The following is a 57,513-nucleotide window of genomic DNA, read 5'->3' on the forward strand; positions in this document are numbered from 1 at the left end:
GGCATCCGCTCCAAGGCCCGCTCGCGGATCGCCGAGGCAGTGCGTTCGCCGGCGGCGCGGAGGGCGTCCGCCTCTTGCCGCGCCTCTCGCAGGAGAGGTTCCGCGGCCTGCCGTCGAACCGCGGGGGCGTGCTCCCGCGCGGCATCCCGCATGCGTGCCGCCTCTCGCGCGGCGTTCTGCCGCAGGTCCTCGGCCTCCTGCTCTGCGACTGCCCGGATCCGTGCCGCCTCCTGCTGAACGTCTGCCAGCCGGGCGAGGGTGGGCTCCAGTTCCACGGCGCGTTCCGCCGTACGGTCGGCGGGCACGCCGGTGGCGGCTGCTCCCGGCGTGCCCGCCGGACGGAACCGCTCCAGGAAGTCCCGCAAGCTCATCGCCGGCCTCCTGACGATCGGCTGCTCCTTCAGTCTCACCGTTGCCGTCCCGGCTCGCACCGGATAGTGCCGTCATGCCGTTCCACCAGGGCCGTTCGGCACTAGGCACGGGCAGCGAGGGCGAAAGACTGGGGCGACAGGCAACTCGACGGGATCCGGAGGCGGCCGTGAACGAGCACGAGAACTTCTCCGCGGGGGCCGAAGTCCGGCGGGATGTGCCCTCTCGCCCTTGGAGCCCCGGCGAGGCAGCACGGCAGGACACGCTGCTCCGCTACCTGGGTGCCGTGGCCACCGCGGCCGCCAAGCACGCGGGTACGCAAGCGCAGGCTCCGACGACTCTGCATAGCGCTACGCCCGCCCCGGACCTCCGTCCGCCCCGCTCACGCCACAGTCCACGTCCCCGCCCGAACCGGGACTTCCCCTGGTGCGGGACGTGATGGACGTGCCCGCTGCCTCCCTGCGCGAAGACCTGCCGTACCGCGACATCGCCCGCTCGCTGGCGCGCGAGCACGCGGGGGCGCTCCCCGTTGTGGACGCCGAGGACCATGTGGTCGGCGTCGTCTCGGAGTCCGACCTGCTGGCCAAGGTCGCCTTCGAGGCATCCGGTCACCGGCCCGGCCGCATCGGCAGGCTGCGTGAGCGCCGGATCCATGGCAAGGCCCGTGGCGACCTGGCCGCCGACCTGATGACAGGTCCCGCGATCACGGTGCTGCCAGGCGCGACTGTCGCCGAGGCGGCCTGGCTCGCCGCGCTGTCCCGGTTGAAGCGGATGCCTGTCACCGACCGCGAGGGCCGCCTGGTGGGCGTCGTACGCCGCGATGCGCTGCTGCAGTCGCTCATCAGGGACGACGCCGCTATCCGGACGGAGGTGGACGCAACGATCGCAGGGTGCTGCCCACCGGGTGACCGCGAGAACGTGGAGGTGGCCGTGCACGACGGCATCGTGGAGCTGACCGGGCGGCTGCCCTCGACGACACTGGCCCGGCTGGTGGCGGAGGTGGAGGAGATCACCGACGTCGTCGAGGTGAACAACCTGCTCACCGCTTCCTGATCCCGGCCGCTCCCAGCCTCAGCGGGACGAACGATCCTTGACTTCGTGGGAGTCGTGCGGGCCGGATTCGTGCTGGTCCAAGTGGGAGGCGAGGACCGCCGCCTGGACGCGGCGCTGCACGCCCAGTTTGGCCAGCAGCCGTGAGATGTGGTTCTTGACCGTCTTCTCCGACAGGTACAGCTTCTTGCCGATCTCGCGGTTGGTCAGACCGCCGCCGATCAGCGCGAGAATGTCGCGTTCTCGGGGCGAGAGGCCGGCCAGTTCAGGGGGCAGCGAGGGAACCTCGGCCGGGTCGGCCCGCAGGGATCGCATGAGCCGGGCGGTCGTGGCCGGGTCCAGCATCGACTGCCCCGAGGCGACGGTGCGCACCGCCGACACCAGGTCGGAGCCCTTGATCTGCTTCAGCACGTATCCGGCCGCCCCGGCCATGATCGCGTCGAGCAGGGCCTCCTCGTCATCGAAGGAGGTCAGCATCAGGCACGCCAGTTCCGGCATCCGGTCGCGCAGCTCGCGGCAGACCGTGATGCCGTCGCCGTCGGGCAGGCGGACGTCGAGCACGGCGACGTGCGGGCGCAGGGCCGGGCCCCGGGTGAGCGCGTGTTCGGCAGTGTCCGCGTCGCCGACCACGCAGATGTCCGGTTCGGCGTCGAGGAGGTCGGTCAGGCCGCGCCGTACGACTTCGTGGTCGTCGAGCAGGAACACCCGGATCGGGTCCTGCTCGCTGAAGGTGCGTGTCCCGGTCATGGCGACCTCGATTCCTCGGACGACGGCACACTGCCGGATGTCCTAGACGTCGATCATCACCTGACGGTGGAGGTTGCACCAGGGCCGACCGGCCCCAGTCACCCGGCGGCGCCAACCCTCGCGGCTACTGCGTCCCGCCGTCATGTGCGAGGTCGAACCCCACGTCCACCACTCCTTCGACGCCTCTCACCAGCCGCGCGGCCACCGGGACGAGGGCGGTGTCGCGGACCCGTCCGGTGAGCGTCACGACACCGTCGTGCACCTCCACCTGCACGGTCGACGTCGGCGGCGGGAAGAGGTACGAGACGATCTCGCGCCTGACCTCTCCCGCGATGTCCTCGTCGTCGCGCAGGAAGACCTTGAGCAGGTCGGCCCGGCTGACGACGCCGGCCAGCAGCCCGGCCTCGTCCACCACGGGCAGCCTCTTGACCCCCTCTCGCGCCATGATGCGTGCGGCCTCGGCGAGCGTGGCGGCGGCCCGGACCGTGACGGCGGGGGATGACATCAAGTCTCCTGCGGTGAGGGCGGCGGCCTTGGCCACGTCGACGGGCTGACGCAGTTGGAGACAGGCCGCGTCGGGGTCGTCCCGGAGCTCCTCCTTGGGCAGCAGGTCGGCCTCGGACACGACCCCGACCACCCGGCCCTCGCCCTCGATCACGGGCAGGGCGCTGACCTCCCAGTCCTGCATCAGCTGCACGATCTCCTTGAAGGGGGCCCGGCGGCCGACGGCCGCGACCGTCTGGGTCATGACGTCGCTGACGATGCGCGGGGTGCCGTACATGGTGACTCCACAGGGGCCTCGATGGGGTGTCCGGCTCCTTTCCAGGGTGTGCCGGGAGCCGGAGGCGGGCCAGGGGCCGCCCGGCCCCTGACCGGCTCGTCCGGCTACTGCATCGCAGAGGGCCGGTCGGTCCCCGAACGGGCCCTGTGGCCCCTGATGCGGCAGGCGCCGGGGCGCCACGCTGATGGCGGAAACCGCGTACCGGGAGGTGGGGACCATGTCCCGAACCGTCACCGTCGGCCTCGACGACTCGCCCGAAAGCCGGGCCGCAGCCGAGTGGGCGGCTCGCGAAGCGCTGCTGCGTGGCCTGCCCCTGAAGATCGTGCATGTGCAGGAGCCGACGCCCACCTACGTGGCCCGCACCCCGTTGCTGGACCTTTACGGTTACCGGCACTGGGCTCAGCAGTTGACGCACGAGTCCGCGGACGGCATCCGGCTTCGTCACCCGGGCATCGAAGTGACCACCGAGCAGCTGACGGGGACCGTGGCCGACGTCCTGTGCGAGGCGGCCGGCTACGCCGACCTGCTGGTGCTGGGATCGAGGGGCTTCGGCAGACTCGGCGGTTTCATGGTCGGCTCGGTGAGCCTGGGGGTCGTGGCCCGTGCCGAACGTCCCGTGGTGCTCGTTCGGGCGCAAGAGCAGGCCGCAGACGAGCACAGAATGGACCCGGCGGGCGTACCGTCCGCTGCGGCGCCGTTCCGTCCCGTCGTCCTGGGCCTCGACATCGACCATCCGGACGACACACTGCTGGAGTTCGCCTTCGACGCAGCCGCTCGCCGGAGAGCCGCTCTACGGGCCGTCCACGCCTGGCCCGAACCGCCCACGTCCTGCTACCGCTTCACCGGTGACGCCGAACTCCACGACACGCTCGAGCGCGGACAGGCCTCTCTCCTGAGCAAGGTGCTGCGCCCCTGGCAGCAGAAGTTCCCGGACGTCGAGGTGATCGAGGCGAGCCGGTGCGGCAGCGCCGCCCAGGTACTCGTCAACGATTCCCGCGACGCCTCCCTGGTGGTCGTCGGCCGGCACATCCGCACCGGCGCCTTCGGTGCTCACATCGGCCATGTCACGCACTCGGCCCTTCATCACATCACCGCCCCCGTGGCGGTCGTAGCGCACAGCTGAGCCGGCGCCCCGAGAAGGAGAACTCATGAAGGCATCAGCCGCACGGGCCTTCAACGAGCCCGTGCACCTCCCGATCGTCGTCGGTGTCGACGGCTCCGAGCCGAGCCTGAGAGCCGTGGAGTGGGCCGCCGACGAGGCAGCCCTGCGCGGGGCGTCGCTCCGTCTGGTGCACGCCTCGCTCTGGGAGCGTTACGAGGGCGCTTCCATGGCCGACGACCTCGGTGAGCCGTCGGAGGAGGTGATGGCCCAGGACATCGCCGAGACCGCTGCGTGGCGCGCCCGCCGCCGGCAGCCGGGTGTGAAGGTCACCACCGAGATCCTGCCGGAGGAACCGGAGTACAGCCTGATACGGGAGAGCCGCAGCGCCCTCGCGATGGTCCTGGGTTGCCGAGGCCGCAGCGGTGTGACCGAGGCACTTCTCGGCTCCGTCAGTGTCACGGTGGCCGGGCACGCGCACTGCCCGGTCATCGTCCTGCGCGGAAGCCACGACAACCAGGCCCGCTCGGGGGCACGCGGTCGCATCGTCCTGGGGGTGAGCGAGAAGCCGGCACACTCGGCCGCCGCACGGTTCGCGATCGAGGAGGCCCTGCTGCACGGGGTCCCGCTGGAGGCCGTGCGGGCCTGGCGGCGTCCGCTGCACGAGCCCCGCGCGCATCCGCTGATCGTCGGGGAACCGGCCCACCTGCAGGAGCGGCAAGCCGCGGAAACGGTGGAGGAGGCACTGCGGGACATCCCGGCCGACCTGAAGGTGTACCGCCGTACCATCGAGGGCTTCGCTCGCGACGCCCTGCTGGCGGTGTCCCGCGAAGCCGACCTGCTGGTCGTCGGGGCCCGGCGCCGCGAGGGACACTACGGGCTCCAACTCGGCCGCGTCGCCCATGGGGTGCTCCACCACGCCGCCTGCCCGGTGGCCGTGGTTCCGGAGCGCGTCTGAGCCCGCCCGCACGGGAGGCGGTCACAGACGGCTCTCCCGGTGGGGCCAGCCGAACTCGATCGTCACCTGCGGTGGTTGGCCACGCGGACCGGCCGGTCGTCAGTCATCGTGAAGTCACTGCCACACGCAACCGTCGGCAGTCGACGTGATGGCGCTCCAGGAAGCGCCCGGCAGAGCAGGCGACGCACGAGGCAAGCGGCACGACGAGAATCTCGACGAGCTTGTGCCCGTCATGACGCCTTCTTCGTGAGATGCGGGTCGGTGCTCCGCGGCAGGGTCTGTGCGGGTCCGGCCGGCCACGCCAGGGCCCGGGTGATGTCGGCGACGGTGAGGATGCCGAGAAGGCGTCCTCCGTCCATGACCACTGCACGGCGTACGGGGTTCACCTGCAGCCGAGGCAGCAGGTCGAGCACCGGCTCCTCGGGCGAGGCGACGACGACGTCATCCAGCGGACGCATCACCTCGCCGACGGTCGTGCTCGCACGCGACTGGGCCGGCGTCATCTCGACACGGCGCACGCTGAGCAGACCGACCACCGAGCCATCTGCGGCCAGCACCGGGAAGGCCGAGTGGCGGTAGTGACCGAAGGGTCCCTCGGCCAGGAAGTCGGCGAGGGTCGCCGTGTCCGGCACGGTGACCGGGTTCGGGGTCATGACGCGGCCGACCGGGACACCGCCCAGCACGCTGCGCATCTCGGCCTGGCGGGCCTCCGCGGTCGCCGCGCCGATGAGGAACCAGCCGATCAGCGCGGGCCACAGGCCGGACAGGTTGTGCCCGAAGAGCACGGCCGCGAAGCCGGTCACCACCATGAACCAGCCCAGCGCCCGGCCCGCGGCCGAGGCGCCGCGGGTGGCCCGCAGCCGGTCGCCGGTGCGATGCCACAGGTACGCCCGCAACAGCCGCCCCCCGTCGAGCGGGGCGGCGGGCAGCGCGTTGAAGACGGCCAGCAGGATGTTGATCGCGGACAGCCAGGCGACCGCCTCGACCACGAGCCCGGACGTGTGCAGCGCGCCCAGCCCGGCGGCAACCCCCGCGAGGACACCACCGGCCAGCAGGCTGGTGAGCGGTCCCACGGCGGCGATGCGCAGCTCTGCGCCCGGGGTCGCGGCCTCGCTGTGCAGGCGTGCGGCGCCGCCCAGCATCCACAGGGTGATGCCGTCGACCTGTACGCCGTTGCGGCGGGCGACCAGGGCGTGTGCCAGCTCGTGCGCCAGCAGCGAGGCGAGGAAGACGACCGCGGCCAGCAGGGCCAGAGCCCAGTACTGCACGGCGGAGTGGCCGGGATGGGTGGCGGGGAATTCACCGCGCGCGAGAGCGACCGTGACCAGGACGACGATGACCAGGACGCTCCAGTGCAGGCCGACACGAACGCCGGCGATCCGGCCGAGGGACAGCGTCTCGTTCATGGACCTCGCCTCATCCTCCGGCTTGCGTACCGTGGGCGCCGTGCCTGCTCACTGGGTGGCGAGGGGCGCGGCTCTTGGCCGTACGGTTCAGCCCGTCTTCGGGCCCCATCGCGGTCCCACCGAATCCCACTCCTGGTCCCAGCGGGCCATGCGACGCCGGTCGAGCCGCGCGCGTGCGACGGCGCCCGCGCCGATGACCGGAGCCGCGACGCCGAGGGCGGCCGCGGCACCGAAGAGGGCGGCCTCGACGTGCCCTTCGTTACGGCCCGTCGGCTGTGAGAGCGTGAGCCTGCCCTGGTCGTCCTGCCAGACGGTCACCGAGGCTCCGGCTTTCAGACCACCGTCGACCAGCGTCTGCCCGCTACGAGGCATGCCGTCTGGAGCTGTCCAGCGCACGGAGCCCTGAACACGGCCGTCGGTCTGCGGGTCCGCGCTGACCTCGTGTGGCGCGTCGGCGAGAAGGACCGCTCGGACGGCGTGCCTGTGAGCGCGCTGCTCCGCGAACTCGTGCTCGGCGCTACGGGCCGTCACCAGTGCGGCGACGGTGCCGGCAAGGGCGACTATCACCCAGACCGCCAGGACGACCCAGGCCTCGACGACGTCCTCGTGCCGTCGCAGCGGATTGCTCCGCCACCGCCACAGCCGCTTCGTGGTGCTCATGAGACGGAACACCTCCTCGTCGTGGTGCCTTCTTCGACGGTGACTCCGGGGGGGCCGTGCCCACAGGGGCCGACAGGGCTCGGTGAAAGGCCGCCCGGACCCCGATCACGCGCTGGTGGGGCCCATTGGTCCCTGTTGGTTGGCTTCCTGAGGGGGACGCCCAGGACCGCTGTAGGCGTGGAAGTGATCTGGGTCTGTCAGGCCCCGTCGCGGTACCGAAGCCGCCCTGCCACGGGCCGGTGAGCCCTTGGGCACCGTCCGGCTGTGAACAAGGGCCGGAAGGCCCAAGCGCGAACTCCCGCGCACCGCCCAGCCTGAACGTGCGGGGCGCTTCCCGGCACCGTGCCGGAGCCCGGCCCGCGTCCCTCGACGTACGCGCCGGCTCGCTGGTCCCGCCGCAGACCACAGGGTGAGGAGCGCGATGAAAGGCTTCGTCTTCCACGGTCCGGGACAGGCATCCTGGCAGGACGTCCCGGACCCGGCCGTCGAGGAGCCGACCGACGCGATCGTCAAAGTCGGCGCGGTGACCATCTGCGGGACGGACCTGCACATCCTCAAGGGCGACGTGCCCGAAGTGCGTACCGGCACGGTGCTCGGCCACGAGGCGGTCGGCGAGATCGTCGACGCAGGCAGCGACGTGCGTACCGTACACCCCGGGGATCGGGTGCTGCTCTCCTGCATCACCTCGTGCGGCCGGTGCCGGTTCTGCCGGGACGGCTCCTACGGACAGTGCCGGGGCGGCGGAGGCTGGATCCTCGGCCACCTCGTCGACGGCACCCAGGCCGAGTACGTCCGCGTACCGCACGCCGACCTGTCCGTCCACCCGCTGCCCACCGCCGTTCCCAGTGAACAGGCCGTCCTGCTCGCGGACATCTTCCCGACGTCCTACGAGGTGGGCGTCCTCAACGGGCACGTGCGTCCGGGCGACACGGTGGCCATCGTCGGTGCCGGGCCGATCGGACTCGCGGCCATCGCCACGGCCCGGCTGTTCTCGCCCGAGCGGATCATTGCCGTCGACCTGGCTCCGGCCCGCCTGGAGGCCGCGCACCGGCTCGGCGCCGATGCGGTGGCCGAGGTGCACGAGGCGTCCGGCCTGGTCGACGACCTCACCGGCGGGCTCGGGGCCGACGTGGTCATCGAGGCGGTCGGCGTTCCGGAGAGCTTCGAGCTGTGCACCCGCGTGGTCCGCCCCGGCGGGCATGTCGCCAACGTCGGCGTGCACGGCAAGCCCGCCACGCTCCACCTCGAAGACCTGTGGATCAAGAACGTGACGATCACGACCGGTCTGGTGGACACCTCCTCCACCCCGACCCTGCTGCGGATGGCCGCGGCCGGCCGGCTGCCGACCGGGCAGCTGGTCACCCACACCTTCCCGCTGAACCACATGGAAGAGGCGTACGACGTCTTCTCCAAGGCCGCCGAGACCGGCGCGCTGAAGGTGGTGCTGGGCGGGGAGCAACACGCGGAAGTGGCCGTTCCCGCGGCCTGATCGAGAAGGGCAGGACGGTCATGACCGAACAGACCAGCGCACATGTCGCGAGGGAGGCGCCACTGGGCGACCTGGGCCGCCGCCTGGCCGCCCAGCGGACCCGACTCGGTCTGACACGAAGGCAGACGGCCGCCCGTGCCGGCATGGCCGTCGGCTACCTCCGATACCTGGAAGAACATCCCGGTGCCGCCCCCGGCTCCGGCGTACTGCACCGGCTGGCCGAGGTGTTGGAAACCACCGTGAACGAGCTGACCGGCGGCGCGGTCGACGTGTCACCCGGACGCGGTCGCGCCGCCCGTGAACCCCGTTTCACGGAATTGGGCACTGCCGAGTGCCGGGCATTGCTGGGCTCGCACGGAGTCGGACGGTTGGCGGTCTCCACGAGTTCCGGACCGGTGATCGTGCCGGTCAACTACAGCGTCGTGGATGGTGCGATCGTCTTCCGGACGGCTACCGGCGCCACACCGGCACTGACGGACGGCCGCCAAGTGGCATTCGAGGTCGACCGCATCGACGAGGCGTTCAGCCAGGGCTGGAGTGTCCTGGTGCGCGGCGTCGGGCGGATGGTCCTGGATCCACGGGAGCAGCGCTGGTACGCCGAGAAGGCACACAGCAAGCCATGGGCGGGCGGACACCGCGAACGGTGGGTGCGAATCGACTCCGAGGTGGTCACGGGACGCCGGATCACCGTGTGAGCGTCCGCTGTTCCAGCAGGGCAGAGGCGGTAGGAGTGGCTCGACACTCGTACCGCCTCTGCCGCGTATACACCTGCACGTCAGCCGGTTGTGTCGGCCGCTCCGCCCGTCGCGGTGAGGAGGAGACCGGTGACCAGTTCGGGGCGGATGCGCACCGCCTGGTCCACAGGTTCCATCGGTGCCCAAGGCTGCAGCAGCCCGCGGATACGCTCCAGTTCGACCGGGTCGGTCACCAACTGGGCATACCCCGTGACGACCACGCTCCAGCCGAGATGGGTGTCCGGGTCGATGGCATCGGCCTCGTACGCCACGACGACGCCCATGCTGTCGGCTTGCTGCGCGTGAGATGTCAGCGCAGCACCGTCATGCGTGCGGATGACGATGTCCCCGTTGTCCAGGACGTGGTGGACCGGGCGGACGGTGGGCAGGGCCTGCCGGGTGAAGACGATTCTGCCCAGGGACACGCTGCCCAGCAGCCGCAGCGCCTCGGCGTGGTCGAGGTCGATGCGCTGAAGTGCTCGCATCTCACTGGCTGCCATCACGTGCTTCCTTCCGCTGCCGGTCGGACCCGTGCCGATGAAGTGACCCTGCGTCGCCCTCACCTGCTGTCACTCGTGTCCATGTCCGCCAGCGCCGCCCTGCCCGCCTCGAGACGGGCCACCGGGACCCGGAAGGGCGAGCAGGAGACGTAGTCCAGGCCGACCTCATGGAAGAAGTGGATCGACTCCGGGTCGCCGCCGTGCTCGCCGCAGACGCCGGTCTCGAGGTCCGGGCGGGCCGCACGACCCTCCTCGACGGCGATCCGGACCAGTCGGCCCACCCCCTCGCGGTCGAGCGTCTCGAAGGGCGAGGCGGCGAAGACGCCCTTGTCCAGGTAGGCCGAGAAGAACGCGGCCTCCACGTCGTCCCGGGAGAACCCCCATGTGGTCTGGGTGAGGTCGTTGGTGCCGAAGGAGAAGAACTCCGCCTCCTCGGCGATCCGGCCGGCCGTGAGCGCCGCCCGGGGCAGTTCGATCATCGTGCCCACAGGGCAGTGGACAGGGGTGCCGGTCTCCTCGCCGACGTCGGTCAGAACGCGGGCCACCTCGTCGCGGGCGAGCCGCAGTTCCTCGACGGCGCCGACGAGCGGCACCATGATCTCCGCACACGGAGATCCACCCGCTCGCGTGCGCTCCACGACCGCTTCGGCGATCGCCCGGACCTGCATCGCGACCAGTCCCGGAACCACCAGGCCGAGCCGCACGCCACGCAGGCCGAGCATCGGGTTCTCCTCGTGCATCCGGTTCACCGCTGCCAGCAACTCCACGTGATGCGCGTCCGGTTGTCGTCCCGTGGCCTCGGCGGTGGCGATGCGGACGGTCAGGTCGGTGCGGTCGGGCAGGAACTCGTGCAGCGGCGGGTCGAGCAGCCGGATGGTGACCGGGAGGCCGTCCATCGCCTCCAGGATGCCCGTGAAGTCCCGCCGCTGGAGCGGCAGCAGAACCGCCAGCGCGCGGTCGCGGTCGGCATCCGTACGGGCGAGGATCATCTCCTCGACCAGCTTGCGCCGCTCGCCGAGGAACATGTGCTCGGTGCGGCACAGTCCGATGCCCCTGGCTCCGAACCTCCGGGCCCGGGCGGCGTCTTCGGGGGTGTCGGCGTTGGCGCGGACCTCCAACCGCCGTACCGAGTCGGCGTGGCCCAGCGCTCGGGCCACCGCGCAGACCACGCTGTCGGCCTGCTCTCCGCTGTCCAGGTAGCGCATGGTCGCCGACGCGACCAACGGGACTGCCCCGAGGTACACGTCACCGGTGGAACCGTCGACCGAGATGACGGTGCCCTCCTCGACGACAACGCCGCCACGGGCGGTGAAACGCCGTGCCCCCGCGTTGACGGTGATGTCCTGCGCCCCGCACACGCACACCTTGCCCATGCCACGGGCGACGACGGCCGCGTGGCTGGTCTTGCCGCCGCGGCCGGTCAGCACCGCCTGCGCGGCCACCATCCCGGGCAGGTCGTCGGGCGTCGTCTCCTCGCGGACGAGTACCACCTTCTCGTCGGCCGCGGCACGTCGTACGGCCTCCGCGGAGTCGAACACGGCCGCGCCCACCGCGGCGCCCGGCGAGGCCGGCAGACCGCGGGCGAGCGTCTCGCCGGTGGCGGTGGTGTCGAAGCGCGGGAACATCAGCCGGGCCAGCCCCTCACCGCTCACCCGCGCCAGGCCCTCGTCGGGACTGATGAGACCTTCCTGCACCAGCTCGGCGGCGATGGCGAAGGCGGCCTCGGCGGTGCGCTTGCCCACCCGGGTCTGCAGCATCCACAGCGTTCCGCGCTCGATGGTGAACTCGATGTCGCACAGGTCGCGGTAGTGCCGTTCCAGCAGCTGCGCGTGATCGCGCAGCTGCCGGTACGAGCGTGGGTCCAGCCGTTCCAGCCCGGCCAGCGGCACGGCGTCCCGCACGCCGGACACGACGTCCTCGCCCTGGGCGTTCGGCAGGTAGTCGCCGTACAGGCCGGGGTGCCCGGTGGCCGGATCGCGGGTGAAGGCGACGCCGCTGCCCGAGTCGGGGCCGAGGTTGCCGAACACCATGCGCTGCACGGTGACGGCCGTTCCCAGGTCGGCCGGGATGCGCTCGCGCCGCCGGTACAGCACGGCGCGCTCGGCGTTCCAGGACCGGAAGACGGCGAGGATCGCCTGCTGGAGCTGCTGGGCGGGGGACTGAGGGAAGTCGCGGCCGGTCTCGTCCCGGATCAGGCTCTTGTACGTCTCCACGAGCCATGCGAGGTCGCTCGCGTCGAGATGGAGGTCGTCGGGGGCCTCGCGGGCGCCCTTCAGCAGGGTCATGGCCTCGTCGAACAGGGCCGGATCGACTCCCATCACCGTGCTGCCGTACATGTGGACGAGCCGGCGGTAGGAGTCCCAGGCGAAGCGCTCGCTACCGGACACCTTGGCCAGGCCGAGCACGGAGTCGTCGTTGAGGCCGATGTCGAGGACCGTCTCCATCATGCCGGGCATCGAGAAGCGGGCCCCGGAGCGGACGGACACCAGCAGCGGGTCGTCACCCTGCCCGAGCAGCCGCCCGGCACCCGCCTCCAGCGCCGAAAGGTGCCGGGAGACCTCCGCCGACATGCCCTCCGGTTCCTTACCGGTGGCCAGGAACGCACGGCAGGCTTCGGCGGAGACGATGAATCCCGGCGGTACGGGCAGTCCCAGCCGGGTCATCTCGGCCAGGTTCGCGCCCTTGCCGCCGAGGAGGCCGGCCAGGTCACGGCCACCGTCCTGGAAGTCGTACACATAGCGGACCATGACGCCACTCCTCGGCTCCGAGGTCTCGTGCTTCCCAGCCTGGAAGAGAGTGCCGCGCCGGGGCAGGTGCCCTCTGTCCCGCGGCGTGGGCCGACCGGCCCTGAGCGGCATGGCGCGGCCCGTTCGGACGTCGGGAGGCGGTCTCCGGCCACTGGTACGGCCGTACTGCTCGTGTCGTCGCATGACGGTAGCGTGGGCAGTGACCGCGACAGTCCGGACTCGTGCGCGAGGGGACACGGAGGAGCGGCGTGACACACCGAGAAGAGCCCCGTGTACGACTGCCCCAGCTGAAGCTGGACGAGCTGCTGGAGGAGCTGCAGGCCCGGATCGACGCGGCCCGCGGGACCCGGGACCGGGTACACAGCCTGCTGGAGGCGGTGCTCTCCGTCGGCCGCGAACTGGACCTCGAACAGGCACTGCGCTCCATCGTGGAGGCGGCCGCCGTGCTCGTCGACGCCGAATACGCCGCCCTCGGCGTCATCGCCCCCGACGGCGGATCCCTCTCGGCCTTCCACACCGTCGGAGTGACCGAGGAGCAGATCGCGGAGATCGGCCGGTTCCCGGAGGGCCACGGCATCCTCGGAGAAGTCATCCGGCACCCGGAGCCGCTCCGACTGGAGAAGATATCCCAGCACCCGGCTTCGTACGGCTTCCCGGCCCATCATCCGCCGATGAACAGCTTCCTGGGTGTGCCGATCCGGGTCCGGGATCAGGTCTTCGGCAATCTGTACCTGACCGAGAAGCGCGGGGGAGTGCAGTTCGACGAGGAGGACGAGTCGGTACTGTCCACGCTGGCCGTGGCGGCCGGCGTGGCGATCGACAACGCCCGGCTGTACGAGGAGACCCGGCTGCGCGAGCGCTGGCTGCTGGCGAACGCCGAGATCACCCACAGCCTGATGTCCGGCAGCGAACGCGCCGAGACCCTGAAACTGATCGCCGAACGGGCACGCGAGAACATGGGGTCGGCCCTGGCGGCGGTGGCGATGCCCATGGCGGCCACCGAGTCCCTCACCGTGGAGATCGCCGTGGGCGTGGACGCGGAGGCACACCGTGGGCTGGTGCTGCCCCTGGCCGGTACGCTCATGGGCCTTGCCTTCTCCACTGCCGAGCCGGCCACCAGCGACGACGTGCACCAGGACGAGCGGATCTCCCCGGATCCGCCGCGTTTCCATGGGCTGGGCCCCGCCGTGTCCGTCCCCATCGGCACCAAGGACGGCGGCGTGCGCGGCGTGGTGCTGGTGGCCCGGGAAACCGGCGCGCCGGTCTTCTCGGACGAGGAGACCCAGAAGCTGCGGGGCTTCGCCGCGCAGGCCGCGATCGCGATGGAACTGGCCGAGCGCCGCAAGGACGCGGAACGGATCGCGGTCCTCCAGGACCGCGATCGGATCGCCCGGGACCTGCACGACCTGGCCATCCAGCGGCTCTTCGCGACGGGCATGACGCTGCAGAGCGCGGGCCGCTTCATCGAGCATCCCGAGGCCGCCGAGCGGGTGCTGCGCGCCGTGGACGACCTGGACGAGACCATCAAGATCATCCGGTCGACCATCTTCGGGCTGCGCGCCCGTGGGAGCGCCGTCGACGCCGGGCTGCGGGCCCGCGTCGTGGACGTCGTCGGCGGGAAAACCCCGGTGCTGGGTTTCACACCCAGCGTGCGCATCGAGGGTCTGCTCGACACCGATGTCCCGCAGGAGATCGCCGACCACCTCGTGGCCGTCCTCGCCGAGGCCCTCACCAACATCGCCCGTCACTCCCACGCCGACCGGGCGCAGGTGGTCCTGACCACCGACGGCCGAGAGGTCACTCTCACGGTCGCGGACAACGGCGTGGGCATCCCCCCTGGCGGACGGCGCAGCGGGCTGCGCAACATGGCCGAGCGCGCCGAGCAGCTGGGCGGGCACTTCGACGTGGCCGGCCCCGACGGCGGCGGTGCCACACTGCGCTGGAGGGTGCCCCTGCCCCGCACATAGGGAAGCGGACACCTCCCCGGCGCGGGGCGGAATCCGGCGGGCCCGCGGGTGGCGGACCACACCGGCAAGGGGCCCAGGTACGGGCCACTCGGCCCATGTGCCGCGACCACTCGCCGGTGCAGCCTGAAGGCGTCGTAAGACGGCACCTCGGCTCCCTGGAGGACGCCATGACAGGCACTCCCACCGACGTGAGCGACGTGATGACCCGCAGGGTCGTCGCCCTGCGCACGGGCGCGGTCTTCAAGGACATCGTGCGGACCATGCAGGAGTGGAGGGTCAGCGCCCTCCCCGTGCTGGACGACCGTGGACACGTCGTCGGTGTCGTCTCCGAGGCCGATCTGCTGCCCAAGGAGGAGTACAGCGAGGGCGGCACGGGTCGCTACGGGCAGGAGGGCCACAAGGCGGACGCGGTGACCGCCGGCGAGCTGATGACCGCTCCGGCTGTCACTGTGACACTCGATGCCACCCTGGCCCACGCCGCGCGCGTCATGGCTCGCAGAAGGGTCAAGCGGCTGCCGGTGGTCGGCCCCGACGGAACCCTGCAGGGCATCGTCAGCCGGTCCGACCTGCTGAGCGTCTTCCTGCGGGACGACTCGGACATCGCCGAGGACGTCCGGCACGAGGTCGTCGCACGGCTCTTCGCCGCACACGCCGGAGCGATCCGGATCGAGGTGCGCGACGGTGTCGTGACCCTCACGGGCCGGGTCCGCGAAACCGCTCTGATTCCGCTCGCCGCCCGCCTCGCGCGATCCGTCGCGGGCGTGGTGGACGTGCACTGTGCCCTCAGCGGCACCCCCCGCCACCCGGACCTCGACCCGGACCTGCCGGACCCGCAACGGTCGGCCCCTGCCTGGCGGAGCGGATCGCAAGCCGAAGGAGGGGCGGGGCGATGACACAGACGCCTCCCACGACCGTGGCACGGGTGAGGCTGTGGCGCTGGGGGCACGGCTCAGCCTCATGGTCGAGTGAGCTGGGCGGTCGGAGGCATCGACGCATGCCGATCGGCTGCGCCGAGGGCGTCACCCGGCGTCGGAGTCGGCGGCGGTAAGCCGGCAGTCCACGCCCACGACCCCTTCCACGCCCCGGACCAGGCGCTCGGCCAGTGGAATCCGCGCGGCGTCCCCGACGCGTCCCGTCAGGGTCACGACGCCGTCGCGGACGACGATGTGGACGGGCTCGACCGGGGCCGGGAAGAGAACGTCGACGATGTCGCGCCGGATCTCGTCCGCCAGGTCGTTGTCGGGCCGCAGGAACACTTTCAGCAGATCCCCGCGACTGACAACACCTTCGAGCACGCCCTCGGCATTCACCACGGGCAGCCGCTTGACATGCCGCAAGGCCATGATCCGTGCCGCCTCGGCGAGCGTGGCGTCTTCATGGACGGTGACGGCCGGGCTGCTCATCAGCTCCTCGGCGGACACCGCCCCGGCCTTGGCCAGGTCGGGCAGCCGGCGCAGCTGGGTGAACCGGTCAGGATCGCTGTCCCGGAACTCCTCCTTGGGCAGCAGATCGGCCTCGGAGACCACCCCGATCACCCGCCCGTCGCCCTCCAGCACGGGAAGGGCACTGACCTTCCACTGCTCCATGCGTTCGACGATGTCCTTGAACAGGGTCTTGCGGCCGATCGCGACGACGGCATGCGTCATCACGTCGCTCACCCGGTGGGGGCTGGTGTTCATGCTGTCCTCCCATGGGCGTTCGGCCGGACGGAGCGTGCGCGCGGTCACGACAGGCCACCGCTGCCGTAGGGGGCGTACAGGTCGAGCAGCCGGACCCGGGTGGCGTGCAGCCGCTGGGCGACCACGCGTCCCACCCACACCGCTACGGCCCGCCCGAACGCCGGATCGGCGGCGCACATCGCGCGCACCGCCTCGGCGTCGAACTCCCAGGCCCGTACCGGGGTCATCGCCTCGGCGCCCAGCTGCCAGAGATGCGGCGGGAAGTGCCAGGACCAGCCGACCAGTTCGCCGTGCCCGAGCGACTCGACCACGGCCGGGCGGCGGCCGGGCACATGCAGGTCGAGGGCGACGGTTCCGGTGCGGACGATCCAGAAGCGGTCGGCGTGCCGGCCCTCCTCGAACAGGCGGGTCCCGGCCTCGAAGGAGACCTCGCGGGCGAGGCGCATCAGCCGTTCGCGGTGCACGGGCTCGAGCGCCGTGCTCATGGTGGTCGCGGAGGTCATCGCACCGGCTCCCTTCCTGGGCTGTCGGTCCCAGCGTGCGCGACCTCTGCCGCCGACGCCACGGGCCACCCGGACCGGGCCGTGAGCCCTTCGGCCCACATCGCGCGGTGCGTCGCCGGGTCGGCGCCCATAGACCCGGACCGAGCCGGTGCCGCATACCCGAATGGTCCGCCCTGGCCGCGTCCAGAACGGGGGGGGCGCCCGTACGGGACGGTGACGTCGTCGTCGCTCACTGCGTCGCCGATCTTCGTGGGCTTCATGGCGGTCCTCCCTTTCGGCGGTCGTGACCGGTCAGCGCAGTCGGCGCAGGTACGGGTCGTGGGGGCGGCGCGGGACCAGCCGTACGCGCGCGTCGAGGGCGGTGACGCCGCGTGGCCCGGCCAGCACAGGGTTGAGGTCGGCCTCCGCCAGCTGGGGAAGGTCCGCGGCCATCCGGGAGAGGCGGTGCAGGAGTTGCTCCAGGGTGGCGAGGTCGACGGCAGGGCTGCCGGCATAGCCGAACAGCAGGGGAGAGCAGCGTGGGGAGGCGAGCAGGTCGTGCACGTCCAGGTCGGTCAGCGGCGCGAGCCTGGCGGCGTGGTCGGCGAGGAGTTCGGTCGCGGTACCGCCGAGGCCGAACACCACGAGCGGCCCGAAGACCTCGTCCTGGACGACCCCGGCGAACAACTCGGTGCCCCGTTCGGCGAGCGGCTGGACGACCACTCCGGTCATCCGGTCGCCGAACCGGGTGACCAGATCGCGGTGGGCCGCCCTGACCTGGGAAGCGTTCTGCAGGTCGAGGTGGAGGGCGTGCTGTTCGCTCTTGTGGACCAGACCCGGCCAGTACGCCTTCATGACCACTCGTCCGTCCGGTCCGGCGAGCCGTTCGGCCGCTTCGACCGCCTCGTTCTCGTCCCGCGCCCACCCCCAGGGGATCTGTCGGATGCCGTAGCAGCCCAGGAGCACGGCCGTGGTCTGGGGGTCGAGCCAGCCGCCCTCCGGATGGGCCTCCAGGCAGGCGCTGGCCAGGTCCTTCGCGCGTGCGGTTTCCACGTCCGGCAACTTCGGTACGGCGCCCGGCGGCCGGGCGAGCCAGTCGGCGCGCGTTGCGGCGTGGGCCAGGGCACGGGCGGCGTCCTCGGCGTCGGAGTACGCGGGCAAGGTGCCCCTGTCGGCGATGGGCAGCAGCTCGACGCGGGCCGCTTGTGCGGGGAGCACCGCGACGACGGGGCGGCCGAGCGGGCCAGGAGCCGAGGTCAGGCCGCGCGCCAGGTCTTCTCCGGTGGCCGCGGCGACCGCCGTGGGGACCAGGCTCACGAGGACGGAGTCGATGGCGTCGTGCTGGGCCAGAAGGCTGACACATGCCTGTAGTTGCTCCTCGCCGACGGCCGCCGTGACGTCCACGGGGTTGGTCACGGTGGCGCCGTCGGGCAGCAGCGCGAGGAGTTCGTCCACCAGGTCGGCGGCGAGTGGGGGGATCACCAGCCCGGCGTCCACGCACGCGTCGGCGGCCAGGACACCGGCCCCGCCCGCGTTGCTGACGACGACGACCTTCTTACCGTGGGGCAGCGGCTGCGCATGCAACAGGGCAGCGGTGTCCAGGAGTTCACCGATGGTGCGGGTGGCGGTGATGCCGGCCTGGGTGAACAGGGCCTGCCGGGTCATGGTCGGGGTGGCCGCCGCCGCCGTGTGCGAGGCCGCGGCCCGACGCCCGGCCTCGGACCGGCCGGCGTCCACGGTCAGCACCGGCATCGACCGGGCCACCCGGCGGGCGGTGCGCGAGAAGGCGCGAGGATTGCCGAAGGACTCCAGATGCAGCAGCGCCAGGTCGGTGTGCCCGTCGCTCTCCCACCACTGGAGCATGTCGTTGCCGCTGACGTCGTACTTGTCGCCGAGCGAGACGAAGGTCGACACCCCGACGCCGAGCCGGGCCAGCCCGTCCAGCAGCGCGATGCCGACACCACCCGACTGCACGGCGACACCGGCTGTCCCGGCCCCGGGGTGCCGGGCGGCGAAGGTGGCGTCCAGATGGACGTCGTCCTCGGTGTTGGCCAGGCCCAGGCAGTTCGGGCCGACGAGCCGCATGCCGTGGCGTCGGCACGCGTCCATCAGGGCGCTGCTGTGGTGCGTGTCCAGGCCCGCGGACACCACGAGCAGGGCGCGCACGCCGGCCTTCCCGCATTCCTCGGCCACCTCGGGGACGGCGGCGGCCGGTACGGCGATCACGGCCAGGTCCGGCACCCGCGGCAGGTCGGCGACGGACCGACAGGCGTGCACCCCGGCAATCACGGAGGCCTCCGGATGCACGGCGAACAGTCGCCCGGCGTAGGAACCGTTGTCGATGTTCCGCAGGATCGCGCGACCCACCGACCCAGGCCTGCGGCCCGCGCCGATCACCGCGACCGCGCCGGGCCGCAGCAGCGGCTGCAGGCTGATGACGTCGGCGACCCGGCCCCGGGCTTCGACCGCGCTCAGGTAGGTCTCGTCCTCGGTGAGTTCGACCGAGCAGTGCACCTCGGGTCCGTCGAAGTGGCGAGCCACGTGCAGCCCGAGGTCGTGGAAGACCTTGAGCACGTCGTGGTTCTCGGCCAGGGCGTCGGCGCTGAAGGCGGTGACGCCCGCCGTCCGCGCGGCGTCCGCGAGGTGTTCCAGCAGGAGGGTGCCCACACCACGGTGGTGCCAGTCGTCGGCCACGGCCACCGAGATCTCCGCGGTGCTACCGCCGGGAAGCACCTCGTACTCGGCCAGCCCCACAAGCCGCCCACCGCACTCGGCGGCCAGCGCGCGGTATCCGGAGCGTCCGCCCCTTGCCACCCGCTCGGCGGCCTGCCGGGCGGAGGACGGGCTGACGGAGAAGAACCGCAACCGCAGGTTCTGCGGTGCCATCTCCTCGTACAGGCGCTGCACCTCCTCCCGATCCGCCGGACCCGCCTGCCGTATGCGGACAGTGGTTCCGTCGGCCAGCAGGGCATGCACCGGGACTTCCTGGATGCCGGTCATTACGGACTCTCCCTCCGGACGATCCCGCCTTCAGCGTCCAGCGGCGTGGCGCGCCGGCACAGGGGCTGATCGGGCGCTCCTTGGGCCGAGTGGCCCTCCGGGGGAGTGTTCCGGCAGCGCAGGTCTACGGGGCGACCGGGGGGCACACCACACTCGGCAAAGACGGCTCCCGATGCTGGCGGTGCGGCGGGAGGGGCGTTGATCCTGCCGTTCGGCGTCGCGTCGAGCCGGGCGTAAGCCGAACCTGCCGGCCATTACCGTGGTGGCCATCGTGCCAGGGGCCGGATGGCACTGCCGCCGGGCACGTACGGACGCTGTTCACGCCTCCGCAGTCGTTCGCTGCTACTGCACGGAGCACCCCTCATCTGCGATGAGGGCCTATCGGCCTCTCGCGCCGGGTACGACCGGCTCATGACGCGCTGAAAGCTTTGATCATCGGCCTTGGCGTTCTCCTGTATCGCCCGCCGGCTAGGCCGGGGGAGGGCAACAACCGTGCTGGCAGCAGGCAGGGGACCTCCCCCGAGCAGCTCCTCGCCGAGCGTTTCGCCCTTGGGAGATCGATGAGGACGTATACCGGCGACGGCTGACCGTCCTGCGGGAACGCAGCCGGGTCACCCCCGCCCCGGTCGGCATCGAGTTCTGCACTCGATCGGATGACTCGCTCTGCCGGGTGGCCCGAACGGCCCTGTCGGGCAGCCGTTGCCCCGGTGGAAGGTGGGTCCTACGGCGGCCGACACGCACGGCACGTGAGCGCTGCCCCGGCAGGGAAGGAATCTCGATGGCCCTCGACACGCAGCAGGCGTCCGCTCAGCTGGACGAGGAAGAGCTGAGGTCGCTGGACGCCCACTGGCGCGCCGCGAACTACCTGGCCGTCGGCCAGATCTACCTCATGACCAACCCCCTGCTGACCGAACCCCTGCGGCCCGAACACGTCAAGCCGCGGCTACTGGGGCACTGGGGCACCTCTCCGGGACTGAACCTGGTGCACACCCACCTCAACCGCGTCATCAAGGCCCGCGGCCTGGACGCCCTGTGCATCTGGGGCCCCGGCCACGGCGGACCCGCGGTCCTCGCCAACTCCTGGCTGGAGGGCTCGTACACCGAGACGTACCCGGACGTCACCCGCGACGCGGCCGGCATGGCCCGGCTCTTCCAGCAGTTCTCCTTCCCCGGCGGGGTGCCCAGCCACGTCGCCCCCGAGACGCCGGGCTCGATCCACGAGGGCGGCGAACTCGGCTACTCCCTCTCCCACGCCTACGGCGCCGCCTTCGACAACCCGGGCCTGCTCGTCGCCTGCGTGATCGGTGACGGCGAGGCGGAGACGGGACCGCTGGCCGCTTCCTGGCACTCGAACAAGTTCCTCGACCCGGTCCGCGACGGCGCCGTCCTGCCGATCCTGCACCTGAACGGCTACAAGATCGCCAACCCCACCGTCCTGGCCCGGCTCCCCGAAGCCGAACTCGACGAGCTGCTGCGCGGCTACGGCCACGATCCGGTCCACGTCACCGGTGACGACCCCATGACCGTCCACCGCGTCATGGCCGGCGCGATGGACACCGCGCTGGACCGCATCAAGGCGATCCAGCGCGCTGCCCGCGAGGACGACGTGACGGACCGGCCCCGCTGGCCGGTGATCGTGTTGCGCACACCGAAGGGCTGGACCGGTCCCGCGGAGGTCGACGGCCTGCCGGTGGAGGGCACCTGGCGGGCTCACCAGGTGCCTCTGGCCGCGGTCCGGGACAACCCCGAGCATCTGCGGCAGCTGGAGCAGTGGCTGCGCTCCTACCGGCCCGGGGAACTGTTCGACGAGCACGGCGCCCCGCGCCCGGACGTGCTCGCCTGCATCCCGCGGGGCAGCCACCGGCTCGGCGCCACGCCGCACGGCAACGGCGGTCTCCTGCTGCGCGAACTACCGCTGCCGCCACTGGACAAGCACGCCGTCGAGGTCGACAAGCCGGGCGCCACCCTGCACGAACCGACCCGCGTCCTCGGCGACATGCTCCGGGACGTCATGGCCGCCACCGCCACCCGCCGCGACTTCCGGCTCCTCGGCCCCGACGAGACCGCCTCCAACCGGCTCCAGGCGGTCTACGCGGCCAGCGGCAAGGCCTGGCAGGCCGAGACCCTGCCGGTGGACGAACACCTCGACCCGCACGGCCGGGTCATGGAGATCCTCTCCGAGCACACCTGCCAGGGCTGGCTGGAGGGCTACCTCCTCACCGGTCGGCACGGGCTGTTCTCCTGCTACGAGGCCTTCGCCCACATCGTCGACTCCATGGTCAACCAGCACATCAAATGGCTGCGCACCACCCGCCGGCTGTCCTGGCGCGCCCCTATCGCCTCCCTCAACTACCTGCTCACCTCGCACGTGTGGCGCCAGGACCACAACGGCTTCTCCCACCAGGACCCCGGCTTCGTCGACCACATCCTCAACAAGAGCCCCGAAGCCGTGCGGGTGTACTTCCCGCCGGACGCCAACACCCTGCTGTCCGTCGCCGACCACGTCCTGCGCAGCCGGGACTACGTCAACGTCGTCGTGGCCGGCAAGCAGCCCTGCTACGACTGGCTGTCGATGGAGGAAGCGAAGGTCCACTGCGCGCGCGGCGCCGGCATCTGGGAGTGGGCCGGCACCGAGGACGGCACCCGGGAACCGGACGTGGTGCTCGCCTGCGCGGGCGACGTCCCCACCCAGGAGATCCTCGCCGCGGCCCACTTGCTCCGCCGCCACCTGCCCGACCTGGCCGTGCGCGTGATCAATGTCGTCGACATCGCCCGGCTGCTGCCCGGCGAGGAACACCCGCACGGCATGAGCGACTTCGAGTACGACGGCCTGTTCACCGCCGACAAGCCGGTGATCTTCGCCTACCACGGCTACCCGTGGCTCATCCACCGCCTCGCCTACCGCCGCACCGGGCACCCGAACCTGCACGTGCGCGGCTACAAGGAGATCGGCACCACGACCACCCCCTTCGACATGGTGGTCCGCAACGACCTCGACCGCTACCGCCTCGTCATGGATGTCATCGACCGTGTCCCCGGCCTCGCCGTCCGGGCGGCGGCCGTACGCCAGCAGATGGAGGATGCCCGGCAGCGCCACCACGTCTGGATCCGCGAGCACGGCACGGACCTGCCCGAGGTCGCCAACTGGACCTGGGACGGCTGAACGGGCTTGCGGCGCGAGACTCGCCGAGCTGTTGCCCTGCCCGGCCGGCCCACAGCTTTGCCTTGGCGGCCGCTTCCACGCACTCGACCCGGCATGTGCCAGCCGTCCGACGGCATGACGAGTCGCCGTGTCGATCAGAGCGACTGTGCTATGTGGTGGGCAATCCCGTCGCAGGCCTTGTGGATCAAGTGGCACCGGGTCGAGCCTCGCTACATGGTGAGCCGATCTCGCGCTCTGCACGTAGGGGCAAGGCACGCTGTGCGAGATAGCTGACTACCCTTTCAAGTGAATTATCCACTGACCATCTGGGCAGGTATTGATCGCAGAGCGGTGTCTCATGCGTGCGGCGGTGCCGTGGGTACGGAGACGCCGTGAGCTGGGAGCCGTCGGCGTGTACCGATGTGCCAGGAAAGCCCGGTGGCCGGCGCGGAGCGATGCCGCCGCTGGTTGGCAAAAGTGCAGGTCTGGCAGCGGTAAGAGGTGACAACCAATGGCTGTGGTCACACGTTCGGGCAGGGGTGACCCCGGGCTGTTCACACCGCACTCCGTGACCTGGCAGGTGCACGGCGACCCCATGATGTGGGTCGCCGGGATCCGCGCGCTCTACCTCCAGGCCCTGCATCCGCGCGCGGTCCGCGGTGTCACGCAGAACTCCGACTTCCGGCGGGACGCCTGGGGGCGGCTGATGCGCACCGCGAACTTCGTCGGGACGACGACCTACGGCACGACCGAGGCCGCCGAACGGGCCGGCGCCCGCGTCCGGAAGATCCACAGCGTGCTCACCGTGACCGACCCGGACACCGGCGAGCGCTACGGCGTCGGCGAACCCGAGCTGCTGCTCTGGGTGCACTGCGCGGAGATCGACTCCTACCTGCACGTCCTGCGCCGCTCAGGCTTCCCGTTCACCGACGCCCAGGCCGACCGGTACATAGCCGAACACCGGGCCGCCGCACGGCTGGTGGGCCTCGACCCGAGGACCGTACCCGCCGACCGGGCGGAACTGGCCGCGTACTTCGAACGGGTCCGCCCGCAGCTGGCCGCCGGGCCCGAGGCACGCGAGGTGGACGACTTCCTGCGCCGCCCGCCGGTGCACCCCCTCCTCGTCCCGGCCCGCGCCCTGCTGTGGCGGCGGGTCGCGCTGCTGGCGTACGCCGCGCTGCCGCCGTACGCCCACGAGCTGTACGGCAGACCGGCCCCCGCGCCCGCCACCGTCACCCGCCGGCTGCGCGCCACCGGCGCCCTGCTGCGCCGCGTACCGGCCCGGCTGCGCTGGCAGCTCCCGCCGAAGCACATCCTGCGCGCCATGGCGCGCCTCGGCCCGGACGCCCGCCCGGCACCGGCCAGACTGCCCCGGTGACCGGCGCCGGACCGCCTCTATCCGCCGTGGATCACCGCGTGCTACGAAGAACCATGCCCGCGAACGAGACACCCCGCGCGTACGACGCCGTCATCGTCGGCGCCGGCCACAACGGCCTGGTCGCCGCCGCCTACCTGGCCCGGGCCGGCCGCTCCGTGCTGGTGCTGGAACGGCTGGACCACACCGGCGGCGCGGCCGTCTCCACCCGCCCGTTCGCCGGGATCGACGCCCGGCTGTCCCGCTACTCCTACCTGGTCAGCCTGCTGCCCGGGAAGATCGTGCGCGACCTCGGGCTGGACTTCCGCGTCCGGGCCCGCGCCATCTCCTCGTACACCCCCGTGGAGCGGGCCGGGCGGCCCACCGGCCTCCTGGTCGGCGGGAGCGAGCAGCGCACCCGGGAGGCCTTCGCCCGGCTCACCGGCGGCGACCGCGAGTACGAGGCCTGGCGGCGTTTCTACGACATGACGGGCCGCGTCGCCCAGCGCGTCTTCCCGACCCTCACCGAACCGCTGCCCACCCGCGACGCACTGCGCCGCCGCATCGACGACGAGACCGCGTGGCGGGCCCTGTTCGAGGAGCCGCTCGGCGTGGCCGTCGAGGAGACCTTCGCCGACGACCTGGTGCGGGGCGTCGTCCTCACCGACGCGCTCATCGGCACCTTCGCCGACGCCCACGACCCCTCCCTCGCCCAGAACCGCTGCTTCCTCTACCACGTCATCGGCGGCGGCACCGGCGCCTGGGACGTGCCCGTCGGCGGCATGGGCGCCCTCACCGACGCGCTGGCCGCCGCGGCGCGCACGGCGGGGGCGCGCATCGCCACCGGGCACGAGGCGGTCCGGATCGACACCGACGGGCGCACCGCCGAGGTCGTCTACCGCACGGCCGACGGCGAGAGCGTGGCCGCCGCCCGGCACGTCCTGGTCAACGCCTCCCCCCACGAACTGGCCGCCCTCACCGGTGACATGGCGCCCGAACCCGCCGAAGGCGCCCAGCTCAAGGTGAACATGCTGCTGGAGCGGCTGCCCCGGCTGCGCGACCCCGACGCCGAACCCCGGGAGGCCTTCGCGGGCACCTTCCACATCGCCGAGGGCTACCGGCAACTGGCCACCGCCCACGCCCAGGCCGCCGCCGGCGAACTGCCCACCGCACCGCCGTCCGAGATCTACTGCCACTCCCTGACCGACCCCACGATCCTCGGCGCCGGCCTCGCCGAGCGCGGCTACCACACGCTCACCCTGTTCGGCCTGCACACCCCGGCCCGGCTCTTCGACCGGGACAACGACGCCGTACGCGAGGAACTGCTGAAGTCCACCCTCGCCCAGCTCGACGCCCACCTCGCCGAACCCCTCGCCGACTGCCTGGCCACCGACGCCGACGGCCGCCCCTGCATCGAGGCGAAGACCCCGCTCGACCTCGAACGGGACCTGCGGCTGCCCGGCGGCAACATCTTCCACCGGGCGCTGTCCTGGCCCTACGCCCAGCAGGACAGCGGCCGTTGGGGAGTCGAGACACGGCACGCGAACGTCCTGCTGTGCGGGGCGGGTGCGGTGCGCGGGGGAGGGGTGAGCGGGGTGCCGGGGCACAACGCGGCGATGGCGGTGCTGGAGCGCACCTGACCGCATCGGGGGAAAACTGACGGAGCATCAGAAAAAGCCTTCCGTCGTCCGGTCCGCTGCGGCATCCTGCGCCCATGCAGACCGAGCTGAGCGAGAAACTGGGAATCGAGCACGCCGTCTTCGGCTTCACGCCGTTCCCCGCCGTCGCCGCGGCCATCAGCCGGGCCGGCGGCCTCGGCGTTCTCGGGGCGGTCCGCTACACCGCACCCGACGACCTCAGACGCGACCTCGACTGGCTCGACACGCACACCGGCGGCCGGCCCTACGGGCTGGACGTGGTCATGCCCGCCAAGAAGGTCGACGGCGTGACCGAGGCGGACGTCGAGGCGATGATCCCCGAGGAACACCGGCGGTTCGTGCGGGACACCCTCGCCGCGCACGGGGTGCCGGAACTGGCCGACGGCGAGGCGTCCGGGTGGCGCATCACCGGCTGGATGGAGCAGGTCGCCCGCACCCAGCTCGACGTCGCCTTCGACCACCCGGTACGGCTGCTGGCCAACGCCCTCGGCTCCCCGCCCGCCGACGTCGTCTCGCGCGCCCACGACCGGGACGTCCTCGTCGCCGCCCTCGCCGGCAGCGCCCGGCACGCCCGCAAACACCAGGACGCGGGCATCGACATCGTCGTGGCCCAGGGCTACGAGGCCGGCGGCCACACCGGGGAGATCGCCACCATGGTGCTCACCCCCGAGATCGTGGACGCCGTCGACCCGCTGCCCGTGCTGGCCGCAGGGGGTATCGGCAGCGGCCGGCAGGTGGCCGCCGCGCTCACTCTCGGCGCCCAAGGTGTGTGGCTGGGCTCCATATGGCTGACCACCACCGAAGCTGACCTCCACTCGGCCGCCCTCACCCGCAAGCTGCTCGCCGCCGGCTCCGGGGACACCGTCCGCTCCCGCGCCCTGACCGGGAAACCCGCCCGCCAGCTCCGTACCGCGTGGACCGACGCCTGGGACGACCCGGCGGGCCCCGGCACCCTCCCCATGCCCCTGCAGGGACTGCTGGTCGCCGAGGCCGTCTCCCGCATCCAGAAGTACGAGGTCGAACCGCTGCTCGGCACCCCCGTCGGCCAGATCGTCGGCCGGATGACCGCCGAACGCGGCGTCCAGGAGGTCGTCGACGACCTCACCCGCGGCTTCGAACAGGCCGTGGACCGCATCAACCGCATCGCCGGAAGGAGCGGCCAGTCGTGAGCGCACCCGCGAACACACCCCCCGCCGGTTTCTGGGCCCAGGCCGCCCAGGACCCGGGCCGTACGGTCCTGATCGCCCCGGACGGCGAGGAGTGGACGGCCGGCCGGCTGCACGCCGCCGCCAACCGCCTCGTCCACGGCCTGCGCGCCGCCGGCCTGCGGCGCGGGGACGCCTTCGCGGTCGTCCTGCCCAACGGCGCCGAGTTCCTCACCGCCTACCTCGCCGCCAGCCAGGCCGGCTTCTACCTCGTCCCCGTCAACCACCACTTCGTGGGCTCGGAGATCGCCTGGATCGTCGCCGACTCCGGCGCCAAGGTGCTCATCGCCCACGAACGGTTCGCCGGGCCGGCCCGCCAGGCCGCCGACGAGGCCGGACTGCCGGCGAGCCACCGGTACGCCGTCGGCACGGCCGAGGGCTTCCGGCCGTACCCCGAACTCCTCGACGGCCAACCCGACTCGGCGCCCGGGGACCGGGAACTGGGCTGGGTGATGAACTACACCTCGGGCACGACCGGACGCCCGCGCGGCATCCGCCGCCCGCTGCCCGGAAAGCGCCCCGAGGAGGCCTACCTCGGCGGCTTCCTCGGCATCTTCGGCATCAAGCCGTACGACGACAACGTGCACCTCGTCTGCTCCCCGCTGTACCACACCGCCGTCCTACAGTTCGCGGGCGCCTCCCTGCACATCGGGCACCGCCTGGTAGTGATGGACAAGTGGACGCCCGAGGAGATGCTCCGTGTCATCGACGCACACAAGTGCACCCACACCCATATGGTCCCCACCCAGTTCCACCGGCTGCTCGCGCTGCCCGAGGCGGTACGGCGGTCGTACGACGTCTCCTCCATGCGGCACGCCATCCACGGCGCCGCGCCCTGCCCCGACCATGTGAAACGCGCGATGATCGACTGGTGGGGCGACTGTGTGGAGGAGTACTACGCGGCGAGCGAGGGCGGCGGGGCCTTCGCCACCACCGAGGACTGGCTGAAGAAGCCCGGCACCGTCGGCAAGGCCTGGCCCATCAGCGAACTCGCCGTTTTCGACGACGACGGCAGGCGGCTGCCGCCCGGTGAACTCGGCACCGTGTACCTGAAGATGAACACCGGCGGCTTCTCGTACCACAAGGACGAGACCAAGACGATGAAGAACCGCATCGGCGACTTCTTCACCGTCGGCGACCTCGGCTACCTGGACGAGGACGGCTACCTCTTCCTCCGCGACCGCAAGATCGACATGATCATCTCCGGCGGGGTGAACATCTACCCGGCCGAGATCGAGTCCGCCCTGCTCGCCCATCCCGCCGTCGCCGACGCCGCCGTCTTCGGCATCCCGCACGACGACTGGGGCGAGGAGGTCAAGGCCGTGGTCGAACCGGCCCCCGGGCACGAGCCCGGCCCCGACCTGGCCGCCGCGCTCCTGGACCACTGCGCCGGGCGGCTCGCCGGCTACAAGCGGCCCAAGAGCGTCGACTTCGTCACCGAGATGCCCCGCGACCCCAACGGCAAGCTGTACAAGCGGCGGTTGCGGGACCCCTACTGGGAGGGACGTACACGCCCCGTGTGAGGAGCGGTTGAGCGTGCCCGCCAATCGGTAGGTGTCCGGGTCTCCCGGGTGCTTGACCCGCCCCGGTGAGGGACCGAGGATCATGGGTCATGACGCAGGGACAGGGCAGCACGGTCGACGGGGTGCTGCGGCGCAGCGCCCGGCGCACCCCGGCGCGGACCGCCGTCCGGTACGGCGACCGCGCCTGGACGTACGAGGAACTGGACGAGGCCGTCTCCCGCGCGGCGAGCGTCCTGCTCGGCCAGGGCCTCACCGCCGGCGACCGGGTCGGCTCCTACGGCCACAACTCGGACGCCTACCTGATCGGCTTCCTGGCCTGTGCCCGCGCCGGCCTCGTGCACGTGCCGGTCAACCAGAACCTGACCGGCGACGACCTCGCGTACCTCGTCCGCCAGTCCGGCAGCTCCCTGGTCCTCGCCGACCCCGCCCTCGCGGACCGGCTCCCCGACGGCGTCCGCACCCTGCCGCTGCGCGACGCCGGGGACTCGCTCCTCGCCCGGCTCGCGACGGCACCCGTGTACGACGGCCCCGAGCCGCGCACCGAGGACCTGGTGCAGCTGCTCTACACCTCGGGCACCACCGCGCTGCCCAAGGGCGCGATGATGACGCACCGCGCCCTGGTGCACGCCTACCTGAGCGCGATCACCGCCCTCGACCTGAGCGCGGGCGACCGCCCCGCGCACGCGCTGCCGCTGTACCACTCTGCGCAGCTGCACGTCTTCCTGCTGCCCTGCCTGGCGGTCGGCGCGACCAACCTCATCCTCGACGGCCCCGACGGGGACCGGCTGCTCGACCTGGTCGAGGAGGGGCGCGTGGACAGCCTGTTCGCCCCGCCGACGGTCTGGATCGGCCTGGCGGGCCGCCCGGACTTCGCGACCCGGGACCTGTCCGGGCTGCGCAAGGCCTACTACGGCGCCTCGGTCATGCCGGTGCCGGTCCTGGAGCGCCTGCGCGAGCGGCTGCCGGGGCTCGCTTTCTACAACTGCTTCGGGCAGAGCGAGATCGGGCCGCTGGCCACCGTCCTCGGCCCCGAGGAGCACGAGGGCCGGATGGACTCCTGCGGCCGGCCCGTGCTGTTCGTCGACGCCCGGGTGGTCGACGAGGACGGCGAGGACGTCCCCGCCGGCACACCCGGCGAGATCGTCTACCGCTCGCCGCAGCTGTGCGAGGGCTACTGGGACAAGCCCGAAGAGACCGCCGCGGCCTTCCGCGACGGCTGGTTCCGCTCCGGAGACCTCGCGGTGCGGGACGCCGAGGGCTACTTCACCATCGTGGACCGGGTGAAGGACGTCATCAACTCCGGTGGCGTACTGGTGGCTTCACGGCAGGTCGAGGACGCCCTGTACACCCACGAGGCCGTCGCGGAGGCCGCGGTGATCGGGCTGCCCGACGAGCGGTGGATCGAGGCCGTCACGGCCGTCGTCGTCCCGCGCGGCGAGGTGACGGAGGAACAGCTCGTCGCACACGTGAGGGAGCGGCTCACGCCGTTCAAGGCACCCAAAAGGGTGCTGTTCGTGAGCGAGTTGCCCCGCAACGCCAGCGGCAAGATCCTCAAGCGCGAGCTGCGCGCCCGCTTCGGCGGCTAGGTTCTCTCCTCCGGATCAGGCCGGTTCCGGAGACGCCGGCTTCCGGCCGGGTCGAGCGGGGCCCGGTGCGTGCGTGTTCCGGGCGGCCTACCCCTGTCCGCCGTCGCGCGGGCGCAGGTCCACGATGCGGCGGATCTTGCCCACCGACCGCTCCAGCGACTCCGGTTCCACGATCTCCACGTCGACCGACACGCCGATGCCGTCCTTGACCGCCGCGACGATGGCCCCGGCCGCCGCCTCCCGGGTCTCCGGCGGCGCGTCCGGGCGGGCCTCGGCCCGGACGGTCAGCGCGTCCAGGCGGCCCTGGCGGGTGAGCCGCAGCTGGAAGTGCGGAGCCACCCCGGGCGTGCGCAGCACGATCTCCTCGATCTGGGTGGGGAACAGGTTGACCCCGCGCAGGATCACCATGTCGTCGCTGCGCCCGGTGATCCTCTCCATCCTCCGGAACACCCGGGCCGTGCCGGGCAGCAGCCGCGTCAGGTCCCGCGTCCGGTACCGCACGACCGGCATGGCCTCCTTGGTCAGCGAGGTGAACACCAGCTCGCCCCGCTCGCCCTCGGGCAGCACCTCGCCGGTGAGGGGGTCCACGATCTCGGGGTAGAAGTGGTCCTCCCACACATGGAGGCCGTCCTTGGTCTCCGCGCACTCCTGGGCGACACCGGGGCCGATCACCTCGGACAGTCCGTAGATGTCGACGGCGTCGATCGCGAACCGTTCCTCGATCTCCCGCCGCATCCGCTCGGTCCAGGGCTCGGCCCCGAAGACGCCGACCCGCAGCGAGGTGCCGCGCGGGTCCACGCCATGCCGCTCGAACTCGTCCAGCAGAGTGAGCATGTAGGAGGGGGTCACCATGATGACGGACGGTTCCAGGTCCTGGATCAGCTGCACCTGCCGGGCCGTCATGCCGCCGGACGCGGGGACGACCGTACAGCCGAGGCGTTCGGCACCGTAGTGGGCGCCCAGGCCGCCGGTGAACAGCCCGTAGCCGTAGGCCACATGGACGACGTCGCCGGGCCGGCCGCCGGCCGCTCGGATCGAGCGCGCCACCATGTCGGCCCACAGGGAAAGGTCGTTGTCGGTGTAGCCGACCACCGTGGGGCGTCCCGTGGTGCCGCTGGAGGCGTGCAGCCGGCGGATCCGCTCCCGGGGCACGGCGAACATGCCGTACGGGTAGTTCTCCCGCAGGTCGGCCTTGGTGGTGAAGGGGAAGCGGGCGAGGTCGGCGAGCGAACGGCAGTCCTCGGGGTGGACGCCGGCCTTGTCGAAGGATTCCCGGTAGAACGGCACGTGCGCGTAGGCGTGCCGCAGAGTGGCGCGCAGCCGCTCCAGTTGCAGCGCCCGCAGTTCCCCGGGCGCGAGCCGTTCGCCCGCGTCGAACAGGTCCGTCACACCGGCCATCGCGACGTCTCCCTCACCAGCCGCACCTACTGCCCGACCGATCATTCGGTCGATCCGTTCGGGGCCAGTAACGCAGGTCACGCGGCCCGAGGCAAGAGGGTGGCGGGAATTTCCCGGGCCGCGAAGCACGTTGCGCCCCGGTGCGGCCCGCCGCGATGATCCTCCGTATGCCGACCTTCACCGCCACCGACGGCACCCGGCTCGCCTACCACCTGCGGGGCGCCGGAGAGCCGCTCGCCGTGCTGCCCGGCGGTCCCATGCGGGCCTCCGCCTACCTCGGGGACCTCGGCCACCTCGCCGCTTATCGCCGGCTCGCCCTGCTCGACCTGCGGGGCACCGGTGACTCGGAGGTGCCGGCGGACCCGGCGACGTACCGCTGTGACCGGATGGTCGAGGACGTGGAGGTATGGCGAGCCCACATGGGTCTGGAACACATGGATCTGGTCGCCCACTCGGCGGGTGCCGCCCTGGCGATGCTCTACGCGGCCCGCCACCCGCAGCGGATCCGGCGACTGCTCCTGATCACCCCCAACCCGTCGGCCCTGGGGTTGCGGGCCACGCCCGAGGACCGGCTGGCCGCGGCCCGGCTGCGCGCCGACGAGCCGTGGTTCGCCGAGGCGTTCCCCGCCTTCCGCGCCTGGCTCGCCGGCGAGGCGGAGTTCGACGACGTGTTCCTGCCGTTCTTCCACGGCCGCTGGGACGACACCGCCCGGGCGCACACGGACGCCGAGCCGCACCAGACCAACGACGAGGCGGGCGAGCGCTACTTCGCCGAGGGCGCCTTCACCCCGGACGCGACCCGGGCGGCCCTCGCCGCCCTGGAAGCGCCGGCCCTCGTGTACGCGGGCGGGCTCGACGGCGGTCCCCGCCCCGACCTCGCCCGCCGCACCGCCGAGGCCTTCCCGGCCGCCGAGTGCACCGTGCAGCCCGGCGCCGGCCACTACCCCTGGCTGGACGACCCGGAGTGGTTCACGAGCCGTACGCTCGCCTTCCTCGACCGCTGAGGGCCGTCGGCCCGGCCGAGGGGCCGTACCCCTTCGGGAACCGGTCCAGGGGGCGCCGGCCGCCGGTTCCCGCGGCCTCCCCGGCGCGGGTCACCCGGCCCCCGGCGGCTCCGCAGCCACCGCCACCCGGCGCGCCCACCGGTAGTCGGCCTTGCCGCTCGGCGAGCGCCGGATGGTGTCCGCGACGACCAGCTGGCGGGGGACCTTGTAACCGGCCAGGCGGCTGCGGCAGTGGCGCTGGATGTCGGCGAGCGAGGGGCGCGGCGCCCCCGGGCGCAGCTGCACCACGGCCGCCACATGGTTGCCCCACCGGGCGTCCGGCACCCCGGCGACCAGCGCGTCGTACACGTCCGGATGCGCCTTGAGCGCCTGCTCGACCTCCTCCGGGTACACCTTCTCGCCACCGGTGTTGATGCACTGCGAGCCCCGGCCCAGGACGGTGACCACGCCGTCCGCGTCGACCGTCGCCATGTCGCCGAGCAGTACCCAGCGCCGCCCGTCCCGCTCGAAGAACGTCTCGGCGGTCTTCGCCGGGTCGTTGTAGTAGCCGAGCGGCACATGGCCGCACTGCGCGACGCGGCCCACCTCGCCCGGCGCCACCGGCTCACGCGTCACCGGATCGACCACGCGGGTGCGGGAGTTGACCCGGATGCGGAAGCCGCGTTCGGGGCCCGCGTCCTCGGTCGCGGTGCCGTTGAAGCCGGACTCGGAGGAGCCGAAGTTGTTGAGCAGCACCGCGTTGGGGAGCAGCTCGCGGAACTGCCGGCGCACCGTCTCCGACATGATCGCACCCGATGAGGAGACGGAGAACAGCGACGAGCAGTCGGTGCCCTTCAGCGGTCCGGCGAGCGCGTCGACCAGCGGCCGGAGCATCGCGTCCCCGACCAGCGACATGCTGGTGACCCGCTCCCGCTCGACGGTCCGCAGCACCTCCTCCGGAACGAACTTCCGGTGCAGGACGACCCGTTGGCCGAAGTTGAAGCCGATGAACGCGGTGAGCGTCGACGTGCCGTGCATCAGCGGGGGAGCGGGGAAGAAGGTGATCCCGAAGCCTCCCGCGGCGACCCGCTCGGCCAGCTCCTGCGGTGTCCTCACCGGCTCCCCGGTCGGCGCCCCGCCGCCCAGCCCGGCGAAGAACAGGTCCTCCTGACGCCACATCACCCCCTTCGGCATGCCCGTCGTACCGCCGGTGTAGATGATGAACTGGTCGTCCCCGGAACGCACGGGAAAGCCCCGCCCGGGCGCCCCGGCGGCCTCCGCGGCGGCGAACGGCACCGCCCCGGCCACCCGTCGCGCGGCCGGGGTGCCCACCCGCAGCAGATGCCGCAGCTTCGGCGCCCGCGGCAGCGCCCCGGCGACCCGGTCCTCGAACTCCGCGTCGAAGACCAGCGCGACCAGGTCCGCGTCCCGGTAGAGGTACACCAACTCGTCCTCGACATAGCGGTAGTTGACGTTCACCGGGACGATCCTGGCCTTCAGGCAGGCCAGCACCGTCTGCAGGTACTCGACGCCGTTGTACAGGTGGAGGCCGAGGTGCTCGCCGGGCCGTATGCCGGTGTCCATCAGGTGGTGCGCGACGCGGTTGGCGGCGGCGTCCAGCTCGGCGTAGGTCAGCCGGCGCTCCGCACCCGTGCCGGGATGGTCGAGGTACACGAGCGCCTCGCGGTCCGCGGCCACGTCGACGACCGACTCGAACAGGTCGGCAATGTTGTACTCCACCGCTTCCTCCTGACCCCGGCACGTCCTGGCGACGAGAGGCGCATCCGTCGGCTCGCCGGTCATCAGAGCAAAGGGGGCGGCAAGTGGGAAGGGCCCCGGACCAAGAAATCTGACTGCCTGTCAGAAAACCCTTGAAGTGCCCCCTCCACTCCTGCAACCTGTTCTCGTTCCGACCGAGGGGAGATGGCCCATGCAGGGGACGGAACACCTCACCGTGCAGCGGGAAGGCGCCACACTGGTGCTCACGCTCAACCGGCCCGACGCCAGGAACGCGCTCTCCCTGGCGATGCTCGTCGGCCTGTACGACGGCTGGCTCCAGGCCGACGCGGACGACTCGGTCCGCTCGATCGTCCTCACCGGCGCCGGCGGCGCGTTCTGCGCCGGCATGGACCTCAAGGCGCTGGCCGGCGACGGCATGCAGGGACAGCGGTACCGCGACCGGCTGAAGGCCGATCCCGACCTGCACTGGAAGGCGATGCTGCGCCACCACCGCCCCCGCAAACCGGTGATCGCCGCCGTCGAGGGCCACTGCGTCGCCGGCGGCACCGAGATCCTCCAGGGCACCGACATCCGCGTCGCGGGCGAGTCCGCGACCTTCGGCCTGTTCGAGGTCAGACGCGGTCTGTTCCCGATCGGCGGCTCCACCGTCCGCCTCCAGCGCCAGATCCCGCGCACCCACGCCCTGGAGATGCTGCTCACCGGGCGCCCCTACAGCGCCCCCGAAGCCGCCGGCATCGGCCTGATCGGACACGTCGTCCCCGACGGCACCGCCCTCGCCAGAGCCCTGGAGATCGCCGAACGGATCAACTCCTGCGGCCCGCTCGCCGTGGAGGCCGTCAAGGCGTCCGTGTACGAGACCGCGGAGATGACCGAGACCGACGGACTCGCCGCCGAACTGGCCCGCGGCTGGGCCGTGTTCGACACCGCCGACGCCAAGGAGGGTGCCCGCGCCTTCGCGGAGAAACGGCCCCCCGTCTACAAGCGCGCCTGACGCTCCGGACGCCATCGCGGCGGACGCCGTCCGCGCCACCGCGGGCCGCCCCCGGCCCGTCGCGCAGCTCCCCGCGCCCCCACGGCGCCCTCACCGCCGACCTCCCGAGGAGGCAGCCGATGCCCGAAGTACTCTCCGCCCCACTCGTCGTCGAGTTCCCCTTCACCCGCTCCCTCGGCCCCGTCCAGAGCGCCTTCCTCACCGGCCTGCGCGAACGTGTCCTTCTCGGCGTGCGCACCACCGACGGGCGCACCCTCGTCCCGCCCGTCGAGTACGACCCCGTCACCGCCGAGGAGATCCGCGACCTGGTCGAGGTCGCCCCCACCGGCACGGTCACCACCTGGGCCTGGAACCCCGCCCCGCGCCGCGGCCAGCCCCTCACCACCCCCTTCGCCTGGGTTCTGGTGCGCCTCGACGGCGCCGACACCGCCCTGCTGCACGCCCTCGACGCCCCCGGCCCCGACGCCGTCCGCACCGGCATGCGGGTGCGCGTGCGCTGGGCCGCGGACCGCACCGGCGCCATCACCGACATCGCCTGCTTCGAACCGTACGCGGGCGAACCCGTCACACCGGGCGGTCACAGCGGCACCTTCGACCACCCGCTCACCGGCATCGTCGCCCCCGCCCGCCTCGACTACACCTACTCGCCCGGCCGCGCCCAGTCCGCCTACATCGGCGCCCTCTCCGAACGGCGCACCGTCGGCGAACGCTGCCCGTCCTGCCGCAAGGTGTACGCCCCGCCCAGGGGTGCGTGCCCCACATGTGGCCTCGCCACAGCCGAACAGGTCGAAGTCGGTCCCCGCGGCACGGTCACCACCTTCTGCATCGTCAACATCAAGGCCTCGCACACGGCGAACCTCGACATCGAGGTGCCCTACGTCTACGCGCACATCGCCCTCGACGGCGCCGACCTCGCCCTGCACGCCCGTATCGGCGGCATCCCCTACGACCGGGTGCGCATGGGCCTGCGCGTCGAACCGGTGTGGACCGAGGGCGCCCGGTACCCCGACCACTACCGGCCCACCGGCGAACCCGACGCGGACTACGAGACGTACAAGGAGCTGCTGTGACCAGCGAGGAAGCCCCCGGCCCCCGGGACATCGCCGTCGTCGCCTTCGCACAGACCGACCACCGGCGCTCCACCGCGGAGTCCTCCGAGGTCGAGATGCTCATGCCCGTCCTCCACGACGTCCTGGCGCAGACCGGCCTGAAGACCGCCGACATCGGCTTCACCTGCTCCGGCTCCAGCGACTACCTCGCCGGCCGCGCCTTCTCCTTCACCCTCGCCCTCGACGGCGTCGGCGCCTGGCCCCCGATCTCCGAGTCGCACGTCGAGACGGACGGCGCCTGGGCCCTGTACGAGGCCTGGACCAAGCTGCTCACCGGCGACGCCGACACCGCGCTCGTCTACTCCTACGGCAAGTGCTCACCCGGCTCCGTGCGGGACGTGCTCACCCGCCAGCTCGACCCCTACTACCTGGCCCCCCTGTGGCCCGACGCCATAGCCCTCGCCGCCCTCCAGGCGCAGGCACTCATGGACGCCGGCCATACCGACGAACGTGCGCTCGCCGCCGTCGGCGCCCGCAGCAGGGCCGACGCCACCGCCAACCCGCACGCCCAGCTCCGCGGTCGGGTACCGCAGGGCGACTACGTCGTACGGCCCCTGCGCACCGGCGACTGCCCGCCCGTCGGCGACGGCGCCGCCGCCGTCATCCTCGCCGCGGGGGAGGGGGCCCGCCGGCTGTGCGCGCGACCCGCCTGGATCCGGGGCATCGACCACCGCATCGAGGCCCACGCCCTGGGCGTGCGCGACCTCACCGACTCACCCTCCACCCGCCTCGCCGCCGAGCACGCGGGCGCCTTCGAACGGCCCGTCGACACCGCCGAACTGCACGCGCCGTTCAGCTCCCAGGAGGTGGTCCTGCGCCGGGCCCTCCGCCTGGACGACGGCGTACGCGTGAACCCGTCGGGCGGCGCCCTCGCCGCCAACCCCGTCATGGCCGCCGGACTCATCCGCGTCGGCGAGGCCGCCGCCCGCATCCACCGCGGCGCCTCCGACCGCGCCCTCGCCCACGCCACCTCCGGCCCCTGCCTCCAGCAGAACCTGGTCGCCGTACTCGAAGGGGATCCACGATGAGCAAGGAACCCGTGGCCGTCGTCGGGATCGGCCAGACCAGGCACGTGGCCGCCCGCCGGGACGTGTCCATCGCCGGACTCGTCCGCGAAGCGGCCCAACGGGCCCTGGAGGACGCCGAACTGGCCTGGGCCGACATCGACGCCGTCGTCATCGGGAAGGCGCCCGACTTCTTCGAGGGCGTGATGATGCCCGAGCTGTACCTCGCCGACGCGCTCGGCGCCGTCGGCAAACCGATGCTCCGGGTGCACACCGCGGGCTCCGTCGGCGGCTCCACCGCGCTGGTCGCGGCCAACCTGGTCGCCGCCCGCGTCCACGGCACGGTCCTCACCCTCGCCTTCGAAAAACAGTCCGAGTCCAACGCCATGTGGGGCCTGTCCCTGCCCATCCCCTTCCAACAGCCCCTGCTCGCCGGGGCCGGCGGCTTCTTCGCCCCCCATGTGCGGGCCTACATGCGGCGCAGCGGCGCCCCCGACTCCATCGGCGCCCTCGTCGCCTACAAGGACCGGCGCAACGCCCTGAAGAACCCCTACGCCCACCTCCACGAACACGACATCACCCTGGAGAAGGTGGTGGCGTCACCCATGTTGTGGGACCCCATTCGCTACTCCGAGACCTGCCCGTCCTCCGACGGTGCCTGCGCCATGGTCCTCACCGACCGCGCCGGAGCCGCCCGCGCGCCCCGGCCGCCCGCCTGGCTGCTCGGCGGCGCCATGCGCAGCGAACCCACCCTGTTCGCCGGCAAGGACTTCGTCTCCCCGCAGGCCGGCAAGGACTGCGCCGCCGACGTCTACCGGCAGGCCGGCGTCACCGACCCGCGCCGGGACATCGACGCGGCCGAGATCTACGTGCCGTTCTCCTGGTACGAGCCCATGTGGCTGGAGAACCTCGGCTTCGCCGCGGAGGGCGAGGGCTGGAAGCTCACCGAGTCCGGCGCCACCGCGCTCGACGGCGACCTGCCCGTCAACATGTCCGGCGGGGTGCTGTCCACCAACCCCATCGGCGCCTCCGGAATGATCCGCTTCGCCGAGGCCGCCCTCCAGGTGCGCGGCCGGGCCGGGGAGCACCAGGTGGACCGGGCCCGCCGGGTGCTCGGGCACGCGTACGGCGGCGGCTCGCAGTTCTTCTCCATGTGGCTGGTGGGCTCCGAGCGGCCCGACTCCTGACCCGCCGGCCGCGCCGGCCCGGGCGGCCGGACCGCCATGGCCGCAAAGGTCGTCCCCGCGTGCCCTGTCCGCCGCAGCGACCGGTCGCTAGGCTGACCGCGGACGACGAACCGGGAGGAGCACGGACGTGGCCGAGACCACCACCCAGCAGCACCCGCTCGCGGGCTGGGACAAGCCGGAGCTGGATCTCAGCGGGGCCAAGTGGCAGTCCAGCAGCCGAGGTCTGGGCGATGTCCAGATCGCCTTTGTCGAGGGTTTCATCGCGATGCGCAACAGCGGCCGGCCCGAGAGCCCGTCCCTGATCTTCACCCCCGCCGAATGGGGTGCCTTCGTCTCCGGCGCCCGGGAGGGCGAGTTCGACCTCACCTGACGCCGGGCCCGCAGCCGTACCCGATCTCACCTGAACCGGGGGTGTCACGAGCGGATTTCCGGACACGCGACCAGCAGCGCCCTGCCGGGGCCCCGCCTGAGCGAGGCTGGCCCCAGCAAGGGGAAGGTCGTGTTCCGGAGGTGAGGAAGCATGAGCGCTGCACCGGTCATCGCCGCGGTCGACGGGTCCGCGAACAGCCTGCGTGCCCTGGACTGGGCCGCGGACGCCGCCCGCCGCCGCGGGGCACCGCTGCGCGTGGTGCACGTACGGCAGTACGCCGCCTGGGGCCAGGCGGACGTCCTGGTCGCCGCACCACCCGAGGCCGAGGGCGACCCGGTGCTGGACGAGGTGCGCACCCGGCTCGCGGACCGCGCCGGGCAGCCGGCCGTGGAGTACGTCGCCCTGGAGGGCGTACCCGGGGCCGTCCTGCCCGAACTGGGAGGCGAAGCAGCCCTGTTGGTGCTCGGCTCCCGGGGCCGCGGCGGCTTCGCCAGCCTGCTGCTCGGCTCCAACGGCCTCGCCGCCGCCCGGGACGCCGAGTGCCCGGTGGTGGTCGTACCCGAGCCCGGCCGCGAGGTACACGGCGAGAAGCCGGCCGAACCCGGGCCCCGGGTCGTCGTCGGCGTACACGCCGACAGTCCCGACGAGGCCGTCCTCTCCTTCGCCTTCGCCGAGGCCGCCCGGCGCGACGCCAGGCTCCAGGTGATCGCCGCCTACCCGTGGCCGGTGCAGACCTGGTCCGCGCCCGGCCAGCCGCTGCCGCCCGTGGTCGACCAGGAGGCCGTGGAGAACGAGACCCGTGCCCTCGCGGAGGGCTTCCTCACCCCGCACCTGAAGCGCCACCCCGAGGTCCGCGCCGACGCCGAGGCACTGCCCGGCGACGCGGCCGGCCTCCTCGTCGCCGCCTCCAGGGACGCCGACCTGGTCGTGGTCGGCCGGCACCGGCGGCGGCTGCTCGCACCGGCCCGCATGATGGGCTCCGTCACCCAGGCCGTGCTGCTGCACGCGGCGAGCCCGGTCGCGGTGGTACCGCCGGCCCCGCCGGAGGAGTGAGTCCCGGGAGCCCGGGGACGGCGGCTTAGCAGAGCGCGCAGCGCCGCGCAATGCGTCGGGTGCCGACTGACGGCCCGACGGCTGTGGGTGACCGCGCCATGGTGTCCGGACACACCCGAACCTATGGTTCCGCCACCCCCGGTGCTCCGGGCGCCGCCCGTGCGCGGGAGCGGCGGGGGCCGTGTGTCCACCCAAGGAGCCGCCATGCCACTGCCCCCGTCCCGCAGGACACCCGGAGCACGGACACGTGCCCGCCTGCTGTCCCGCCTGATCCCCCGCGTCCTGGCGGTACTCGCCGTCGTCCTCGGCACCGCGCTCGCCGGCCCCGCACCCGAAGCCCGCGCCGCCGTCACCCTCACCCGGGTGACCGGCTTCGGGACCAACCCGGGCGCCCTCACCATGTACGTGTACCGGCCCACCACCCTGCCGGCCCACCCGGCGGTGGTCGTGGCCCTGCACGGCTGCACCCAGAGCGCCCAGGTCTACGCCGACAACTCCGGGCTGCCGCAACTCGCCGACCAGGACGGATTCCTGCTCGTGCTCGCCGAGACCGGCACCGCCAACAACCCGAGCAGGTGCTTCAACTGGTTCCAGGCCGCCGACAACCGACGCGACCAGGGCGAGGCCCTGTCCGTCCGGCAGATGGCCGGCCACGCCGTCACCGCCTACGGCGCCGATCCCCGGCGCTTCTACGTCACCGGCCTGTCCGCCGGCGGCGCCATGACCGCGGTGATGCTCGCCGCCTACCCCGACGTGTTCTCGGCGGGCGCGGTCGTCGCCGGCCTGCCCTACGACTGCACCCGCGACAACAGCCCCTACACCTGCATGAACCCCGGCGTCGACCTCAGCCCGGCCGACTGGGCCGGGCGGGTGCGCGACGCCTACCCGTCGTACGACGGGCCGTGGCCGCGCGCGGCCATCTGGTACGGCGACCAGGACACCACCGTCGTACCGCGCAACGCCACCGAACTGCGCGACCAGTGGACGGCACTCCACGGCCTGTCCCAGACGCCCACCAGGACCACCATGATCGGGCCCGACGCCACCCGGCAGGACCAGTACCTGGCCGCCGACGGCACGGTCGCCGTCGAGGTCGACCGGGTCCCGGGCATCGGTCACGGCACCCCGGTCGACCCCGGCACGGGCAGCGAACAGTGCGGGAGCACCGGCGCCCCCTACTTCCCCGACTCCCTCTGCTCCAGCCGCTGGATCGCCCGCTTCTTCGGCCTGGACACCACCAGCCCGGGCGACCCCGGCCCGGGCGGCGGCAGCGCGGCCTGCTGGACGGCGAGCAACTTCGCCCACGTACAGGCGGGCCGCGCCACCACCAGCGGCGGCTCCACCTACGCCAACGGTTCGCACCAGAACATGGGCCTGTACAACACGTTCGTCACCCACACCCTGAAGGAATCGCCCACGGGCTACTTCACCGTCGCGGACACCGGCTGCCCCTGACCGCGAGCCGGGCACACCCACCAGGACCACCATGGTGGCCGACACCCCCTGACGGGCCGTCAACATGGTGGCCCCGCACATGTCCGTGACCACCACACCGCCCCTAGCCTCCAGCGCGTCCCCAACCCGCCGGAGGAACCGCATGCCTGGCCACCCCACAGCACAGCGCGCAGCACACCACCCAGCACACCGCACACCCCACCGCGCCCGGCGCACCGCGCTGGGCGCGCTCTCGCTCACCGCCGTCTGCACACTCCTCGTCCCCCAGGCCGCCGCCGCGCCCGGCGGCCCCGGAACACCGGACGCCCACTGCGCCGGCCGCGCCCGGCTCCACGTGCCCGGCGCCGCCCACCAGCAGGCCGACTGCCTGGACGAGCTGACCACCGCCGGAACCGTGGCCTCCGGCCACACCGACCCCGCCGACTACGCGGGACTCACCCCCGAGGACCTGCCCACACCCACCGGCGTCCCCGGCATCCAGATCGACGGCTACTTCCCGGACACCTCCACCACCAACACCGACCACGGCTGGCACCACGACTCCCAGTTCGTCATCCGGCTGCCCGACCACTGGAACGGCGGACTGGTGGTCGCCGGCACCCCGGGCAACCGCGAGCAGTACGCCAACGACCGCGCCATCGCCGACTGGGTACTCGCCCGCGGCTACGCCTACGCCGCCACCGACAAGGGCAACACCGGCACGGCCTTCTACCGCGACGGCCGCCGGCCCGGCGACGCCATCGCCGAATGGAACACCCGCCTGACCCAGCTCACCCGCGCCGCCCGCGGGGTCGTCGCCCAGCGCTACCGCCGGCCCCCGGCCCGCACCCTCGCCACCGGCATGTCCAACGGCGGCTACCTGGTGCGCTGGCAGCTGGAACACCACCCGGAGCTGTACGACGGCGGGGTCGACTGGGAGGGCACCCTCTGGCGCTCGGACGGGCCCAACCCGCTCACCTTCCTGCCGGCCGCCCTGCGCCACTACCCCGCCTACGCCGCCGGCGGACCCGGAGCCGCCGAGGCCGCGGCGGCCCTGCACAGGGCCGGCTTCCCGGCCGGCTCCGAGTTCCTGTGGCCGTACCACCACCAGGTCTACTGGGACCTCACCCAGCGCATCTACCGCGAGGAGATCGACCCCGGCTACGACGGCGCCACCGAGGCCGGCACCCCGTACTGCGCCTCCGGCACCCCCGCCTGCGACGCCGACTACGTCTACGCGGCCCGGCCCGCCGCCGTCCACCGCGCGGTCGACCGCATCGCCCTGACCGGACGCATCGGCAAGCCCCTGATCACCCTCCAGGGCACCCTCGACGTGCTGCTGCCGATCAGCCGGGACGCCGACGTCTACGCCCGCATGGTCCGCGAGGCCGGCCGCGGCTCCCTGCTGCGCTCCTACCGCATCCAGGACGGCACCCACACCGACTCCCTGGTCGACGCCTTCCCCGACCGGCTCCGTCCGATGGTGCCCTGCCACCGCTCGGCCTTCGAGGCACTGGAACGCTGGATCACCGGCGACGGCGTCCCACCGGCCGGCCACACGGTCCCGCGGCCGCCCGACGCGACCCCGGCCACCCTGCTGACCAGCTGTCCCCTGGGCTGAAAGACGGCGGGAACCCGGGGCGGCGAACGGCCCCGAGGAAGCCACGGGTGATCCACGCCCCCGTCACGGCACTTCCGCCGCAGCCCACGTACCATGGCCGCATGTCGTTCCTCCGCCGCCGCAGCGCGACCCCTGCCGGACCCGACTTCGACGTGCTGGCCATGGACCCGGGCGACTGGCCGGGCAATCTCGGCGCGGGCCTGCTGCCCGCCCCCGACGGCACCTGCCAGGGCGTCTTCCTGCGCTACGACCTGTTCGGCGGACGCGGCCCCGCCATGATCATCGGCAACCTCCCGGAGGGCTCCCCCGCCCGCGAGGTCGCCGAGGGAGAGATCCCGTTCGAGGTGGGCCAGCTGCTGCTGGCGCTGGAGAACGACGAGGAGATCACCGTCGTCGGGGTCGAGGACACCCCGGTGCTCCAGGGCGACAACCTGCTGATCGTGCGCCGGCTGAAGCTCTCCGAGAGCCGGATCTCCTGCGTCCAGTTCGACCGCAGCGACGGCGTCCTGGTGACCATCGCCGCCTGGGACCGCCCCATCACCGACGACCTGTACGCCCTGCTGAAGCCGCTCCCGGCGGAGCTTTTCCAGCAGGGCTGAGGCACCCGGGCCGCCTAGCGGGCAGCCGCCTCAAGGGTCACGTCCGCGGCCCGGACGAACCCGATCCGGTGGCCGTACTGGATCTCGTAGTACAGGTCCTTGCCCCTCACGACCCGGTGCGAGTCGGGGGTGAAGGTCACCGCGTAGTAGTACTCGCCCGGCACCTCGTCACCCACCACGTACTTCTGCCCGGCCGGGATCGTGTACGGCAGCGACACCACCGACTGGGCCGGCACGTCCGCCGGATAGGCGTCCTTCTCCGGGTAGGCCCGGCCGTACACCGGGACGCTCGTCAGGCCGTCCCGCGGCCGCACCACCAGGCCCCGCGCCGGTACGGCCGCCGGGTCCTTCGGCGGGTTGTGGAACCAGGCCTTCTGGCCCAGGTACCAGATGGCCGTCCAGTCGCCCCAGCGGTCGGCCACCGCGTAACTCTGGCCCGTGGAGACCCGCGAGGACAGATCGTTCACCCCGTCCGTCGGGTCCGTCCCCAGACCGATGTCCCTGACCAGCGGGGCGGTCACGGAGTGGTCCGTGTGCAGCCGCACCTCGCTGGAACCGTGCGCGGTGCACGGCTCGCCCTTGGTGGTGCAGCCGGTGTACACGGGCTGGTTCGAGGCGTAGTCCGGCAGGATCGTCAGCACGCCCGAGCGCGGGCCGGCCGTGCGCCGCAACGGCTGTCCCAGCAGCTGGAAGTAGTGCCGCCAGTCCCAGTACGGCCCCGGGTCCGTGTGCATCCCCGGGATGCCGGACGCGGTCGGTGCGGGCACGTTGTCGTGGCCCAGGATGTGCTGCCGGTCCAGCGGGATGCCGTACGTCCTGGCCAGGTACCGCACCAGCCGCGCCGAGGACCGGTACATCGCCTCCGTGTACCAGGCGTCCGGCGAGGCAAGGAAGCCCTCGTGTTCGATACCGATCGACTTGGCGTTGAGGTACCAGTTGCCCGCGTGCCAGGCCACGTCCTTCGCCTTGACGTGCTGGGCGATCAGACCGTCGGTGGAGCGAACCGTGTAGTTCCACGACACATAAGTGGGGTCCTGGATCAGCTTCATGACCCCGTCCCAGGTGCCCTCCGTGTCATGGATGACGATGTACCTGATGCTCTGCGACGCCGGACGGTCGCCGAGGTCGTGGTTGCCGTAGTCGTTGTCGCCGAACTCCGCGTAGGGCGCCGGAACCGACTCGCAGGACACCGACTTCGGGCACTCGGTGCCGTCCGTCGGCAGCGTGCGCAGACCGGCCCGCCGCAGCTGCGCGGTGTCCGGGGTCAGCCGCGGCCGGGCGGCCAGGGTCACCAGCTGGCCGTCGTCCGTGGTGCGCTCCTCACCGGTGCGCAGCACGTCGTACACGTCGTCGGCGTACGCGGCGGCCGTCGCCCTGTCGTCGGCGCCGGAGAACCGCGCCACCGCCCCGTACCACCGCGCCGGGTCGGTGCTGAGCGGCTCGCCCAGCTCCTTCTGCGCGGCGGCGAGCAGAGCGGCACCGCCGGCCACGTTCGCGGCCGGGTCGGTGCGCAGTTCCCCGGCGGGAATCCCGGTCAGTTCCGCGGCCTTCGGCAGCGTCCGCAGACGGGCCGGGACCGCCGACTCGGCCGGTACCTCGACGGCGGGGTGCAGGGCGGCGCGGGCGGTGTCGCCGCGGGCGTCCTCCGCGCCCTTCGCGAAGTGCTCCGCGCCGGCGATCGCGGTGCGGGCGTCGGTGAGGTGCATCGGGCCGTAGCCGCCGGTCACACTCGGCGCTCCGGCGTGCCGGTCCCAGCGGGACTGGAGGTAGGAGACGGCCAGCAGCACGCTCTGCGGCACGTGGTAGTCGGCCGCCGCCGTGGCGAACGCCTGTTGCAGCCGGTGCGTCGCGAGGGCCGGGGCGGTGGGCGCCGGGGCCGCGCCGAGCAGGGGCAGCAGCAGGGCCGCGGAGGCGAGCGGGACGGCGGTCCGCCGCAGACGTCTGTGGCCGGGGATGGACGTGGGGTCGGTGGCGAGTCCTCGCAATGCGGCCTCCTGTGACGGGCGGAGCGTGGCGGGGCGTGCGGCGCCAGAGCTGGCTCAGTGGTACCGGCTTGCCGACGATCCGTCAATGATGCCCCGGACAAGGCGAGTTCCCACGTCACGGAGGGTCTTCGGCGAGTTTCGCGGCGGCGGTGCGCGGGCCTGCGGGGCGTCACTGGCATACACCAGTGGCCGTCGACACCCGGCCCGCACAAACGTCCACGATGCGCCGCGCACGAAGGTCCGCGGTGCGCCGCCGCTCGGGGCGCACCACGGAGCCGTCGTCCGTCAGCGAGTGCCGACCGCCGCGCGAACGGCCTTGCGGGCCATCTGGCAGTCGTCGTGCAGCCGCCTGAGCAGGAGCCGCTGTTCCTCGCCGGACGGCGCGCCGCCCGGGTGGGCCGCGCCCGGTGCCGCCGGTGCCGCCTCGTGCATGGAACGCTGCACGGCCGTCTCGTACGTACGGATCTCCCGGGTCAGCAGGAGCATCAGGTTCACCAGGAAGGCGTCCCGGGAGGCCGGGCCCGCCGACTGGGCGATCTGGCTGATCTGCCGCCGGGCCACCGGGGCGTCCCCGAGCACCAGCCACAGCGTCGCCAGGTCGTACCCCGGCAGATACCAGCCCGCGTGCTCCCAGTCCACCAGCACCGGACCGGCCGGGGACAACAGGATGTTCGAGAGCAGGGCGTCGCCGTGGCAGAACTGGAGCATGCCGTGCCGGCCCACCTCGTGCGCGATGCCGTGCAGCAGCTTCTGCAGGTCGCCGAGGTCCCGGTCGGTGAGCAGGCCCAGCTCGTGGTACCGGGAGATCCGGGCCGCGTAGTCCAGCGGCATGTCGAACGTGCCCGCCGGGGGCCGCCAGGCGTTCACCCGGCAGATCGCGCCGAGCGCGGCCCGGATGTCCGCGCGGGGCGGTGCCTCCGCCGGATGCCGCTGGAAGGCCGCCGTCCGGCCCGGCATCCGCTCGATCACCAGCGTGCAGTTGTCCGGGTCCGCCGCGATCAGCCTCGGCACCCGGACCGGCGGCCGGTGCCGGACGAACGAGCGGTATGCGGCTATTTCCTGGCGGCTCCGCTCCGCCCAGGCGGGCGAGTGGTCCAGGAGACACTTCGCGACGGCCGTGCTGCGCCCCGTCGTCCCCACGAGGAGGACGGACCGTCCGCTGCGCCGCAGGACCTGCACCGGGGCGAACTCCGGACAGATCCGCTGCACCGCGGCGAGCGCGGTGCGCAGCTGCGCGCCCTGGGGGCCGGACAGGTCGAGCCTGCCGCTGAGCGGCTGGGTCCCGGGCTGCCCCGGGATCCGCCGGGGCCGGCCCGCGCCCAGCACCGGACTGCCCGGACGCGCCGCCGGATCGAGGTACGGCCCGCCGCCCGCCGGGCGGGGTCGCAGCGGCCGGGGCGGGGCGGACACGGAGGACGATGCTGCGTACATGGGAGATACAGATCCCTTCGTGTGCCTGCTGTGCCTGCCTGTGCGTCTCACGCCCCACCCGCCCCGGCCGCCCGGACACACCCTGGGGAATGTGCCCGGCTCATGCCGTCGTGTGCCGTCACGCGTCCTCGGGAGGAGGACGGCGACCGGGTCGGGGTGGCGCTTTCCTACCTGACACCCGATGGCCACTGGCACACCATCTGGCGGACCCTGGCGAACCGTGGCGAATAGTCGCCCGGCAACCCTCACGCGGCTACTGTCAACTCAGCCGAGAACCTGGGGGCTTACGTGAGCGGACAACCCAACACCCGCCTTGCGGACCTGTTCGGCCTGGCCGGCTGGTCGAAGGGCGAACTCGCGAGACTGGTCAACCGGCAGGCGGCGGCCATGGGCCACCCCCAGCTGGCGACCGACACCTCCCGGGTGCGGCGGTGGATCGACGTGGGAGAGATTCCGCGCGATCCGGTGCCGCGGGTGCTGGCGGCCCTGTTCACCGAGCGTCTCGGCCGTGTCGTGACCATCGAGGACCTCGGTCTGGTACGGCACGGGCGTGCGGGGAGACGGCAGGTCGACGGGATCGAGGAACATCCCGAAGGTGTGCCGTGGGCGCCCGAGCGGACCGCCGCGGTCCTCACCGAATTCACGGGAATGGACCTCATGCTCAACCGACGCGGCTTGGTGGGCGCGGGTGCCGCGCTCGCCGCGGGATCCACACTCAGCAGCGCCATGTACGACTGGCTGCACACCGACCCCACCCTGAAGGCCGACGCCCCCGTCCTGGACGACCCCCTGCACGCCGACCCCGCCGGTTTCGACCGCTACGAGGCCGCGCCCATCGGGTCGCAGGAGATCGAGGAACTGGAGCGCTCGGTCGAGGTGTTCCGCGCCTGGGACGCGGCCCGTGGCGGCGGGCTGCAGCGCAAGGCGGTCGTGGGACAGCTCAACGAGGTCGGCGGCATGCTCGCCTACCACCATCCGCCCCATCTCCAGCGGCGCTTGTGGGGCGTCGCCGCCAACCTGGCCGTCCTCGCGGGCTGGATGTCGCACGACGTCGGCCTGGAGCCCACGGCGCAGAAGTACTTCGTCATCGCCGCCCACGCCGCCAGAGAGGGCGGGGACCGGCCCCGCGCCGGTGAGGCGCTGTCCCGGGCGGCCCGGCAGATGGTGCACCTCGGCCGGCCCGACGACGCCCTGGACCTGATGAAGCTCGCCCAGTCCGGCGCCGGCGACCGCCTGCAGCCGCGTACGAAGGCGATGTTCCACACCATCGAGGCCTGGGCGCAGGCGGCGATGGGCAAGGGCCAGGCCATGCGCCGCACGCTCGGGCAGGCGGAGGACCTGTTCGTCTCCGACCGCCGGGACCTGGAACCGCCGGACTGGATGCAGACCTTCAAGGACGAGGATCTGTACGGCATGCAGGCCCTCGCCTACCGCACGCTCGCGGAGTTCGACCCCGGTGCGGCCGCGCACGCCCAGTACTACGCGGAGAAGGCGCTCGCCCTGCGTGTCGACGGACGGGAGCGGTCGAAGATCTTCGACCATCTCTCCATGGCCTCGGCCTGCTTCATCGCCGACGACCCCGAACAGGCCGACCGCTACGCCCGGCTGGCCCTGATGTCGATGGGCTCGAACTCCTCCCGGCGCACCTGGGACCGGCTGCGGCAGATGTACCGGCTGACCGCGGAGTACGCCGGCTATCCGAGGATCCACCAACTGCGGGAGGAGATCAGGCTCGCCCTGCCCAAACCGAGGGGCAAGGCGGACGGCGGCAGTGCACCGGCGTAGCGAGCCGGTGGGCAGCCCGGCCCGGCGGGTCGGTCACGTCATGCGGTGACCTTGGCGACGAGCACGCACGCGTCGTCCTCGCGCCCCGCTCCGCCGAACTCCTCCACCACCGTGCGCACACAGTCCTGCGCGGTGCGCGCCGCGCCGAACCGTGGGGCGAGGCCGAGCAGTCGGTCCGCGGCCGCCGCCCTGCTGTGCCCCGGCACCAGTCCGTCGGTGTGCAGAAGGAGCAGGTCGCCCGGCTCCAGGGTGACGACGGACTGCCCGTAGACGGCACCCGAGGAGGCGCCGAGGAGGACGCCGTCCGGCGCGTGCAGCAGACACCCCGTGCCGTCGCGGTACAGCAGTGGGGCGGGGTGTCCTGCCTGCGCCCAGACCAGGGTGCGGGTCCCGGGCCGGTAGCGGCAGCAGACGGCGCTGCCGAGGGCGGGCTGCACGGTGCTGTCGAGTAACCGGTTGAGCAGGGTGAGCAGATGGCCGGGGTCCGTGCCGGTCATCGCCATGCCACGTACGGCGCCGAACAGCATCGCCATACCGGAGGCGACGGACACGCCCTGTCCGGTGAGGTCCCCGACGCTCAGAAGGGTCTGTCCGTCGGACAGTTCCAGCGCGTCGTACCAGTCGCCGCCGATCGGGGTGGTGGTCGCGGCCGGCAGGCGGTGGGCCGCCAGGTCCAGGCTCGCCGGTCCCTGGTGCGGGAGCCGCAGGGAGCCCCGCCGGGGCGGGAGCACGGCTTCCTGCAGTTCCGCCGCGATCCGGTGCTCGGTCTGCTCGCGCCGGCGCTCGCGGTGCAGCGAGTCACGGGTCTCGCGCACCGTCAGCTGGCTGCGGCGCAGTTCGCTGACGTCGCGCAGCACGGCCCACATGGAGGTCGTGCCGCCGTCTGCGCCGAGCACGGGTTCGCCCATCATGTGCACGGTCCGCACGGAGGAGTCGGGCCGTAGGACGCGGAACTCGCCGTCGATCGGCTTGGCGTCGACCAGGCAGTCCGTCACCATCGCGGTCAGTCTCGGCCGGTCCTCGTCGAGGACCAGGCTGGGCAGCTCGTCCAGGGTGAGGGCCGGGCGGGCCGGGTCGAGGCCGAGGATCTGGTACAGCTCCCCGGACCAACTGGCCTCGTCGGTCAGCAGGTTCCACTCGGCGCTGCCGACGCGGGCGAGCAGCGAGCCGGCCGGGGCGGGCCGGTCGGCGGGCGGCTCGGCGGGGGGTGCGGCCGGGGTGGGGGCGGGGCCGTCCCGCAGCTGGGCCAAGTGGGCGTCGAGGTCGTCCAGTTGGTGCAGGGCGAGGTCGTACAGCGCGCGCTGCCAGCGTTCCTCGGGTTCCGCCGCGTCGCTCCGGGTGTCCCGTCGTACGGCGTCCACGTCACCCTTGAGCCGCCGCGCCTGCGTGATGAGCGATTCGACGGAGCCGCGCCCGGGCGGCTGGGCGGCTGGACGGTCCGCGGAGACTGGGGACGGCATGGCGCACTCCGAGGGGGGACGGGACGGCGGGGACGAGGGGGGACCGCTACGACTGTGGCACAGCCCGCGACGCGCTGTAAGGGATTTGGCAACACACGATCCGGTGGTGCTTCCGGCATATGCCAGAGTCTTCCGAAGTGACCCGCGGGTACGTACACGTACGCGCGGAGAGGCGAAGCGGCCGGTACCGGCCGAACTCTGACCGGATTTGACGCCATGTAAGAGGCCCGGACGCACTCCTTAAGGGCATGGACATCAGCGTCGAACAGCTCGTCGAGGCCCGGCTCGTCACCGCCGAGGACCGGGAGGTCCCGGTGTCGGCCACCCTGCGCTACACCGCCGACGACCCCCTCGCCGTGTTCGTCGACTTCCCGGCCGAGGCCGCGCTGCACGGGGAGGAGGTGACCTGGACCTTCGCGCGCACCCTGCTCGACCAGGGGCTGCGGGCCCCCGCCGGCCACGGGGACGTGCAGATATGGCCGTACGGCCGGACGGGGACGGTACTGGAGTTCCACTCGCCGCACGGCATGGCCCTGCTGCTCTTCCAGGCCGCGGCGCTGCGGCGCTTCCTGGTGCGCACCTACACGGTGGTGGCCGGCGGGCAGGAGGACGTGGCGGGTGTGGTGGAGCGGGGGCTGAGCACGCTGTTCGGCGGGGTGTGACGGCGTACCGGGCCCGCCCGCCTCCCCCCTCCGGAAATCCTCAGGACGACCGACCGGGTTCCCCGCAGGTGCCGTTCACGGCCGCACGCCGGCGTACAGGGCGGGCCGCGGGGCCAGGTCCACGGCCACCCGGCCGCCGGTCTCCAGCGCCCGGACCCCCGCCTCGGCGACCACGGACGCGGCGTAACCGTCCCAGACGTCCGGTCCGGTGACCTCGCCGCGCCGGGCCGCGTCGACCCAGGCCTGCACCTCGCGGTCGTAGGCGTCGGCGAAGCGGACGAGATAGTCCTGGGCCACCTCCTCGCGGGCGCCGCCCCCGCGGGTGACCACCATGCCGTGCTCGTCGCCGATCCGGGCGCTGCCCGCCTCGCACACCGCCTCGCAGCGCACCTGGTAGCCGAAGCCGCAGTTCACGAAGACCTCCACGTCCACCAGGGCGCCCCGCTCGGTCTCGAACAGCACGAACTGCGGGTCGATCAGGCCGGCGGGCGCACCGGCGGACGGCCCGGGCCGCAGCACGGTGACCGCCGTCAGCTCCTGCCCGAGCAGCCAGCGGGCCGCGTCGATCTCGTGCGAGACCGAGCTGTTGATCAGCATGGCGCTGGTGAAGCCGGCGGGGGAGGAGACGTTGCGGTGCGTGCAGTGCAGCATCAGGGGCCGGCCCAGGCCGCCCCCGTCCAGCAGGGCCTTCAGGCGCCGGTACCCGGCGTCGTAGCGGCGCATGAAGCCGACCTGCGCCAGCCGGCGCCCGATCCCCACCTCGGCCTCCACGACCCGCAGGGCGCCGGTGGAGTCCGGCACCATGGGCTTCTCGCACAGCACCGGCAGCCGGCGGGCGAAGGCGGCGAGCAGCGCCTCCTCGTGCGCGGGGCCGGGAGAGGCGATGAGGACCGCCGCCACGCCGGGCGTGTCGAGCGCGGCCACCGGGTCGGTGTGCACGCCGACCCCGTCGATGCCTGCCACGGCCGCCTCGGCCCGGGCGCGGTCGGGGTCGGCCACCGCCGCGACCCTGGCTCCGCTGACCACTTGGTCGAGACGGCGTATGTGATCGGCCCCCATGTGTCCGGCACCCAGTACCGCCACACCCAGCAGGTCACCCATGCGCGCGCTCCCTTACGCCGACGATCACGCCGTAGCGATCACGCCGAAGCGTACGCCGGGGCGAACGCACCGCCTTCCCGGTGTTTCCGGGTGCTTTCGCGTGCTGTGTCCGCGCGGGTCAGTACCGCAGCACCCCGGCGATGCCGTCGGCGTCGCCGAGCGTGCCGTCGGGTACGAAGCGGACCTCGGCGCCGGTCTCCAGGCACTGCTCGACCAGCTCGTCCACGAGGTCGGCGCGGGCGTCCAGGTCGCCGGACTCGGCAGGCACCAGGTGCTCACCGAGGTCACGGACGGTGGGCCGGAAGTTCTCCTCCACCGCCAGCAGCCGCACCCGGCCCTCGCGGGCGCTGCGCCACAGCTCGTCCAGCCCGGCGGCGTACGTCCGGTGACCGCGCGCGGAGGTCAGCTCCCTGGCCACGGCCGCGGCGTCCTTGCGCGACTGCTCCTCCAGCACCGGCCGCAGCGCCTGCCAGACGGCCTCGGGACCGGCGTGCGCGAGACCGCCGTGCGGCACGTGGACGGCGGACTTCGCGCTGCCGCCGACCTCGTCCAGCAGGGACAGCGCCGCCTGCTCGCCGGTGACGTACAGCGGCCGGGGCTGCTCGCGCAGGACCGTGCCCATGGCGGTGTCCGCCTCCCGCAGGAACTGGCGGGTGCCCTCGTCGCTGAAGGTGCTCGGCAGGCCGCCCGTGCGCATCTGGCGCTCGGGGTCGAAGTTCTCCTGCCGGCGCTCCAGCGGGAAGCCGCCGGAGCGGTCCGCCACGACCCGGCCCTCGCCGCCGCTCCACAGGGTGACGCGGTCGGCGGAGACCGACAGCACCCAGAACGGCCGCTCGGCGGCCTGCGCGGCCACCAGGTTGCGGGTGAGGAAGGTGTCGGACAGCACCACACGCTCGGGGACGGCGCGCGCGACGGACCACACCTGGTGCTCGCCGGGGGCGGCGAAGATGACCAGGCCGTCCTCGGCGTGCGCGAGGTCCACCTCCGCCAGCGCACGGTCGAGCTGCGCGACGACCTCGTTGCGCCGCTCACGGGTGACGGCGGGATCGGCCTCCAGACGCCGACGGGCCTCGGTGACCACGTTGCGCAGCCGGACGGGGTCCTGGCCGTTCTCGGGCTCCCGGCGGTGTGTCGGGGTCAGCACGGACACCGCGGGATACGGGCGCGGGCGCCGCAGTTCGGCGAGGGTCGCGGGACTCAGTGCGTGCTCCATGACAGCACGATAGGTCCGATTCACAGGTACGGCATTCGGGGTAATCCGGGCCGTACCGGCTGGTAAGCGGGCCGCGGGGCGTTTCTGACCGCGAAGCCGTGACGTGCCCGTGGCTTGAGGAAGTCTTTGCTTGTGGCCGGTTCTTTTCGCGCCCGGGCCGGTGACACGGCTGTTCACGGATTTCGCTGAGGCAAAAAGCGGCCGGAAACATGGGGCGGCCGGCCCGTGCCGTGTTACGGCCACGTTGACACAGCCGGACGCCTGGCGGAGGCTCGTCCATATAGGTGCTCAATACAACTGGTTTTGCCCGGCCGGCCTCCCGGCCACGGAACCGCAGGTGGGCGGGGGTGCGTCGGGCAGCCGGAGGCAGGAGGTAGCGCATGTGCGGCATCACCGGATGGGTCTCCTTCGACCGTGACCTGACGGCCGAGGCGACCACATTGCATGCGATGACCGAGACGATGGCCTGCCGGGGCCCGGACGACCGCGGCACCTGGGTCGAGGGACCCGCCGCCCTGGGACACCGCCGGCTCGCCATCATCGACCTCCCCGGCGGCCGGCAGCCGATGTCCGTGCACACTCCCGAGGGCACGGTCGCCCTCGTCTACTCCGGTGAGGCCTACAACTTCACCGAGCTGCGCCGGGAACTCGCAGACCGGGGCCACCGGTTCACCACCGACTCCGACACCGAGGTCGTGCTGCACGGCTACCTGGAGTGGGGCGACGCGGTCGCCGAACGGCTCAACGGCATGTACGCGTTCGCCGTGTGGGACGGCCGGCACGGCAAGCTGGTGATGATCCGCGACCGCATGGGCATCAAGCCCTTCTACTACCACCAGACCCCCGACGGCGTGCTGTTCGGCTCCGAACCCAAGGCGATCCTCGCCAACCCGCTGGCCCGGCCACGCGTCACGCTGGACGGCCTGCGCGAGCTGTTCGTCATGGTCAAGACGCCGGGACACGCCATCTGGGACGGCATGCGCGAGGTGGAGCCCGGCACGGTCGTCACCGTCGACCGCTCCGGTATCTCCACCCGCGTGTACTGGCGCCTGGAGACCCGCCCGCACACCGACGACCGCGACACCACCATCGCCACCGTGCGCAACCTCCTCGACGACATCGTGCGCCGCCAGCTGGTCGCCGACGTGCCGCGCTGCACGCTGCTCTCCGGCGGGCTCGACTCCTCCGCCATGACCGCCATCGCCGCCCGGCAGCTCGCCGAGCACGGGGAGAAGGTGCGCAGCTTCGCCGTCGACTTCGTCGGCCAGACCGACAACTTCGTCGCCGACGAACTGCGCGGCACCCCCGACACCCCGTTCGTGCACGACGTGGCCCGGCTCGCCGGCACCGACCACCAGGACATCGTGCTCGACGCCGAGGCCCTCGCCGACCCCGCCGTGCGCGCCCAGGTGATCCGGGCCCGCGACCTGCCCTCGGGCCTCGGCGACATGGACAGCTCGCTGCTGCTGCTCTTCCGCGCCATCCGGGAGAAGTCCACGGTGGCCCTGTCCGGCGAGTCCGCCGACGAGGTCTTCGGCGGCTACCTCCAGTTCTTCGACGAGGAGGCGCGGCGCGCCGACACCTTCCCGTGGCTGACGACCATGGGCCGCCACTTCGGCGAGGACGCCGGTGTGCTGCGCGCCGACCTCGTCAAGAACCTCGACCTGGACGGCTATGTCGCCGACGGCTACCGCACCGCCGTCGCCGGCATCGACCGGCTCGACGGCGAGAGCGACTTCGAGTTCCGGATGCGGCAGATCAGCCATCTGCACCTGACCCGTTTCGTGCGCATGCTGCTCGACCGCAAGGACCGGATGAGCATGGCCGTCGGCCTGGAGGTCCGGGTGCCGTTCTGCGACCACCGGCTGGTCGAGTACGTGTACAACGTCCCGTGGGCGCTGAAGTCCTTCGACGGCCGGGAGAAGAGCCTGCTGAGGGAGGCGTCGGCGGACGTCCTGCCGCGCTCGGTGTACGAGCGCGTGAAGAGCCCGTACCCGTCCACGCAGGACCCCCGGTACGCCCGCGCCCTCCAGGAGCAGGCCAAGGAACTGCTCGCCCGGCCCTCCCACCCCGTCTTCGACGTGGTCGACCGGGACCGGGTCCGGGCGGCCGCCGAGCGCGAGACGCCGGTCAGCACCCAGGCGGCCCGGCGCGGGCTGGAACGCACCCTGGACCTGGCGGGGTGGCTGGACCTCTACTCGCCGGAGCTGGTTCACAGCTGAGCCCGATCGCGCGGTCCGCGGCCGCCGCCGACTTCTGCCACCACGTCGTCACCGGCTCCCACACCAGGACCCGCCGTCCGGTGCCGAGCTGCCCGGCGGTGAAGGAGCGGCCCAGATGCGCGGCCGAGGCCGCCACCGTGACCGCGTCCACCCGGCGGGCCTCTCGGTCCGCCGGGTCAGCGATGGTCCGGACGTCGGCGTAGGCCGTGCCGCGCACCGCGAGCAGGTAGCTGCCCGTGCCGCCCTCCGGCACGGGCAGCGCCGCGCCGTCCAGGTCGCCGAAGGTCACCGTGGGGACGCGGTCGACGACGCACGCGCGCGTGCTCCCGTTGGTGACACCGACCCGCAGCACGGTCGGGTGGCCGGGCACGGCCTTCGCGTGCAGCGTCAGCGACTTCCCGGCGCAGCGGACGGGCCGGTCCGGACCGGCGGCGGCCTGGCTCTGCGGCGCGGTGATCAGCAGGGCCGCCACGACGGCCGAGGCGGCGGGTACGGCGAGGGCGGCGCGGACACGCATGACGGTGGTCCCCCTGTTTCGCGGTCGTGGACGGGCTACGGCGGCCTGGGCGCGCCTGCCCAGTGGGACGACCGGGGTGGCCCGGAGGTTGCCCCGGTTCCTTGCCGTCACCCGGTCGCGCCGCTTCTTTCACCGGCCGGTCGCCGTCAGCCGGTGCCGTCCGAGGTGACGGTGTCGCCGGCCGCGTCCGCCCCGCAGGAGCTGCCGCTCGCGGGCAGTGAGCCGTAGAGCAGGAAGTCGTTGACCTTGTGGTGCACGCACGTGGAGGAGGAGTAGGCGGTGTGGCCCTCGCCCTTGTTGTCGAGCACCACCGCCGACGGGCCGAGCCGACGGGCCGTCTCCTCGGTCCACCGGTACGGCGTCGCCGGGTCGCCGCGCGTGCCGACAAGCAGCATCTTCGCCGAGTGCACGTCCCGCACGCGGTCGCGGATGAAGTCGGTGCCCCGGGGCCGGCCGTAGCACATCAGCAGCTGGGTCAGCCGGTAGCGGCCGAACACCGGCGAGGCCTGGTCGTAGACGGACCGCAGGTCCTTCAGGTCCCGGGTGAGCCGGGCCGCGGAGGGCCGGTCGGGGTCGTCCGCGCAGTTGATCGCCGACAGCGCGGCCTCCAGGTTGTCCGCCGGGACGTCCTGCGCGCCGCCGTCGCTCCGCGGCCGGCCGGCTGACCGGCCGATGCCGCCCGTGGAGAAGGCCAGCACGCGCCGGGTGTCGCCGTCCTCGACCAGGGAGCCCAGCGCGCGCTCCAGCGAGGGCCACAGCTCCTTGCTGTAGAGGGCCTGTCCGATGGCGCCCACCAGGTCCTGGCCGGAGAACGTGCCGCCGAAGTCGTTGGGCACCGGGTTCTCGTCGAGCGAGCGCACCAGCCGGAGCACTTCGTCGCCGGCCGCGCGCCGGTCCCGTCCGAACGGACAGGCGAGGTCCGTCGTGCACCAGTCCAGGAAGTCGTCCAGCGCCGTCTGCTGCCCCTCGGCGCCCGCCACCCCCTGCTCGGCGAGCGACTCGGTCAGCGTGTCGACGCCGTCGAGGGCGACCCGGCCGACCTTGTCCGGGAACTGTGCCGCGTACACCGCGCCGAGCCGGGTGCCGTAGGAGAACCCGAGGTAGTTGAGCTTGTCGTCGCCGAGCGCCTGGCGGATGACGTCCAGGTCGCGGGAGGCGTTCACGGTGCCGATGTGCGCGAGCACCGGGCCGGAGTACCGGGCGCACTGGTCGGCGGCCCGCCGCAACTGCTTCAGCAGCGCCTGCGGACGGCCGAGGTCGGCGTCCTTCTGCGTCACGGTCGCGGCCACGTCGCTGCCCTCCCCGCAGCTGACGGGGGAGGACCGGCCGACTCCGCGCGGGTCGAAGGTGACCACGTCGTAGCCGTTGGTCAGGTCCATGAACTGCCTGCCCTGACCGGCCAGTGCCGGGATGCCGGCGCCGCCCGGGCCGCCGAAGTTCAGCAGCACCGAGCCCTGGGACGCCCCGGTGGCCCGGTAGCGGGCCAGCGCCAGGTCGAGGGTGCCGGCCCGC

Annotated in this window: 45 protein-coding genes (2 of these 45 running past the window's edge); 26 read left to right on the forward strand and 19 right to left on the reverse strand. The window is 72.6% G+C overall.

Going from position 1 to position 57,513, the window contains the following annotated elements; genetic code table 11:
- Positions 1–371: the 5' portion of a hypothetical protein gene (locus tag ACZ3ZD_RS08515; RefSeq protein WP_467394946.1), read on the reverse strand. 67 nt of this gene lie to the left of the window's left edge; 371 of the gene's 438 nt are visible here — the first part of the coding sequence; its start codon is at positions 369–371; its stop codon lies beyond the left edge, outside the window.
- Between the two features lie 436 nt (positions 372–807).
- On the opposite strand from ACZ3ZD_RS08515, the gene ACZ3ZD_RS08520 reads away from it, so the two are divergent.
- A complete protein-coding gene (locus tag ACZ3ZD_RS08520) occupies positions 808–1,422 on the forward strand; it encodes a CBS domain-containing protein (protein WP_467394948.1) in 615 nt (204 codons plus the stop codon).
- An 18-nt stretch (positions 1,423–1,440) separates the two neighbouring features.
- On the opposite strand, the gene ACZ3ZD_RS08525 is transcribed toward ACZ3ZD_RS08520, so the two are convergent.
- On the reverse strand, positions 1,441–2,166 hold the full coding sequence (locus ACZ3ZD_RS08525) for a response regulator (RefSeq protein WP_467394950.1): 726 nt from the start codon (positions 2,164–2,166) through the stop codon (positions 1,441–1,443).
- 124 nt (positions 2,167–2,290) lie between these two features.
- Complete coding sequence (locus ACZ3ZD_RS08530) at positions 2,291–2,947, reverse strand: CBS domain-containing protein (protein ID WP_467394952.1); 657 nt, start codon at positions 2,945–2,947, stop codon at positions 2,291–2,293.
- A gap of 217 nt (positions 2,948–3,164) precedes the next feature.
- Here ACZ3ZD_RS08530 and ACZ3ZD_RS08535 point away from each other — a divergent pair, with 217 nt between their 5' ends.
- Both ACZ3ZD_RS08535 and ACZ3ZD_RS08540 read left to right on the forward strand, forming a co-directional pair.
- Positions 3,165–4,070: a universal stress protein gene (locus ACZ3ZD_RS08535; RefSeq protein ID WP_467394954.1), complete on the forward strand. Its 906-nt coding sequence runs from the start codon at positions 3,165–3,167 to the stop codon at positions 4,068–4,070.
- 25 nt (positions 4,071–4,095) lie between these two features.
- Positions 4,096–5,004: a universal stress protein gene (locus ACZ3ZD_RS08540; protein ID WP_467394956.1), complete on the forward strand. Its 909-nt coding sequence runs from the start codon at positions 4,096–4,098 to the stop codon at positions 5,002–5,004.
- Positions 5,005–5,234: 230 nt separating this feature from the next.
- Here the strand turns inward: ACZ3ZD_RS08540 and ACZ3ZD_RS08545 are convergent, their stop codons facing one another.
- Together ACZ3ZD_RS08545 and ACZ3ZD_RS08550 are read right to left on the reverse strand one after the other, a co-directional pair.
- Entirely contained in the window at positions 5,235–6,410 is a 1,176-nt protein-coding gene (locus ACZ3ZD_RS08545) for a site-2 protease family protein (RefSeq protein WP_467394958.1), read from the reverse strand.
- An 87-nt stretch (positions 6,411–6,497) separates the two neighbouring features.
- Positions 6,498–7,070: an Rv1733c family protein gene (locus ACZ3ZD_RS08550; protein ID WP_467394960.1), complete on the reverse strand. Its 573-nt coding sequence runs from the start codon at positions 7,068–7,070 to the stop codon at positions 6,498–6,500.
- A 421-nt stretch (positions 7,071–7,491) separates the two neighbouring features.
- Here ACZ3ZD_RS08550 and ACZ3ZD_RS08555 point away from each other — a divergent pair, with 421 nt between their 5' ends.
- Both ACZ3ZD_RS08555 and ACZ3ZD_RS08560 read left to right on the forward strand, forming a co-directional pair.
- The gene (locus ACZ3ZD_RS08555; RefSeq protein WP_467394962.1) at positions 7,492–8,559 is read left to right on the forward strand and encodes a zinc-dependent alcohol dehydrogenase family protein; all 1,068 of its coding nucleotides are present in this window, start codon (positions 7,492–7,494) and stop codon (positions 8,557–8,559) included.
- A 20-nt stretch (positions 8,560–8,579) separates the two neighbouring features.
- A complete protein-coding gene (locus ACZ3ZD_RS08560) occupies positions 8,580–9,254 on the forward strand; it encodes a helix-turn-helix domain-containing protein (protein ID WP_467394964.1) in 675 nt (224 codons plus the stop codon).
- 80 nt (positions 9,255–9,334) lie between these two features.
- On the opposite strand, the gene ACZ3ZD_RS08565 is transcribed toward ACZ3ZD_RS08560, so the two are convergent.
- On the reverse strand, positions 9,335–9,793 hold the full coding sequence (locus tag ACZ3ZD_RS08565) for a pyridoxamine 5'-phosphate oxidase family protein (protein ID WP_467394966.1): 459 nt from the start codon (positions 9,791–9,793) through the stop codon (positions 9,335–9,337).
- 59 nt (positions 9,794–9,852) lie between these two features.
- Positions 9,853–12,540 carry a pyruvate, phosphate dikinase gene (gene ppdK, locus ACZ3ZD_RS08570; protein WP_467394967.1) on the reverse strand — a complete coding sequence of 896 codons (2,688 nt, stop codon included), beginning with the start codon at positions 12,538–12,540 and terminating at the stop codon, positions 9,853–9,855.
- A gap of 248 nt (positions 12,541–12,788) precedes the next feature.
- Between ppdK and ACZ3ZD_RS08575 the strand changes: the two genes are divergently transcribed.
- Both ACZ3ZD_RS08575 and ACZ3ZD_RS08580 read left to right on the forward strand, forming a co-directional pair.
- Positions 12,789–14,507: a GAF domain-containing sensor histidine kinase gene (locus ACZ3ZD_RS08575; protein ID WP_467394969.1), complete on the forward strand. Its 1,719-nt coding sequence runs from the start codon at positions 12,789–12,791 to the stop codon at positions 14,505–14,507.
- Positions 14,508–14,674: 167 nt separating this feature from the next.
- Positions 14,675–15,400, forward strand: a complete 726-nt coding sequence (locus tag ACZ3ZD_RS08580) for a CBS domain-containing protein (RefSeq protein WP_467394971.1) — start codon at positions 14,675–14,677, stop codon at positions 15,398–15,400.
- A gap of 126 nt (positions 15,401–15,526) precedes the next feature.
- Here the strand turns inward: ACZ3ZD_RS08580 and ACZ3ZD_RS08585 are convergent, their stop codons facing one another.
- The 3 genes from ACZ3ZD_RS08585 to ACZ3ZD_RS08595 form a co-directional block, all read right to left on the reverse strand.
- Entirely contained in the window at positions 15,527–16,186 is a 660-nt protein-coding gene (locus tag ACZ3ZD_RS08585; RefSeq protein WP_467395323.1) for a CBS domain-containing protein, read from the reverse strand.
- A 44-nt stretch (positions 16,187–16,230) separates the two neighbouring features.
- Entirely contained in the window at positions 16,231–16,689 is a 459-nt protein-coding gene (locus tag ACZ3ZD_RS08590; RefSeq protein WP_467394973.1) for a Crp/Fnr family transcriptional regulator, read from the reverse strand.
- A gap of 291 nt (positions 16,690–16,980) precedes the next feature.
- Complete coding sequence (locus ACZ3ZD_RS08595; protein ID WP_467394975.1) at positions 16,981–19,668, reverse strand: bifunctional acetate--CoA ligase family protein/GNAT family N-acetyltransferase; 2,688 nt, start codon at positions 19,666–19,668, stop codon at positions 16,981–16,983.
- A gap of 778 nt (positions 19,669–20,446) precedes the next feature.
- Here ACZ3ZD_RS08595 and ACZ3ZD_RS08600 point away from each other — a divergent pair.
- The 6 genes from ACZ3ZD_RS08600 to ACZ3ZD_RS08625 all read left to right on the forward strand — a co-directional run bounded on the left by ACZ3ZD_RS08600 (position 20,447) and on the right by ACZ3ZD_RS08625 (position 30,136).
- Entirely contained in the window at positions 20,447–22,831 is a 2,385-nt protein-coding gene (locus tag ACZ3ZD_RS08600; protein WP_467394977.1) for a phosphoketolase family protein, read from the forward strand.
- A gap of 490 nt (positions 22,832–23,321) precedes the next feature.
- A complete protein-coding gene (locus tag ACZ3ZD_RS08605; RefSeq protein ID WP_467394979.1) occupies positions 23,322–24,188 on the forward strand; it encodes an oxygenase MpaB family protein in 867 nt (288 codons plus the stop codon).
- Between the two features lie 53 nt (positions 24,189–24,241).
- Positions 24,242–25,804, forward strand: coding sequence for a phytoene desaturase family protein (locus ACZ3ZD_RS08610; protein ID WP_467394981.1), 1,563 nt, complete (start codon positions 24,242–24,244; stop codon positions 25,802–25,804).
- Between the two features lie 74 nt (positions 25,805–25,878).
- Positions 25,879–26,991, forward strand: coding sequence for a nitronate monooxygenase (locus ACZ3ZD_RS08615; RefSeq protein ID WP_467394982.1), 1,113 nt, complete (start codon positions 25,879–25,881; stop codon positions 26,989–26,991).
- On the forward strand, positions 26,988–28,550 hold the full coding sequence (locus tag ACZ3ZD_RS08620) for an acyl-CoA synthetase (protein WP_467394984.1): 1,563 nt from the start codon (positions 26,988–26,990) through the stop codon (positions 28,548–28,550). The genes ACZ3ZD_RS08615 and ACZ3ZD_RS08620 overlap by 4 nt, the downstream gene beginning before the upstream one ends.
- Positions 28,551–28,639: 89 nt before the next feature.
- A complete protein-coding gene (locus ACZ3ZD_RS08625; protein WP_467394986.1) occupies positions 28,640–30,136 on the forward strand; it encodes an acyl-CoA synthetase in 1,497 nt (498 codons plus the stop codon).
- Between the two features lie 87 nt (positions 30,137–30,223).
- Here the strand turns inward: ACZ3ZD_RS08625 and paaK are convergent, their stop codons facing one another.
- Entirely contained in the window at positions 30,224–31,534 is a 1,311-nt protein-coding gene (gene paaK, locus ACZ3ZD_RS08630) for a phenylacetate--CoA ligase PaaK (RefSeq protein WP_467394988.1), read from the reverse strand.
- 167 nt (positions 31,535–31,701) lie between these two features.
- Here paaK and ACZ3ZD_RS08635 point away from each other — a divergent pair, with 167 nt between their 5' ends.
- Positions 31,702–32,538 (forward strand): alpha/beta fold hydrolase, encoded by an 837-nt coding sequence (locus ACZ3ZD_RS08635; RefSeq protein WP_467394990.1) that lies wholly within the window; start codon positions 31,702–31,704, stop codon positions 32,536–32,538.
- Positions 32,539–32,628: 90 nt separating this feature from the next.
- Here ACZ3ZD_RS08635 and ACZ3ZD_RS08640 read toward each other — a convergent pair whose 3' ends face one another.
- Positions 32,629–34,257 carry an acyl-CoA synthetase gene (locus ACZ3ZD_RS08640; protein WP_467394992.1) on the reverse strand — a complete coding sequence of 543 codons (1,629 nt, stop codon included), beginning with the start codon at positions 34,255–34,257 and terminating at the stop codon, positions 32,629–32,631.
- Positions 34,258–34,447: 190 nt separating this feature from the next.
- Here ACZ3ZD_RS08640 and ACZ3ZD_RS08645 point away from each other — a divergent pair, with 190 nt between their 5' ends.
- The 9 genes from ACZ3ZD_RS08645 to ACZ3ZD_RS08685 all read left to right on the forward strand — a co-directional run bounded on the left by ACZ3ZD_RS08645 (position 34,448) and on the right by ACZ3ZD_RS08685 (position 43,625).
- A complete protein-coding gene (locus ACZ3ZD_RS08645) occupies positions 34,448–35,248 on the forward strand; it encodes a crotonase/enoyl-CoA hydratase family protein (protein WP_467394994.1) in 801 nt (266 codons plus the stop codon).
- Positions 35,249–35,367: 119 nt separating this feature from the next.
- The gene (locus tag ACZ3ZD_RS08650) at positions 35,368–36,318 is read left to right on the forward strand and encodes a Zn-ribbon domain-containing OB-fold protein (protein ID WP_467394996.1); all 951 of its coding nucleotides are present in this window, start codon (positions 35,368–35,370) and stop codon (positions 36,316–36,318) included.
- Positions 36,315–37,385, forward strand: coding sequence for a thiolase domain-containing protein (locus ACZ3ZD_RS08655; protein ID WP_467394998.1), 1,071 nt, complete (start codon positions 36,315–36,317; stop codon positions 37,383–37,385). The genes ACZ3ZD_RS08650 and ACZ3ZD_RS08655 overlap by 4 nt, the downstream gene beginning before the upstream one ends.
- Entirely contained in the window at positions 37,382–38,548 is a 1,167-nt protein-coding gene (locus tag ACZ3ZD_RS08660) for a thiolase domain-containing protein (protein WP_467395000.1), read from the forward strand. Before ACZ3ZD_RS08655 ends, ACZ3ZD_RS08660 begins: the two co-directional genes overlap by 4 nt.
- Before the next feature lie 127 nt (positions 38,549–38,675).
- Positions 38,676–38,918, forward strand: coding sequence for a DUF397 domain-containing protein (locus ACZ3ZD_RS08665; RefSeq protein WP_467395002.1), 243 nt, complete (start codon positions 38,676–38,678; stop codon positions 38,916–38,918).
- A gap of 150 nt (positions 38,919–39,068) precedes the next feature.
- Positions 39,069–39,971 carry a universal stress protein gene (locus tag ACZ3ZD_RS08670; RefSeq protein WP_467395004.1) on the forward strand — a complete coding sequence of 301 codons (903 nt, stop codon included), beginning with the start codon at positions 39,069–39,071 and terminating at the stop codon, positions 39,969–39,971.
- Between the two features lie 204 nt (positions 39,972–40,175).
- The gene (locus tag ACZ3ZD_RS08675) at positions 40,176–41,426 is read left to right on the forward strand and encodes an extracellular catalytic domain type 1 short-chain-length polyhydroxyalkanoate depolymerase (protein WP_467395006.1); all 1,251 of its coding nucleotides are present in this window, start codon (positions 40,176–40,178) and stop codon (positions 41,424–41,426) included.
- Positions 41,427–41,568: 142 nt separating this feature from the next.
- Positions 41,569–43,026 (forward strand): 3-hydroxybutyrate oligomer hydrolase family protein, encoded by a 1,458-nt coding sequence (locus ACZ3ZD_RS08680; protein ID WP_467395008.1) that lies wholly within the window; start codon positions 41,569–41,571, stop codon positions 43,024–43,026.
- Between the two features lie 101 nt (positions 43,027–43,127).
- Complete coding sequence (locus ACZ3ZD_RS08685) at positions 43,128–43,625, forward strand: glycosyltransferase family protein (RefSeq protein WP_171158931.1); 498 nt, start codon at positions 43,128–43,130, stop codon at positions 43,623–43,625.
- 14 nt (positions 43,626–43,639) lie between these two features.
- Here ACZ3ZD_RS08685 and ACZ3ZD_RS08690 read toward each other — a convergent pair whose 3' ends face one another.
- Entirely contained in the window at positions 43,640–45,610 is a 1,971-nt protein-coding gene (locus ACZ3ZD_RS08690) for an N-acetylmuramoyl-L-alanine amidase (RefSeq protein ID WP_467395012.1), read from the reverse strand.
- A gap of 285 nt (positions 45,611–45,895) precedes the next feature.
- Positions 45,896–47,041, reverse strand: a complete 1,146-nt coding sequence (locus ACZ3ZD_RS08695) for an aminoglycoside phosphotransferase family protein (RefSeq protein ID WP_467395014.1) — start codon at positions 47,039–47,041, stop codon at positions 45,896–45,898.
- A gap of 288 nt (positions 47,042–47,329) precedes the next feature.
- Between ACZ3ZD_RS08695 and ACZ3ZD_RS08700 the strand changes: the two genes are divergently transcribed.
- On the forward strand, positions 47,330–48,826 hold the full coding sequence (locus ACZ3ZD_RS08700; protein ID WP_467395016.1) for a DNA-binding protein NsdB: 1,497 nt from the start codon (positions 47,330–47,332) through the stop codon (positions 48,824–48,826).
- A 38-nt stretch (positions 48,827–48,864) separates the two neighbouring features.
- On the opposite strand, the gene ACZ3ZD_RS08705 is transcribed toward ACZ3ZD_RS08700, so the two are convergent.
- On the reverse strand, positions 48,865–50,286 hold the full coding sequence (locus ACZ3ZD_RS08705; protein WP_467395018.1) for a PP2C family protein-serine/threonine phosphatase: 1,422 nt from the start codon (positions 50,284–50,286) through the stop codon (positions 48,865–48,867).
- Between the two features lie 248 nt (positions 50,287–50,534).
- Here ACZ3ZD_RS08705 and ACZ3ZD_RS08710 point away from each other — a divergent pair, with 248 nt between their 5' ends.
- Positions 50,535–50,948 (forward strand): SsgA family sporulation/cell division regulator, encoded by a 414-nt coding sequence (locus ACZ3ZD_RS08710; protein ID WP_467395020.1) that lies wholly within the window; start codon positions 50,535–50,537, stop codon positions 50,946–50,948.
- Between the two features lie 75 nt (positions 50,949–51,023).
- Here the strand turns inward: ACZ3ZD_RS08710 and ACZ3ZD_RS08715 are convergent, their stop codons facing one another.
- Together ACZ3ZD_RS08715 and ACZ3ZD_RS08720 are read right to left on the reverse strand one after the other, a co-directional pair.
- On the reverse strand, positions 51,024–52,049 hold the full coding sequence (locus ACZ3ZD_RS08715; RefSeq protein ID WP_467395022.1) for a Gfo/Idh/MocA family protein: 1,026 nt from the start codon (positions 52,047–52,049) through the stop codon (positions 51,024–51,026).
- Positions 52,050–52,167: 118 nt separating this feature from the next.
- Positions 52,168–53,262 carry a baeRF3 domain-containing protein gene (locus tag ACZ3ZD_RS08720; RefSeq protein WP_467395024.1) on the reverse strand — a complete coding sequence of 365 codons (1,095 nt, stop codon included), beginning with the start codon at positions 53,260–53,262 and terminating at the stop codon, positions 52,168–52,170.
- Positions 53,263–53,642: 380 nt separating this feature from the next.
- On the opposite strand from ACZ3ZD_RS08720, the gene asnB reads away from it, so the two are divergent.
- Entirely contained in the window at positions 53,643–55,484 is a 1,842-nt protein-coding gene (asnB, locus tag ACZ3ZD_RS08725; RefSeq protein ID WP_467395026.1) for an asparagine synthase (glutamine-hydrolyzing), read from the forward strand.
- Here asnB and ACZ3ZD_RS08730 read toward each other — a convergent pair.
- Positions 55,393–56,001 (reverse strand): DUF4232 domain-containing protein, encoded by a 609-nt coding sequence (locus ACZ3ZD_RS08730; protein ID WP_467395028.1) that lies wholly within the window; start codon positions 55,999–56,001, stop codon positions 55,393–55,395. The two genes, asnB and ACZ3ZD_RS08730, sit on opposite strands and share 92 nt — an antisense overlap.
- 146 nt (positions 56,002–56,147) lie before the next feature.
- A protein-coding gene (locus tag ACZ3ZD_RS08735; protein ID WP_467395030.1) for an alpha/beta hydrolase crosses the window boundary here: on the reverse strand, positions 56,148–57,513 show its 3' portion. Its footprint extends 230 nt past the window's final position; 1,366 of the gene's 1,596 nt are visible here — the last part of the coding sequence; its start codon lies beyond the right edge, outside the window — the gene reads right to left on this strand; it ends in the stop codon at positions 56,148–56,150.

It is taken from the genome of Streptomyces sp. NPDC023481 (assembly GCF_055560195.1).

Excerpts from the sequence above, each read along its gene's own strand:
- ACZ3ZD_RS08585 (WP_467395323.1), bottom strand. The coding sequence starts at position 16,186 with ATGAACACCAGCCCCCACCGGGTGAGCGACGTGATGACGCATGCCGTC.
- ACZ3ZD_RS08520 (WP_467394948.1), top strand. The coding sequence starts at position 808 with ATGGACGTGCCCGCTGCCTCCCTGCGCGAAGACCTGCCGTACCGCGAC.
- ACZ3ZD_RS08580 (WP_467394971.1), top strand. The coding sequence starts at position 14,675 with ATGACAGGCACTCCCACCGACGTGAGCGACGTGATGACCCGCAGGGTC.
- ACZ3ZD_RS08600 (WP_467394977.1), top strand. The coding sequence starts at position 20,447 with ATGGCCCTCGACACGCAGCAGGCGTCCGCTCAGCTGGACGAGGAAGAG.
- ACZ3ZD_RS08635 (WP_467394990.1), top strand. The coding sequence starts at position 31,702 with ATGCCGACCTTCACCGCCACCGACGGCACCCGGCTCGCCTACCACCTG.
- ACZ3ZD_RS08595 (WP_467394975.1), bottom strand. The coding sequence starts at position 19,668 with ATGACCGGCATCCAGGAAGTCCCGGTGCATGCCCTGCTGGCCGACGGA.
- ACZ3ZD_RS08715 (WP_467395022.1), bottom strand. The coding sequence starts at position 52,049 with ATGGGTGACCTGCTGGGTGTGGCGGTACTGGGTGCCGGACACATGGGG.
- ACZ3ZD_RS08565 (WP_467394966.1), bottom strand. The coding sequence starts at position 9,793 with ATGGCAGCCAGTGAGATGCGAGCACTTCAGCGCATCGACCTCGACCAC.
- ACZ3ZD_RS08535 (WP_467394954.1), top strand. The coding sequence starts at position 3,165 with ATGTCCCGAACCGTCACCGTCGGCCTCGACGACTCGCCCGAAAGCCGG.
- ACZ3ZD_RS08710 (WP_467395020.1), top strand. The coding sequence starts at position 50,535 with ATGGACATCAGCGTCGAACAGCTCGTCGAGGCCCGGCTCGTCACCGCC.
- ACZ3ZD_RS08615 (WP_467394982.1), top strand. The coding sequence starts at position 25,879 with ATGCAGACCGAGCTGAGCGAGAAACTGGGAATCGAGCACGCCGTCTTC.
- ACZ3ZD_RS08590 (WP_467394973.1), bottom strand. The coding sequence starts at position 16,689 with ATGACCTCCGCGACCACCATGAGCACGGCGCTCGAGCCCGTGCACCGC.
- ACZ3ZD_RS08730 (WP_467395028.1), bottom strand. The coding sequence starts at position 56,001 with ATGCGTGTCCGCGCCGCCCTCGCCGTACCCGCCGCCTCGGCCGTCGTG.
- ACZ3ZD_RS08670 (WP_467395004.1), top strand. The coding sequence starts at position 39,069 with ATGAGCGCTGCACCGGTCATCGCCGCGGTCGACGGGTCCGCGAACAGC.
- asnB (WP_467395026.1), top strand. The coding sequence starts at position 53,643 with ATGTGCGGCATCACCGGATGGGTCTCCTTCGACCGTGACCTGACGGCC.
- ACZ3ZD_RS08605 (WP_467394979.1), top strand. The coding sequence starts at position 23,322 with ATGGCTGTGGTCACACGTTCGGGCAGGGGTGACCCCGGGCTGTTCACA.
- paaK (WP_467394988.1), bottom strand. The coding sequence starts at position 31,534 with ATGGCCGGTGTGACGGACCTGTTCGACGCGGGCGAACGGCTCGCGCCC.
- ACZ3ZD_RS08555 (WP_467394962.1), top strand. The coding sequence starts at position 7,492 with ATGAAAGGCTTCGTCTTCCACGGTCCGGGACAGGCATCCTGGCAGGAC.
- ACZ3ZD_RS08650 (WP_467394996.1), top strand. The coding sequence starts at position 35,368 with ATGCCCGAAGTACTCTCCGCCCCACTCGTCGTCGAGTTCCCCTTCACC.
- ACZ3ZD_RS08645 (WP_467394994.1), top strand. The coding sequence starts at position 34,448 with ATGCAGGGGACGGAACACCTCACCGTGCAGCGGGAAGGCGCCACACTG.
- ACZ3ZD_RS08680 (WP_467395008.1), top strand. The coding sequence starts at position 41,569 with ATGCCTGGCCACCCCACAGCACAGCGCGCAGCACACCACCCAGCACAC.
- ACZ3ZD_RS08625 (WP_467394986.1), top strand. The coding sequence starts at position 28,640 with ATGACGCAGGGACAGGGCAGCACGGTCGACGGGGTGCTGCGGCGCAGC.
- ACZ3ZD_RS08550 (WP_467394960.1), bottom strand. The coding sequence starts at position 7,070 with ATGAGCACCACGAAGCGGCTGTGGCGGTGGCGGAGCAATCCGCTGCGA.
- ACZ3ZD_RS08705 (WP_467395018.1), bottom strand. The coding sequence starts at position 50,286 with ATGCCGTCCCCAGTCTCCGCGGACCGTCCAGCCGCCCAGCCGCCCGGG.
- ACZ3ZD_RS08540 (WP_467394956.1), top strand. The coding sequence starts at position 4,096 with ATGAAGGCATCAGCCGCACGGGCCTTCAACGAGCCCGTGCACCTCCCG.
- ACZ3ZD_RS08720 (WP_467395024.1), bottom strand. The coding sequence starts at position 53,262 with ATGGAGCACGCACTGAGTCCCGCGACCCTCGCCGAACTGCGGCGCCCG.
- ACZ3ZD_RS08530 (WP_467394952.1), bottom strand. The coding sequence starts at position 2,947 with ATGTACGGCACCCCGCGCATCGTCAGCGACGTCATGACCCAGACGGTC.
- ACZ3ZD_RS08695 (WP_467395014.1), bottom strand. The coding sequence starts at position 47,041 with ATGTACGCAGCATCGTCCTCCGTGTCCGCCCCGCCCCGGCCGCTGCGA.
- ACZ3ZD_RS08525 (WP_467394950.1), bottom strand. The coding sequence starts at position 2,166 with ATGACCGGGACACGCACCTTCAGCGAGCAGGACCCGATCCGGGTGTTC.
- ACZ3ZD_RS08610 (WP_467394981.1), top strand. The coding sequence starts at position 24,242 with ATGCCCGCGAACGAGACACCCCGCGCGTACGACGCCGTCATCGTCGGC.
- ACZ3ZD_RS08675 (WP_467395006.1), top strand. The coding sequence starts at position 40,176 with ATGCCACTGCCCCCGTCCCGCAGGACACCCGGAGCACGGACACGTGCC.
- ACZ3ZD_RS08685 (WP_171158931.1), top strand. The coding sequence starts at position 43,128 with ATGTCGTTCCTCCGCCGCCGCAGCGCGACCCCTGCCGGACCCGACTTC.
- ppdK (WP_467394967.1), bottom strand. The coding sequence starts at position 12,540 with ATGGTCCGCTATGTGTACGACTTCCAGGACGGTGGCCGTGACCTGGCC.
- ACZ3ZD_RS08560 (WP_467394964.1), top strand. The coding sequence starts at position 8,580 with ATGACCGAACAGACCAGCGCACATGTCGCGAGGGAGGCGCCACTGGGC.
- ACZ3ZD_RS08545 (WP_467394958.1), bottom strand. The coding sequence starts at position 6,410 with ATGAACGAGACGCTGTCCCTCGGCCGGATCGCCGGCGTTCGTGTCGGC.
- ACZ3ZD_RS08660 (WP_467395000.1), top strand. The coding sequence starts at position 37,382 with ATGAGCAAGGAACCCGTGGCCGTCGTCGGGATCGGCCAGACCAGGCAC.